This window comes from Micrococcales bacterium (genome assembly GCA_016703125.1).
Lineage (GTDB): Bacteria > Actinomycetota > Actinomycetes > S36-B12 > UBA10799 > JADKAV01.
This window is the reverse complement of the sequence record JADJCR010000001.1, coordinates 1-57,128: the sequence shown is the minus strand read 5'-3', so window position 1 is coordinate 57,128 and position 57,128 is coordinate 1. Positions and strand designations below refer to the sequence as shown.

Below are 57,128 nucleotides of genomic sequence, written 5' to 3'. Positions count from 1 at the left end.
CTGCCGGCTTCGTCGAACTGGTTCTCAGCGATCAGGGGCAGCAGATCCTGCGCGACCACGGATTCGGCCCTCCGTGAGACGGGCAGTGGGTGTGCCCGGCTGGATCCTCCTACCGGCAGGGATCGGGGCACTGTTCATCGCCTTACCGCTGCTGGCGATGGTGGCGCGCGTCGACTGGACGGACTTCTGGTCGCTGATCACCTCCCCGTCGTCGGTGGCAGCGTTGCTGCTGAGCCTGCGCACCTCGGCGATGGCCACTCTCCTGTGCATGCTCTTGGGGATCCCGATGGCGCTGGTGATGGCCCGCTCTCGGACCAGGGCCGTGTCACTGCTGCGGTCGATGATCCTGCTGCCCCTCGTGCTCCCCCCGGTGGTGGCCGGCATCGCGCTGCTCTACACCTTCGGCCGGCGCGGCCTGCTCGGCGGATCCTTCGAAGCCCTCGGTGTCAACATCGCGTTCTCGACGACTGCGGTCGTGCTGGCCCAGACCTTCGTTGCGATGCCCTTCCTCGTGATCAGCCTGGAGGTGCGCTGCACACCGTCGGCACCCGCTACGAGGCGGCGGCCTCCACACTGGGCGCCTCGCCTTCGCTGGTGCTGCGGTCGGTGACCCTGCCCACCGTCCTGCCCGCCATCGCGTCCGGCGCCGTGCTCGCCTTCGCCCGGGCCCTCGGGGAGTTCGGCGCGACCATCACGTTCGCCGGCAGTCTGCAGGGGGTCACCCGCACCCTGCCGCTGGAGATCTACCTGCAGCGCGAGACCGACCCGGACGCCGCCGTGGCGCTGTCGTTGCTGCTCGTCGTGGTCGCCGTGCTGGTCCTGGTGGCGACCCGACGCCGGGTGGTGGTCCCGTGAGACTGTCCACCGGCTTCGAGGTGACGCCGCGAGCGCTGACCGTGGACCTGGACCTTGCGTCCGGCAGCACATTGGCGGTCATCGGTCCTAACGGTGCCGGCAAGAGCACCGTGCTTCAGGTCCTGGCGGGTCTCTTGCGGCCCGATCGCGGGCGCGGTCAACTCGGCGACCGGGTGTTGTTCGACACCGCCACCGGCTTCGACCTGCCGACCCACAAGCGGGGGGTCGCACTGCTGGCCCAGGACCCGTGCCTGTTCCCGCGCATGACCGCCCTGCGCAACGTCGCCTTCGCGGTGCGCGCCCGGCGGGGTGCGGACCCCCACGGCGAGGCACTCCGGTGGCTCGACACCACCCGCTCGTCGTCACTGGCGGATCGTCGTCCGGGCAGCCTTTCCGGCGGGCAGGCGCAGCGGGTCGCCATCGCCCGCGCATTGGCCGCCGAACCGGACCTGCTGCTGCTCGATGAACCACTGGCCGCCCTCGACCAACCCGTCGCCGCCGAGCTCCGGCAGACCCTGCGAGAGGTGCTGACCGGCCGCACGGCCGTGGTCGTCACTCACGAGATCCTCGACGCGGCCCTTCTCGCCGACCACATCGCCGTCATGCAGAACGGCGCGATCGTGGAACACGGGCCCACCGAACAGGTGCTGCACCGCCCGCGCACCCCGTTCGCCGCGCAGGTGTGCGGACTCAATCTGCTCGCCGGACTGCCCGCCGGGCAGGCGATCATCCGCACGGAGCTCGGTCCCGTGGCCGGTGTGGCCATCTCCGCGCTCAGCGGCCCGTCTGTGGCCACTTTCCGCCCGGCCAGCGTTTCGGTGCACCGGCACCACCCCGAGGGAAGCCCGCGCAACGTGTTCACCGGACCGGTCGACGAGATCGTCCCGCAGGGCCAGCTCGTACGGATCCGGGTGGGCGAGGTGGCTGCCGACATCACCCCGGCCGCCGTGGCAGCCCTCGACCTGTCAGTCGGGCAGCAGGTCTTCCTCGCGGCGAAAGCGGCCGAGGTGTCGCTGTACCCCGCGTGATGTCCACCCGATGGTTGTGCTCGGGACGGGCCTCGGGCATGATGCTGCACATGCATTCCACGCACTCCCGCTGCATGCGGCTGATGTGCGTGTGTCCGTGCTGTTGTGCCTAGCCGCCGCCATCCGTCGCACTTTCGCAGACGACCGGCGCCCGGGCACCCGGCGCCGGTGACGGCCGCCGAAATCCCCTGACGCCGGTCTCTTTTCTTGGAGACCCGATGCCACACCCACCCCGACCCACCCGGACCAAAGAGACCGGTCAGTGGGCCCTGGGACAGCGCGAACCGCTGAACCCGAACGAGAAGTTCAAGGCCGAGGACAACGGCCTCAACGTGCGCGAGCGCGTCGAGCAGATCTATGCGCAGGAGGGCTTCGGGTCCATCCCCCCCGACGACCTGCGCGGGCGGCTGCGCTGGTGGGGCCTGTACACGCAGCGCCGTCCGGGGATCGATGGCGGTCGCACCGCGAGCCTGCCGCCGGATGAACTCGACGACGAGTACTTCATGCTCCGGATCCGCACCGACGGCGGAATGCTGACCCGCGACCAGCTCCTGGCGATCGCGGACATCTCCGCCCGCTTCGGGCGGGACACCGCCGACATCACCGATCGCCAGAACATCCAGTTGCACTGGATCCGCATCGAGGACATGCCTGAGATCTGGCGACTGCTCGAGGATGCCGGGCTGTCCACGACCGAGGCCTGCGGCGACACCCCGCGGGTCGTCCTCGGCTCCCCCGTCGCGGGCATCGCCGCCGACGAGATCATCGACGCGACGCCGGCCATCGACGAGATCGTCCGCCGCTTCGTCGGCGATCCCGAGTACGCCAACCTGCCCCGCAAGTTCAAGAGCGCCGTCTCCGGCTCGCCGCGACAGGACGTCGCCCACGAGATCAACTGCATCTCGTTCGTCGGCGTCGAGCACCCCGACCACGGCCCCGGTTTCGACGTGTGGGTGGGCGGCGGGCTGTCCACGAACCCGATGATCGCCCAGCGGCTCGGCGCCTGGGTGCCGCTGTCAGAGGTCCCCGAGGTCTGGGAAGGGATCATCGGCATCTACCGGGACTACGGGTACCGGCGCCTGCGCAACCGTGCCCGGCTGAAGTTCCTCGTGGCGGACTGGGGCGCCGAGAGGTTCCGGGGAGGTCCTGCAGACCGAGTACCTCGGGCGGACACTGCTCGACGGTCCGGCGCCCGGTGCCCCCACCGGCCGTCCTGACCACGTCGGAATCGCCCGGCAGAACAACGGCCTTTTCTATGTGGGCGCCGCCCCCACCGTGGGCCGGGTCTCCGGCACGCTGCTGGCCGATCTCGGGGCTCTCATGACCCGCCACGGCAGCGCTCGATTGCGTCTCACTGCCCAGCAGAAGCTCGTGATCCTCGACGTGGCCGAACCCGAGGTGCTCGCCGACGGGCTCGAGGACCTCGGACTCCAGGTGTACCCGAGCGAGTTCCGGCGAGGGGCCATGGCCTGCACCGGGATCGAATTCTGCAAACTCGCGATCGTCGAGACCAAGGCGCGCACTGCCGCACTCGTCGACCACCTCGAGGAGCAGTTCGGCGCAAAGCTGGAAGGCACCGAGCTCGGCATCCACGTCAACGGCTGCCCAAATTCCTGCGCACGGTTCCAGATCGCCGACATCGGCCTCAAAGGGTCGCTGGTGCCCGATGCCGACGGCGAGATGGTGGAAGGCTTCCAGATCCACCTCGGGGGACGACTGGGCCCGGATGCCGGCTTCGGCCGCAAGTTGCGGGCGCTGAAGGTCACCGCCGACCAGATGCCCGAGTACGTGGAGCGGGTCGTCGGGCGGTACACCGAGCAGCGTCGCGACGAGGAGGGCTTCGCGGACTGGGTGCACCGCACCGAAGAGGAGAACCTGCGATGAACGTCGTGCACTTCTGCCCTTACTGCGGCGACGAGGACCTGTGGCCCACGGCCGGGCACGGCACCTGGCGATGTCGGTCCTGCACCCGCACCTTCACCGTCCGCATCGTCACCGAGGAGCCCAGCCCGTGAGCATCGACATCCCTCTCGACCCCTACATCCCCCAGCAGACCGGCGCCCCCGAGCATGTCGCAGCCCGCGGCGCCGCTCTTCTCCGGGAGGCCGCGGCGGCCGGCGCAGACCACGTCACCCAGGCGTCGCTGGCCGTGCAATGGGCCTTCCGCACCTTCGATTCCCTGGTGCTGATGTCCAGCATGGGCGACGAGGTCCTCGTCCACCTGGCCTCCGAGGCGGCTCCCGGCATCGAAGTCGCCTTCATCGACACGGGGTACCACTTCGCCGAGACCCTCGGCACGGCCCATGCCTTCGAAATCACGCGTCCGCTGCGCCTGGTCACCGTCCTGCCACAGCAGACGGTGGCCGAACAGGATGCGGAGCACGGTCCGCGCCTGCACGAGCGGGACCCCGACCTGTGCTGCCGGATGCGCAAGGTGGAACCGCTGGAGCGCGCCCTGTCGGGCCGGGACGCGTGGATCACCGGAATGCGAAGAATCGACGCCCCCACGCGTGCCGACATCGACATCGTGACCGCGGACGACCGGCGCGGCATGGTCAAGATCAACCCGTTGGCCCTGTGGAGCGAGGCGCAGACACAGCAGTACGCCCGCGACCACAAGGTCCTTCTCAACCCCCTGCGGGAAGCCGGGTACACCTCCATCGGCTGCGCGCCGTGCACGCGAGCCACCGCCGCCGGTGAGGATCCGCGGGCCGGACGCTGGGCGGGCAGCGGGAAGACCGAATGCGGGCTGCACGTGTGAGCCGGCCTCTTGGAACCACGCCATCTGGCATGACGGATTCGCCGTCAGGCGCTATGGTGCGCTTCGGAAGTCGGCCGGTCGTGCCGATGCAGCAGTAGACGTATGGGAGGACCTCCGAGATGAGCCGAGCCGCGCGCGACACGATCTCGCTGCCACCCCCACCCGCGGACTTCGGGGTGGTCCTGCTGTCCCACGGCAGCGCGGATCCGCGAGCCCGACTGGCTGCTGACCTGCTGGCCCGCCGGGTCGGCCACCGGCTCGGCGCGTTCGTCGCGCAGGCGAGCCTGGACCTCGACCGGCCGCGCCTGGACGGCGCCGTGAACTATCTGGCGTCCAAGCACATCCACGACCTCGTGGTCGTGCCCATGCTGCTCACCACCGCGTACCACGCGACGCAGGACGTCCCCGCCTTCACCGCTGCCACCCAGGCCGCCTACCCGCAGGCCCGGATCGTGGTCTCGGCACCCATGGGAGCAGACCCGTACCTGCTCAAAGGGCTGGACGCGGTGCTGAAGTCGGCCGGCCACCGGCCCGATCCCGGGACGGCGGTGGTCCTGGCGTCCGCGGGTTCCAGCTACGCGTCGGCTCGCAGCCGCCACGCCGCCCTGGCCCTCGAGTGGCGCACCCACGGGTGGGGCGCCTCCGCCGTGGCCTTCGCATCCGGTCCCGGACCGCGCATCGCCGACGCAGTGGCGGACTTGCGCTCGGCGGGCTACTCCAACATCTGTGTCTGCCCCTTCCTGTTGGCCCCCGGCGTGATGTCGCAACGCATCGCATCGGCCGCGCGGGAAGCCGGGGCCCACGCGGTGACGGGCACGCTGCACAGTACCGACGCCGCCATGGAGGTCGTGCTGCGCCGCGTGCGCACCGCTGTGGAACAGCGCGACCTGCAAATGGCCTCGGGCTGATCGCAGGACTGCGCCTGCCCGCCCCGATGGGCGTGCAACGATGCGCACATGGATTTCACGTTTCCTGAGGAGATCACCGCGCTGCGGGCTGCCTTCGCCGACTTCGTCACCCGGCAGATCCAGCCGATCGAGGATGAGATCGCGGCCCAGTGGGACACCCCGTACCCCGACAAGGCGGTGGTCGTCGAAGCCATGGCCCGCGTGCGTGCGCTGTCCGTGGACGCCGGCTTCTTCGCCGCGCACATGCCGGAGTCCGTGGGCGGCCAGGGACTGAGCACGCTGGGCATGACGGCGCTGGTCGAGGACGCCGCCCGCAGTGGCTCGCGCTTGGCCATGACCGCGATCTCCCCGCCGAACCCCGCAGGGCCGAACTCGCTGCTGCTCAAGCTTCCCGAGCACCTCATCGAGCAGTGGGTCCGGCCAGTCGTGACCGGAACGAAGTCCGGGTGCTTCGCACTGACCGAGCCGGAGGCCGGCTCCGACGCCCAGGCCATCCGGACCCGGGCGATCAAGGACGGTGACGGCTGGCGGATCAACGGCCACAAGCACTACATCACGAACGCCCAGGAAGCCGACTTCGCGGTGGTCTTTGCAGTCACAGACCCTCAGAAGCGTGCCGCCGGGGGCATCACCGCGTTCCTCGTCCCGGCCGATCAATTCCGCCGCGGACCGACGCAGTGGAACATCTCCGACACCCATCCCGGCGAGCTGTTCTTCGAGGACACGTGGGTTCCCGCCGACCACGTGATCGGCGAAGTGGGCTTGGGCTTCTTCGCGGCGATGGAGTTCCTCAACGCCGGGCGTGCCTACATCGGCGCGCAGGCGCTCGGGCTGGCCGAGTTCAGCCTGGAAGCGGCCACAGCACACGTGCAGGCCCGTACCGCCTTCGGCAAGCCACTGGCCGCGTTCCAGGGTGCGAGTTTCCCCCTGGCGCAGAGCAAGGTGGACATCGAGTCGATGCGGTGGTTGGTCTACCACCTGGCCTGGGCGGTCGACGAGGGCAGAACCCGATGCTGGACGCGTCGATCGTCAAGTACTACGCCACGGAGCGCGCCTACGACGTGGCGGACCGGTGCCTGCAGGTCTTCGGCGGCATGGGGCTGATGAAGTCCGGACCCGTCGAGCGCGTGCTGCGGCACCTACGCATGCTGCGAGTCGTCGAGGGCGCCTCGGAGATCCAGCTGCTGGTGATCTCACGGACCCTGACGGCCGGGTAGGGCCGTGGGATCCTGGTTCACCCGGGCCCGTCCAGGTCCACCCGGGAGAGACCCGGACACCCGGGAGCGATCCAACCCGGTTCAAACGCTCCCAACTAGCGGCACCTCTCCCCCCTTGAGCACAAGCGGCCCCAGCTCCATCCTGTAGCGACCAAACCCGGTTGTAACGCTCCCCAGTAGCGGCACCTCTCCCGCCTTCAGCACGACGCCGCCCCCGCACCACCCGGGAGAGACCCGGACACCCGGGAGCGATCCAACCCGGTTCAAACGCTCCCAACTAGCGGTACCGCTCCCGCCTTGAGCACAAGCGGCCCCAACTCCATCCTAGCGACCAAACCCGGTTGTAACGCTCCCCGTAGAGGTACCTCTCCACCTTCAGCACGACGCCGCCCCGCTCCATCCTGTAGCGACCAAACCCGGTTGTAACGCTCCCCAGTAGCGGCACCTCTCCCGCCTTCAGCACGACGCCGCCCCCGCACCACCCGGGAGAGACCCGGACACCCGGGAGCGATCCAACCCGGTTCAAACGCTCCCAACTAGCGGTACCTCTCCCCCCTTGAGCAGAACACCGCACCCGACCCCTCCGAGTCCGAACCGCAACCTTGCGTCTGTGAGGGAACCGGTGCACCGCCGCCCACGGCTGACTAGGCTGGTGGTCGGCATGTGCATCGACCCCAGGGGCTCCCGTGACCACTGACGCAAACAGTGCCTTCGGCGCAAACGAATGGCTCGTCGACGAACTGTACGAGCAGTACCTGCAGGACCGGCACTCCGTCGACCCCGCTTGGTGGGACTTCTTCGCCGACTACGTCCCCTCCGACCCGGCCCGTGCCGCTGCCCTGCGGTCCAAGATCGAACAGTCCAGGGCTCCGAAAGCCGCCCCGGCTGTCCCTGCCGTCAAGCCGGCCGCACCCCAGGTCAGCAAGGAGGAGGCCAGCGTCCTGCGTGGACCGGCCGCCCGGGTCGTCACCAACATGGAGGCCAGCCTGGGGGTGCCGACCGCGACCAGCGTGCGGGCGGTCCCCGCGAAACTGCTGGTCGACAACCGGGTGGTGATCAACAACCACCTGAAGCGCAAGCGCCAGGGCAAGATCAGCTTCACCCTCCTCATCGGCTTCGCGATGGTGCAGGCAATGAAGTCCATACCGAGCATGAACGTCTCGTACGCGGAGGTCGACGGCAAGCCCGCGGTCGTCCAGCACGAGTCGATCGGGCTGGGCATCGCCATCGACATGACGAAGAAGGACGGCACCCGGCAACTGCTCGTGCCGTCCATCAAGAACGCCCAGGACATGGACTTCGCTGCGTTCCGGCACGCCTATGAAGACCTCATCCACCGGGCCCGGATGGGCAAGCTCGGGGTGGATGACTTCGCCGGGACGACCGCCAGCCTGACCAACCCGGGCACGATCGGGACGGTGCACTCGGTTCCGCGGCTCATGCCCGGACAGGGCGTCATCGTGGGCGTCGGGGCCATGGAGTACCCCGCGGAGTTCCAGGGGGCCGCGGTCGAGACCATCGTTCGCCAGGGCATCAGCAAGATCATCACCCTGACCTCGACATACGACCACCGCATCATCCAGGGCGCCCAGAGCGGGGAATTCCTGCGCCGCATGCATCAACTTCTGCTCGGCGAGGAGGACTTCTTCGTCAACGTCTTCCGCTCGTTGCGCATCCCCTACGAGCCGATCCGCTGGGCACAGGACATCGCACTGGCCCACGACGACGAGATCTCCAAGACCGCTCGCGTGCAGGAACTCATCCACGCCTACCGCGTGCGTGGGCACCTCATGGCCGACATCGACCCCCTCGAGTACAAGCAGCGGGCCCACCCCGACCTCGACGTGACCAGTCATGGGCTCACCCTGTGGGACCTCGACCGCGAGTTCGCCACCGGCGGCTTCGGCGGCAAGCCGTTCAAGAAGCTGCGCGACATCCTCGGTGTCCTGCGCGACTCCTACTGCCGCACCATCGGCGTGGAGTACATGCACATCCAGGACCCCGAGCAGCGCTTCTGGATCCAGCAGCACGTGGAACGCCCGTACAGCCCCCCGACGCGCCAGGAACAGATGCAGATCCTGCGCCGGCTCAACGCGGCCGAGGCCTTCGAGACCTTCCTGCAGACCAAGTACGTGGGCCAGAAACGCTTCTCGCTCGAGGGTGCGGAATCGACCATCGCCGTGCTCGACGAGATCCTGGAGGCCTCCGCGCAGCACAACCTCGACGAGGTGGCCATCGGCATGCCCCACCGGGGCCGGCTCAACGTGCTGGCCAACATCGCGGGCAAACGCTACGCGCAGATCTTCCGTGAGTTCGAGGGCGGCACTGTCGACTCCGTCATGGGCTCGGGCGACGTCAAGTACCACCTGGGCAGCGAAGGCACGTACACCGCCGAAAGCGGCAAGGAGATCACGGTCTACCTTGCCGCCAACCCCAGCCACCTCGAGGCGGTCAACCCCGTGCTCGAAGGCATCGTGCGGGCCAAGCAGGATCTGCTCGACCGCGGCGAGGACTTCCCGGTGATCCCGGTGCTGATGCACGGTGACGCGGCCTTCGCGGGCCAGGGTGTGGTGGCCGAGACGTTGAACCTCTCGCAACTGCGCGGTTACCGCACCGGCGGCACCGTGCACATCATCGTGAACAACCAGGTGGGCTTCACCACCCCCCCGGAGAGCAGTCGCAGTTCGGTGTACGCCACGGACGTAGCCCGGACGGTGCAGGCGCCGATCTTCCACGTCAACGGTGACGACCCCGAGGCCTGCGTGCGAGTGGCCCGGATGGCCTTCGACTTCCGGCAGGCCTTCAAGAAGGACGTCGTCATCGACTTGGTGTGCTACCGGCGGCGCGGGCACAACGAGGCCGACGACCCGTCGCTGACCAACCCGAAGATGTACCAGCTCATCGACCAGAAGCGTTCCGTGCGCAAGCTCTACACCTCGTCGTTGATCGAGCGCGGCGACCTGTCGCAGGAAGAGGCCGAGCAGGCGCTGCAGGACTATCAGGCGCAACTGGAGCGGGTGTTCTCCGAGACCCGCGAGGCCATGTCCCACCCGGAGGAGACCGCACCGGTCACCGTCGTGGAGTACCCGGCTCACGTGGAGACCGCGATCTCCGAAGAGACCCTCAAACGCATCGTGGACACGCAGGTATCGCTGCCCGAGCGGATCACCGTCCACACCCGGCTGAAGCCGCAGTTGCAGCGGCGCGCACAGATGGTCGAGGACGGCACCATCGACTGGGCCATGGGCGAGACCATCGCGTTCGGCTCCCTGCTCATGGAAGGCCGCGACGTGCGGCTCACCGGGCAGGACAGCGGCCGCGGCACGTTCGGCCAGCGGCACGCCGTCATCGTCGACCGGGTGACAGAGGAGCGGTACTTCCCGCTGCACCACCTGTCTGCCGACCAGGGCCGGTACTACCTCTACGACTCGATGCTCAGCGAGTTCGCCGCTCTCGGTTTCGAGTACGGCTACTCGGTGCAGAACCCCGACGCGCTTGTGCTGTGGGAGGCGCAGTTCGGCGACTTCGCCAACGGCGCCCAGACGATCACCGACGAGTTCATCTCCAGCGGCGAACAGAAGTGGGGGCAGCTCTCCGGCATCGTCATGCTGCTGCCGCACGGCTATGAGGGCCAGGGGCCGGACCACTCGTCGGCCCGCGTGGAGCGTTACCTGCAGTTGTCGGCACAGAACAACATGACCGTGGCCATGCCCAGCACCCCGGCCAGCTACTTCCACCTGCTGCGCTGGCACGCGAAGGCCCCGCACCACAAGCCGCTGATCGTGTTCACTCCGAAATCCATGCTGCGCCTCAAGACGGCCACGTCCAGGGCCGACGACTTCACCAGCGGCTACTTCCGGCCCGTCATCAGCGACGACAGCATCGACGCGCAGGGCGTTCGCCGGGTGCTGATGTGCTCCGGCAAGGTCACCTGGGACCTGTTCGCCGGTCGCCAGAAGGCCGGGCGCGACGACGTCGCCATCGTGCGTCTCGAGCGGCTGTACCCGCTTCCCGTCGATGAGATCCGCGCGGCTCTGGAGCAGTACCCGGACGACGCCGAGCTCGTCTGGGTGCAGGAGGAGCAGTTCAACCAAGGCGCCTGGCAGTACATCTCCGTGAACCTCTCGCCCGAACTGGGCGGGCGGGACCTGAACTGCGTCTCCCGGCCACCGTCGGCGTCCCCTGCCACCGGCTCGCACAAGGCGCATGAGGCCGAACAGGCCCAGATCGTCAGCGAGGCCCTCGGCGGCTGATGTACGACAGCGACCGAGGTATCGAGGAACTGGCCCGACGCCGGGAGGGCGAGCATTTCGGCATCGAGTGGCTCACCGATCAGTTGCGGGTGTTCGTCGACCTGCACCCCGGCGACGAGAACGCCATCGAACGCCTGGCGACGTGGCTCGCGCGCGACGACGAGGAATGACGCACTAGACCGTCAACACCAGTTTCCCCCGCACGTCCCCGGCAGCCAGTCGGGCGAAGGCCTCACGGGCGTCCGCCAACCGGTACTCGGCGTCGATGGGTGGGCGCAGTTCCGTGGCTTCGCACATGTCGATGAGCCGCCGGAGTTCCGCGGCGGTGCCCATCGTGGAACCGATGATGCTCAACTGCCGGAAGTACACATGGGCGAGGTCGGCCGGCGGCTGACCGCCGGTCGTGGCACCGCTGACCACGATCCGCCCCCCGGGGCGCAGGCTGCGCACGGAGTGCGACCACGTGGCCGCACCCACGGTCTCGATGACCATGTCCACGCGGTGAGGCAACCGTTGCCCGGAGTCGAAGACCGCATGCGCGCCCATCTCGAGGGCAAAATCCCCCTTGTCCCGGGTGGTGGCCCACACCCGGGCACCGGCGTGCCGGGCCAGCATGATGGCCGCGCTGGCCACGCCGCCGCCAGCGCCTTGCACCAGCACCGTCTCCCCCGGCTGCAGGTGGCCGCGACTGAAGAGCATCCGGTAGGCCGTCAGCCACGCGGTGGGCAGGCAGGCAGCCTGCTCGAAACTCAGAGCCGCGGGTTTGGCCAGCAGGTTCTCCCGCGGCACGACGACCCACTCGGCGAACGTGCCCTGCTGCTTCTCACTGAGCAGCGACCTGGACGGATCCAGCGTCTCGTCACCGCCACCTGCGGACGCCGACCCGATCACGGAGTGGACGATCACCTCCCGGCCCTCGGGGTCGACCCCAGCGGCGTCGCAGCCCAGGATCATCGGCAGGGCCGCTGACGACAACCCGACCCCCCGCAGGCTCCACAGGTCGTGATGGTTCAGGGACGCGGCCTTGACCCGCACGGCGACCCATCCGTCCGGAACCTGCGGATCGGGTCGTTCACCGACCTCCAACGCGTTCAGCGGATCGTCGGAATCAAACGCGGAGGCAAACACGGCGAGCATGGCCGACACGATATGACAACCACCGCAGCCCCCCGCGCATGACGACCGTCGAGTCGCCTGCCAACTCCCCTGCGGTGGGCAGACGCGCGTGCCCTTCCTCCCCCTTATCGGCGCACCGGACCTGCGGCGTTACCCGCAGTGTGCCTCCCGCACTATGGAGTGGTGATCTCCTTCGGCAGCGACAACCACAGTGGTGTGCACCCCGACGTCATGGCCGCACTGGCCGAGGCCAATACCGAACACGCCAGTGCGTACGGGGACGATGCCTGGACCCGCCGTGCGGAGGACGCGCTGCGTGAGGTGTTCGGTCCTGATACCGTCCCCGTGCTGGTGGCCAACGGCACCGGCGCCAACCTCATCGCACTGCAGGCGTGCCTGACGCGTCCCTGGGATGCGGTGGTCTGCAGCCAGGTGGCGCACATCAACGTGGATGAGGGCGGCGCCCCCGAACGCATCCTCGGCTCGAAACTGGTGGCTCTGCCGACCGCCGACGGACGGCTGCACGCCGAGCAACTGGCCGGGGTGTGCGAGCGCCTGGGCGATGAGCACGCCGTGCAACCCACCGTCTTGTCGGTGACCCAGTCAACGGAGTACGGAACCGTCTACAAAGCCACCCAGGCCGCTGCGCTGGCCGCCGAAGCCCGCCGCCTCGGCATGCGCATCCACGTCGACGGCGCCCGCTTGGCCAACGCCGCAGTCGCGCTCGGCTGCGGGCTCGGCGAGGTCGCCGAGATGTTCGACGCGGACGTGGTCAGTGTGGGCGGCACGAAGAACGGCCTGATGGGCGCCGAGGCTGTCGTGTTCCGCACACCCGAACTCGCCGAGCAGGTCAAGTGGGTGCGCAAGGCGACCACGCAGTTGATCAGCAAGCACCGGTACCTCGCCGCGCAGTTCCTCGCGATGCTGTCCGACGACCTGTGGCGGCGTACCGCGCAGAACGCCAACGCGATGGCCCAGCGGCTCGCGGAGGGTCTGGCCGACACCGGGGTGACGATCACGCAGCCCGTCGAGGTCAACGCGGTCTTCGCCACGATGCCGGACGCAGCGGCCCTGCAGGAGCGGTTCCACTTCTACCCCTGGGAGGGCCCCGACGAGGTGCGGCTGATGTGCTCCTGGGACACCACCGCACAGGATGTCGAAGCCTTCCTGGCAGTGGTGCGGGAGCATCGTGCCGTTGGTTGACGCTCGTGCCGTTGGTTGACGCTCGGGCCGTTGGTTGACGCTCGTGCCGTTGGTTGACGCTCGTGCCGTTGGTTGACGCTCGTCGCGCGCTGAACGTCAACCAACTGCACGAACCCCACCGGACTGCACGAACCCCACCCAACGCCGACCCAGGTGATCCGCGTCACACGCACGTCGGTAGCGTTCCATGCAAGCGAGGAGAGGGCCACCGATGGACGACACGATCCGCCAGCACAAGTACCTGCTGACCGAGGACCAGATCCCCACGGCCTGGTACAACATCATCCCGGACCTGCCGGCCCCGCCCCCACCTCCGCTGCACCCGGGCACGATGCAGCCAGTCGGGCCCGAGGACCTCGCGCCGTTGTTCCCCTTGGCGCTCATCGAGCAGGAGGTCAGCGGCGAGCGTTTCATCGACATCCCGGGCGGCGTGCTCGACGTCTACCGGCAGTGGCGGCCCACGCCCTTGTTCCGCGCACACCGCCTCGAGCAGGCGCTCGACACCCCCGCGCGCATCTACTACAAGTACGAGGGCGTGTCGCCCGCCGGATCGCACAAGCCCAACACCGCGGTCCCGCAGGCGTACTACAACGCCGCCGAAGGCGTGAGCAAGCTGACCACTGAGACCGGCGCTGGACAGTGGGGCACGGCCCTGGCCTTCGCCTGCGCCCTGTACGGCCTGGAGTGCGAGGTCTGGCAGGTGGGAGCGTCCTACGACTCCAAGCCGTACCGCCGACTGATGATCGAGGCCTTCGGTGCCTCGGTCCACCGCTCCCCCTCCGACCTCACCGAGGCCGGGCGCACGCTGGGCGCCGACCCGGCCAACCACTCGGGTTCGCTGGGCATTGCGATCTCCGAGGCGGTCGAGGTGGCCGCACAGAACCCGCAGGTGCGCTACGCGCTCGGTTCGGTACTCAACCACGTGCTGCTGCACCAGACCGTGATCGGCGAGGAGGCCCTGTTGCAGATGGAGATGGCCGGCGACACCCCGACCCACATCGTCGGGTGCACCGGCGGCGGGTCGAACTTCGCGGGCCTGTCGTTCCCCTTCCTGCGCGAGAAGCTCGCGGGGCGGATCGCTCCGGAGATCATCGCCGCGGAACCGATGAGTTGCCCCTCGCTGACCCGCGGGGTTTACGCCTACGACTTCGGCGACACCGCCGGCATGACCCCGCTGATGAAGATGCACACACTCGGCCACGACTTCGTGCCCGACCCCATCCACGCGGGTGGCCTGCGCTACCACGGGATGGCGCCGTTGATCAGCCACGTGTACGAGCAGGGACTGATGAGCGCCGAGGCCGTCCCGCAGACCGAGTGCTTCGCCGCAGCCGTGCAGTTCGCCCGCACGGAGGGCATCGTGCCGGCCCCGGAACCGACACACGCACTGGCGCTGGCCATCCGGCAGGCCAAGCAGGCCCGCGAGACCGGCGAGGAGACGGTGATCCTCACCGCGCTGTGCGGTCACGGCCACTTCGACCTCACGGCCTACGACGACTACCTCAACGGCCGCATGGTCGACGAGGAGGTCACCGAGGAACGCCTGGCGGTGGGACTCGAGACGCTGCCCCAGGTCCCCGTCGGCTGACCGGGCTCAGACCCGCGCGACGCCCTCCGCACGGGCAGCAGCGGCCACGGCCTCGGCCACCCGCCCAGCCACCCGCCTGTCGAACACCGACGGCACGATGTAGTCCGCAGCCACCTCGTCCCCGACGATCTCGGAGAGCGCGTCGGCGGCAGCCATCTGCATGCCGGTCGTGATCCTGGTCGCGCGCACGTCCAGCGCCCCCCGGAACACACCCGGGAAGGCGAGGACGTTGTTGATCTGGTTCGGGAAGTCGCTTCGCCCGGTCGCCACCACCGCCGCGTACTTGCCGGCGACTGCCGGATCCACCTCCGGGTGCGGGTTGGCCAGCGCGAAGACGATGGCGTCGTCGGCCATGCCCGAGATCGCGGCCTCGGAGACCTTCCCGGCGGAGACGCCGATGAAGACGTCCGCGCCCTCCAGCGCGTTGTCGATGGGACCTGACAGCCCCCGCGGGTTCGTGCGCGCCGCGAGGTCGGCCTTCACCCCGGTCAGGTTCTCCCGGCCAGGTCCCAGCAACCCCTGCGAGTCGCAGACGCACACGTCCCGCACCCCGGCAGCCAGCAGCATGTTCGACACCGCCACGCCGGCCGCACCGGCACCGGAGACGACCACGCGCATATCGGCGAACACGCGGCCAGTGAGTCGAGCGGCGGACTCCAGCGCGGCGATCACCACGATGGCCGTGCCGTGCTGGTCGTCGTGGAAGACCGGAATGTCGAGACACTCCTGCAGAAGGCGCTCGATCTCGAAACACCTGGGCGCCGAGATGTCCTCGAGATTGACGCCGCCGAAGGCGGGCGCCAGCCGCACGATCGTCTCGATGATCTCCTGGCTGTCGGTGGTGTCCAGGCAGATCGGGACGGCGTCCACCCCGGCGAACTCCTTGAACAACAGGGCCTTGCCCTCCATGACCGGCAGAGCCGCCGCCGGGCCGATGTCGCCGAGGCCGAGCACGGCCGTTCCGTCGGTCACGACCAGGACCGTGTTGGCCTTCCAGGTGTAGTCGTAGACCAACTCCGGGTGCTGGGCGATCGCCTCGGACACCCGCGCCACCCCTGGCGTGTAGGCCAGAGCCAGGCCCGCACCGTCACGTACGCGCACGGTGGGTCGCACCTCGATCTTGCCGCGCTTGTGCAGGGGGAATGCAGGGTCGTTCTCTAGGTCCACAGGTCGTCCTCGGTGTTTGCGATGGCGGTGTCATCTTTCCACAGGCGCTTGGGCACAATGGTGGGCAGTTGTCGACAAGAGGGACTTCGGATGAGGCTGCGCGGTCGAGCGAGCATGGGTGTGGCGTGCCTGGCGGCACTCACCGTCGCGCTGTCCGGGTGCCAGCAGGGCGCCTCGCAGCCGCAGGCCAGCCCGAGCAACGCCGGTCCGGTCAGTGGACTGGCCGCCAAGGTGCCGGACAAGATCCGCGAGGACGGCCTGCTCACCGTCGGCATCGACCCCAGCTACCCACCCATGGAGTACCTCAACCGGGGTGAGGCGGTGGGCGCCGACCTCGACCTGATCCGTGCCGTCGCGCAGCGCCTCGGACTGCGTGCCCAGTTCAGCGAGGACGCCTTTGCGCTCTTGGTCCCGGGTGTCGCCGCCGGGCGCTTCGAGGCCGCCATCTCAGCACTGTCCGTCGACGACAATGACCTGCAGAACGCCAACATGCTCACGTATTACCGCTCCGGATCGCAGTTGGCGGTGCGGCCGCCGGCCAAGAAGCGCTTCGGCCCGCGCAACCTCTGCGGGCGCAAGATCACGGTGTTGGACGGCAGCGTGCAGTACTCGCAACTGACGGAGATGTCCGCGAACTGCGTGGAGAACAAGAAGAAGCCGCTGCGCATCGTCACGTTCCAGAGCCAGGCCCCGGCCACGCAGGCCGTCATCGACGGCAAGGCCTACGGGACTCTGGCCGAGTCCCCGGTCATCGAGAACGCCGTGCGCAACTCCGGGGGCAAACTGGTCACCAACGGCAAGGCCTTCGAGGTATCCCCCTACGGCATCGCTGTGAGCGCCCAGCGCCGGCAACTGGCCCGCTTGATGCGCGTGGCGCTGAAGGACTTGATGGCTGACGGCACTTACCAGCAGATCCTCGACGACTGGGGCATCGGCAGTGGGGCGATCACCGACCCCAAGATCCTCACGCGCAAAGACATCGCCGAGCCGACCCCCTTGTACTCCACGACCCCCTCCACCACCCCCTCGATGACGCCATAGCTGCGGCAATCGGGGCCGATGCCGGATACTCTCGCGGCTATGCGGTCCTCCGAGGTGGTGCTCACGGTGCCCGCCGACGCATCGTTCGTCTCCCTGGTACGGACCACGACCTCCGCAGTCTGCGCCCAGGCCGACTTCACCGTGGACACTCTCGACGACGTTCGGCTGGCGGTTGACGAGGCCTGCGCACTGGCGATCGCCGACGCCCCGGACGGCTCGGAACTGACGGTGGGGTTCGCGGTCGAGGACAACACGGTGCACATCGAACTGAGCGCCCCGAGCACCAGGCGCCAGCCCTTGCAGACCACGACGTTCGCCTGGACGGTCCTGACCGCGCTGGTGGACCGGGTGGAGACCGAGGTGCGCGAGGGCCGGCTCACCATCCGCCTACACGCCCATGGGATCACCCCGGGGGCGTTGTGAACGACGGCTGGTCGCGCAGCGACCGCGCGCGCGAGCACGAACTCCTGGCCCGATTCGTCGCGCTCGATGAGCAGGATCCCGCGCGGGCGGCGGTGCGCGATGAACTGGTCACCATGCACCTGCCCCTCGTCTACCACCTGGCGAGGCGGTTCCGGGACCGCGGCGAACCGCACGACGACCTGGTGCAGGTGGGGACGATCGGGCTGATCAAAGCCGTCGACCGCTTCGACCCGGACCGTGGCGTCGAGTTCTCCACGTACGCCACCCCCACGATCGTCGGTGAGATCAAGCGCCACTTCCGGGACAAGGGCTGGTCCGTGCGCGTTCCGCGGCGGTTGCAGGAACTGCGCATGGCCATCACCCGCGCCACCGCGGAGGTGTCCCAGGACCTCGGCCGCTCCCCCACCGTCAGGGAGTTGGCCACCCGCCTCGCCATCAGCGAGGAGGAGGTCCTGGAGGGGCTCGAGGCCGCCCAGTCCTACAGCGCACTGTCACTGGACGGCGGGGCGGCGACGACGAGGCCGGACCGCCGGCACTCATGGACACCTTGGGCACCGACGACGAAGCGCTGGCCAACGTGGAGTACCGGGAGACACTGCGCCCGCTGCTGGCCGCCCTGCCCGATCGGGAGCGGCAGATCGTGCTCCTGCGGTTCTTCCACAACAAGACCCAGTCGGAGATCGCCGCGGAGGTGGGGGTCTCCCAGATGCACGTGTCCCGGCTGCTGGTCAAATCGCTGGGCACCCTGCGCGGCGCGATGGGCGTCGACGCCTGAACCACCGGTCTCTGCCGCCCCCCACCGCAAGGCGTTCGCAGCACGTATCCCGGGAGAGCCTTCGTGGCCGGCGGCTCAGTCCTGCAGGTCCGCGCCGGTGGCCGGTCGCAGGGTCAGCACGATCCCCAGCACGCACACCGCCGCGATGACCACACCCGCCACCACCGCCGCGCCGGTGCCCTCCCAGAACAGCCACGCGCTGATCAGGCCGAACACCTGGGCCAGCACCATCGGCGTGCGGGCGAACCGGCTGTGGTTCCACAGCCCCTTGGCGATCAGTCCCATTCCGGCGGCGAAGAGAAGGTAGACGACCACCTCGGCCACCGGTGAGGCGCCGGTGTTCGTGCCCCGGGTGTTGAACGAGGCGATCGCCACAGCGATGGTGAACACCACGATCGCCACCGCTTCCACCGCCGCCACGATCGCCGCCTGCCGCGCCGGCGTCAGTCCCTGATCCACGAGCCGAATCTACCGGCCGGTACCGTGATCGGCGTGCGAGGCCTACTCGTGGTCAACCCCAAGGCGACCACCACGAACGACGTGACGCGTGACGTGTTGATCAGCGCCCTGGCCGACAAGTTCCACCTCGAGGTCGTGACGACCACCCACCGCGGCCACGCCGGTGAACTCGGCGTCCGGGCGCGCACCGAGAGGATGGACTGCATCCTCACCCTCGGTGGTGACGGCACCATCCACGAAGTCGTCAACGGTCTGCTCGCCGAGGGTGTTCACCCCGACCTGCCCGTCCTCGGCACCGTGCCCGGTGGCAGCGCCAACGTGTTCGCCCGGGCGCTGGGCTTCCCACAGGATGCGGTGGAGTCCACCGGCCTGTTGCTGCGCGCGATGCGCGAAGGGACCACCCGCACTGTCGGCCTGGGCATGTTCGACGAGCGGTATTTCACGTTCACCGCCGGCCTGGGTATCGACGCGGAGATCATGACGCGGATGGAGCAGGCCCGGGCGCAGGGCAAGAGCGCCTCCCCCACCCGCTACCTGGCAACCACCCTGCGGCAGTTCTTCACCGACACCGACCGCAAGCAGCCATCGCTGATCCTGCACGCCCCCGGCGAGGAGCCCGTGGACGGGGTGTTCCTGGCCATCGTGCAGAACACCTCGCCGTGGACCTACCTCGCCGCCCACCCGATCAACCCGTCGCCGAAGGCGTCGTTCGACACCGGTCTGGACCTCTGGGCGACGCGATCCCTGCGGGTGCCCGCGGCCTTGCGGCTCGGCGCCCGCATGGTGCTCAGCCGGGACAAGGGTTCTCCCAAAGCCATCGTGAGCTGGCACGACCGCCCCGAGTTCCGCATCACGGCCCGCAGGCCGACCCCGATGCAGGTCGACGGCGAGGTCATCGGGGATGTCACCGATGTGGTGTTCCGCTCGGTGCCGAGGGCCTTGCGGGTGTACGTTCCGTGACGCTTCTGTGACGAAAAACGGTGAAATCAGGGCCTTTCGGGGACATTCCGGCACCTGAGGGCGGCCTATGTGACGCAGAACACACCCCCGTGGCCAGACTCATCCGCGTCAAGGCTTGTGCATCCGTGCACGTTGTGTGAATCTGAAATCGCTGGAGCGCAAAGATACGCCACAGCAAACCGCCGGCAAGCAGCACCCCCCGTCCGCGCGGGACACGATGTCTGTTAGTGCCCACTTCGGCTATCCGGGGGGACAGCCACGACCTAGGAGGTAACGCATGGACTGGCGCGCTGACGCTGCCTGCCGTGACGAGGATCCGGAACTGTTCTTCCCGCTCGGGGACAGCGGTCCGGCACTTCTGCAGATCGAAGACGCGAAGACCGTCTGCCGCACCTGCACAGTGGCCTCCGACTGCCTCACATGGGCCCTCGAGTCCGGCCAGGAAGCCGGCATCTGGGGCGGCATGTCCGAGGCTGAGCGACGCTCACTGCGGCGCCGTAGCGCCCGCACCGGTGTGACCCTGGGCTTCCAGCACTGACGACTGCTGCAGAGGACCGGCCGGCGAATCGTCGGCCGGTCCTCTGCTGTGCTGCGCCGTCAGCGCCCGGGCACGACCAAGTCGATGGTGGCGGTCGTACCGCAGCCTGACAGCCCAGGCTCCCAGCTCAGCGACCCCTTGAGGTCGTCGCGCACCAGAGTCTGCACGATCTGCAGGCCGAGCCGGGCGTGCGCGTCGGGGTCGAAGCCGGGCGGCAGGCCCGCGCCGTCGTCGACGACGCTGACGCGAAGCCGGCGACCTCTGCGCAGTGTCGCCAGCGTGATCGTCCCGCCCTTCTCACCCAGACCATGTTCGTGGGCGTTCTGCAGGAGTTCGGCCACGACCAGGGCGAGTGAACTGGCGATCGACCCCGGCAGCACCCCGATCCGGCCGTCGCGCACGACCGTCACGTCCTCGCCGAGGTCCCCGACCATGGCCACCAGCCGGTCGGCGACCTCGTCGAACTCCACGGCGTCGGCATCTGCCTGGGACAGCGTCTCGTGCACGAGCGCGATGGCACTCACCCGCCGGACGGACTCCTCGATGGCCGCCGTCGCGACCGGGTCGGACAGGCGCCGGCCCTGCATACGCAGCAGCGCGGCGACCGTCTGCAGGTTGTTCTTCACCCGGTGGTGGATCTCCCGGATGGTGTTGTCCTTGGTCAGCAGCGCCCGCTCCCCGCGGCGCAGGTCGGTGACGTCGCGGATGAGCAGCACCGCACCCAGGCGCACCCGGTCGCGGAACAGCGGGATGGATCGCATGGACACCGTGACCTCCCCGACCTCGATGTCCACCGTGCCGGCACCCCGGCCCGCCGAGATCACCCCGACCGCCTCGTCCACCGGCCCGCTGCGCGCAGCCAGGCGCCGCACCTCCTGCTCCAGCAGGCGGCCGGTGAGATCGGCCATCACACCCATCCGCCGGAAGGCGCTGCGCGCGTTCGGCGAGGCGAAGGTGACCACGCCCTGCGTGTTCAGGCGCAGCAGGCCGTCACCCACCCGCGGCGGCGTGGAGGAGTCCTGCATGCCATACGTCGGGAACTGTCCGTCCGCGAGCATCTCGGCGAGCACGTCGGCGATCTCCCGGTAGGTGCGTTCCAGTTCCCCGGTGTCACGTGCCGGCAGGCCGCTGCGCCGGGCGATGACCGCGATGACCCGCTGGGAGTGATGGACCGGTATCGCCTCCGCGCCGCGCGGCAGCAGGGCGTCGTCAGGTGCGCGGTGGCGCACGACCCGCTGGGAGTGGAACGCGCGCTCCACTTCCTGCAGGCGACCCTTGGCGGCGAACCGACCGACGATGTCCTCGGGGTACACGGTGGGTCCGGTGCTCGGGCGCACTTGCGCGGCGGCGATGAAACCCGCTGCGTTCCACGTGGGCAGCCAGAGCACGAGGTCGGAGAAGAAGAGGTCCGCCAGCAGTGTCCAGTCAGCGGTCAGCAGGTGCAGGTGCGCGATCTGCTCCGAGGTCAGATCCGTCCGCTCGCGTGCCAGCCGGTCCAGATCCACCATGTCCCGACTGTAGTTGTGCCCCGACCGGGAAGCGTCCGTGCAACCAGGCACACTTGAGGGGTGAGTGACGCGCTGCTCGATGTCGACGGACGCCACGTCTGGCATCCCTTCACCCAGCACGCCTGGTGGTCCGACGACGACCCGCTGGTGATCACCCGCGCCGACGGGGTGCGGCTCTACGACGATGCGGGCCGCGACTACATCGACGGCTTCTCCTCGCTCTGGGTCACCGTGCACGGGCACAACGAACCTCGTATCAACGACGCCATCAGCCGCCAGGCCGCGACCTTGGACCACTCGACGTTCCTGGGTTTCACCCACGAGCCCGGCATCCGGCTCGCCGCTGAGCTCGTCGCGCGCAGTCCGCAGCCGCTGACCCGCGCCTTCTTCGCCGGGGACGGCTCCTCGGCGGTGGAGGCCGGGATCAAGATGGCCTACCAGGCCAAACTCCAGCAGGGACAGCAGCGTCCGCTGTACGTGCACGTTGCCGAGGGGTACCACGGGGACACGCTGGGGGCGGTCTCCGTCGGCGGCATCGACGTGTTCCACCACACCTACCGGCCGATCCTGCTGCAGACCCGGATGGTGTCCTCGCCAGGGATCCGCCGACCCGGGCAGTCACCGGCCGCGCGCGCCGAGGAGGTACTGGCCGAACTGCGCGACGTGCTCGACGACGTCGGCGACCAGGTGTGTGCCGTGGTCATCGAACCACTCGTCCAGGCTGCCGGCGGGATGCTCACCCACGACGTGACCTTCGTGCGCGGGGTGCGCGCTCTGGCGGACGAGTTCGGCGTCTACCTGCTCACCGACGAGGTGGCCACCGGTATCGGTCGCACGGGCACGATGTGGGCCGTCGAGCAGGCCGGCGTGGCACCCGACCTGCTGACCTGCGGCAAGGGCCTCACCGGCGGCGTGCTCCCACTGTCGGCCGTCCTGGCCACGGAGGAGATTTACAGCAGCTTCCTCGGCGATGCCAGCCGCACCTTCTTCCACGGTCACTCCTACACCGCCAACCCCTGTGTGCGGCGGCGGCGCTGGCGAACCTCGAGTTGATGGACGAGCGCGGCACCGTCGAGCACGCCGCGTGGATCGGCCGCACCCTTGGCGACCTGCTCAAGCCTCTTGCCCACGACGAGCGCGTCGTGGAGGTGCGACGGATCGGGACCATGACGGGCATCGAGGTTCGCCCGCGCGGTGAGCGCACCGGATTCCGGGGTGCGCCGCCGCCCGCGAGTTCGGGGTGATCACCCGGCCCCTGGGTGATGTGGTGATCCTCATGCCACCACTGGGCATCACCGAGCCGGACCTGCAGCAACTCGTCGCCGCTGTGCGCCACGGCCTGGACACGGTGTACGCGTGACCTGGTTGCAGGAGCAGGCGTCGCGTCGCCGCGCGCACGGGTTGCAGCGGACCCTGCGGGCCCGTGAACCTGGGGCCCGTTCGATCGATGTCGCATCGAACGACTACCTGGGGCTGTCCACGGACGCCCGGGTCATCGACGCCGGCATTGATGCGCTGCGGACCTGGGGGGCCGGCGCCACGGGCTCCCGGCTGGTCAGCGGGCACACGGCGCTGCACGCCGAACTCGAATCCGCGCTGGCCAACCTCGTGGCCGCCGACCGGACCCTGGTCTTCTCCTCGGGCTACCTCGCCAACCTTGCCGCCGTCACCGCCCTCACCGACGGGGACACCTTGCTGCTGTCCGATGCGCACAACCACGCCTCGATCATCGACGCCTGCCGGTTGTCGCGGGCCCGCGCGCAGGTCTACCCCACCTGCGACGTCACAGCGGTGCGGGACGCCCTGCAGGCGGCTCGTGGCCGGCGGGCGGTGGTGGTCACGGATGCCGTTTTCAGCGTCGACGGTGACATGGCACCGCTGGCCGACCTCGCCGAACTGACTCAACGTCACGGCGCGACGCTGATCGTCGACGAGGCTCACAGCGTCGGCGTGCTCGGGCCGGCCGGAGCTGGCGCCTGCGCGGCTACCGGCGTGACCGCCGAGCACCTGATTCGCACCTTCACGCTGTCCAAGGCACTGGGCTCGCAGGGAGGTGCGGTCGCCGCGGGGGATGACGTCGTCGAGCACCTGGTCAACACCGCCCGGTCCTTCATCTTCGACACCGGGCTGGCACCCGCCGCCGCGGGCAGCGCACTGGCCGCCACCGGGATCGTGTTGTCCCACCCCGGGCTGCCTGAGCAGGCATTGCGCGCGACCAGCCGGTTGTCGGAGGCGGCAGCCGCAGCCGGGTGGGCGGCCAACCCGCATGCCGCAGCCGTGGCGTCATTGCCCGTCGGCTCGGCCGACGACGCGGTGCGGGCCCAGCAGGTCTGTGCGGAGGCGGGTGTCGACATCGGCTGCTTCCGTCCACCATCGGTCCCCGACGGCGTGGCCCGCCTGCGCATGACCGGACACGCGAACCTGTCCGCGGACGACATCGCCGCGGTCGGTAAGGCACTACGACTGGCGAAGGAGTCCTTGTGAGTGTCCTGGGGGTGACCGGCACCGGCACGGAGGTCGGCAAGACCATCGTGACGGCGGCGATCGCGGCACTGTGCCCCGACGTCGTCACAGTGCTCAAACCGGCGCAGACCGGCCTGCCGCTCGAGGCACCCGGCGACGTCGACGTGGTGCACCGCCTTGTGCCGCACGTGGAGACGATGGAACTGGTGCGTTATCCGGACCCGCTGGCCCCGGCCGCGGCCGCCCGGCGCAGCGGGATCCCCACCCTGAGCACCGAGGAGGTGTTGGAGGGCATAGAGGAGGCCGACGCCGACCTGGTCCTCATCGAAGGGGCCGGGGGTCTGCTGGTGCGGTTCAGTGACGATCCGGTCGTGACGTTCGCGGACGTGCTCGTGGCCGCACAGGCCCCGACCGTCCTGGTGACGTCCGCCGGACTCGGCACCTTGAACCAGACCGCGTTGACGCTGGAGGCGATGGCTGGCCGCGGGATCGAATGCGCCGGTGTGGTCATCGGGGCATGGCCCACGCAACCCGATCTGGCGTGCGTGACCAACGTCCGCGACCTCACCGAACTCATCGGCGGACCGCTGTCCGGGGTGCTGCCGGAGGGCATGGGCGGGCTGCCGCCCGAGCAGTTCACCGAGGTCGCCCGCGCCGGGCTGTCCCCGCGCTTCGGCGGACGGTTCGATGCGGATAGGTTTGGGAAACGAGTGGAGGGACTGCTGTGACAGTGGACGCATCGCAGGATGTACTGATCCGGGCCGAGCGCGTGCTGGACACCGGGGAGGGTCTCGGCGAGGCCGACATCGCCGAACTCCTGCGACTGCCCGACGATCGCATCCCCGCCCTCCTGGACCTGGCACACCGGGTGCGCATGAAGTGGTGCGGTCCGGAGGTCGAGGTCGAGGGCATCGTCTCAGTGAAGACCGGCGGCTGCCCGGAGGACTGCCATTTCTGCTCGCAGTCGGGCCTGTTCCCCTCGCCGGTGCGGGCCGCCTGGCTGGACATCCCGGGCCTGGTCGACGCTGCGCTGCAGACGGCCGCGACCGGCGCCACCGAGTTCTGCATCGTCGCCGCCGTGCGGGGACCGGACGAGAAGCTGATGACCCAGATGCGCGAGGCGGTCCGGGCCATCAAGGAGGCGGTGGACATCAACGTCGCCGCCAGTCTCGGCATCCTCACCCAGGAGCAGGTGGACGACCTCCAGCAGATGGGCATCCACCGCTACAACCACAACCTCGAGACCGCGCGCTCGTACTTCCCGAACGTGGTGACAACACACTCCTGGGAGGAACGCTGGGACACCCTGCGCAGGGTCGCCGCCTCCGGCATGGAGGTGTGCTGCGGGGGCATCGTGGGCATGGGCGAAAGCATCGAGCAGCGAGCGGAGTTCGCCGCACAACTGGCCGCCCTGGAACCGCACGAGGTGCCCCTGAACTTCCTCAACCCCCGCCCCGGCACGCCTTTCGAGGACATGGACGTCATGACGTCGGCGGACGCCCTGCGCACCATCGGTGCGTTCCGGTTGGCACTGCCGCGGACCATCCTGCGGTACGCCGGCGGACGCGAGCTGACCCTGGGCGACCCCGGCACTCGCGACGGCCTGCTGGGTGGGGTGAACGCCGTGATCGTCGGCAACTACCTGACCACGCTCGGGCGCACTGCCGATGCGGACCTCGAGATGCTGTCGGAACTGAACATGCCCATCAAAGCTCTGTCGGACTCCCTGTGAAGGAACGCGCCTCATGATGAACACCAAGGGCCCGGCCGTGGCCATCGTCGCCATCCTGCTGATCGTCGGCCTCGTCTGGGGCATCGTCATCGGTCTGTTCTGATGACGAGCGGACACGGCGGCTGGCACGCCATCGCTGCCGCCCAGGCATACGGCGTCGAGACCCTCTTCACGCTGTCCGGTGCCCACATCTTCCCGCTGTTCGACGCAGCCGTCGGCGGCAAGGAGGTCGACGCCGCCGGCGACCCGCGGGCTGCCGAACGCGGCGGTCCGATTCGCCTGGTCGACGTGCGGCACGAGGCCACCGCGGTGTTCGCCGCCGAGGCCACCGCCAAGCTCACCCGCACCCCCGGCTTCGCCGCAGTCACGGCCGGACCGGGCGTCACCAACGCCGTCAGCGGACTGACCAGCGCCTGGTTCAACGCCGTTCCCGTCGTGGTGATGGGCGGGCGCTCCCCCGACTTCCGCTGGGGCTCCGGCGCGCTGCAGGAGATGGACCACCTGCCGATCGTGCAGTCGGTCACGAAGTCCGCGGCCACCGCCCACGACCCCGCGCAGATCGGGGCCATGACGGCCGCTGCTTTCGCGGCGGCCACCACCGCGCACCGGGGGCCGGCCTTCCTCGACGTGCCGATGGACATCTTCTACGCACCCGTCGACGCCCCCGACCCGGCACGCCACATCGACCCCGACCGCAATCCGGATCCGGAGTCGGTGGCGCGGATCGCCGGGATGCTGGCCGGATCCCAGCGACCTGTGCTGATCCTCGGTTCCGACGTGTGGAACGACCACGCCGAGGACGCCGCCGTGCGCCTGGCCGAGACCGCCCAGTTGCCGGTGATCCCCAACGGCATGGGCCGCGGTGTGGTCCCCTCGGGGCACCCGTTGCTCGTCACCCGGGCGCGCTCCCAGGCGCTGAAGAAGGCCGACCTGGTCGTGGTCGTGGGGACACCGCTGGACTTCCGCCTCGGCTACGGGAAGTTCGGCCCGGCGGATGCGCCGGCGGAGGTCGTGCACGTGGTTGACCACCTGTCGCAGGTATCGCACCACGCCGCGCCGGCAGCTTTCGGTGGCCGGGTCGCTGACCCAGACGCTCGACGCCCTCACCGTGGCGTGGAGCAGCACGCCGCGCACCGCGGGCGCGCCCAGTGGCTCGCCGACCTGCAGGCCACCGCCGCAGCAGCCGTGGCGACCGACGCGGACGTCCTCACGAGCACCGTGGACCCGATCCACCCTGCCCGCATCTACGGCGAACTCAACCGCCGCCTGTCCGACGACACAGTCGTCATCGGCGACGGCGGCGACTTCGTCAGTTTCGCCGGCAAGTTCGTCGAGCCGAAACGGCCAGGACACTGGCTGGATCCCGGACCGTACGGTTGCCTCGGGACCGGCCTCGGCTACGCGATGGCCTCCGCGATCGCCAAACCGTCGTCACCGACGGTCCTGCTCATGGGTGACGGTGCCGCGGGTTTCAGCCTCATGGACGTCGACACCCTCGTGCGCCACAAACTGCCCGTGGTCATGGTGGTGGGCAACAACAGTGCGTGGGGGCTGGAGAAGCACCCCATGCGCCTGCTGCACCAGTACGACGTGGTCGCGGACCTGCAGGCAGGGATGCGGTACGACGCGGTGGTGGAGGCCCTCGGTGGCGCGGGCGAGACGGTCAGCGACCCCGAGCAGGTCGGGCCGGCGCTCGACCGCGCGTTCGCCGCTGGGGTGCCGTACCTGGTCAATGTGCTCACCGACCCGGAGATCGCCTACCCGCGCGCGACCACCGGGTTGTAGAAACCAGGGCAACTACTGCAGTTTCGCCAGGAAGACCTCGCGCTCCACGATCGCGCGGGTCACCACTCCCCGGCCCGCCAGCGCCTGCGTGCCGTCCTGCTCCTGCGTCGCCTGGACCTTGAACGTGACGATCCGGCCGTCGATCTCGGCCACCTCGGCGCTGCACGTGACCAGGGTGCCCACGGCGCTGGGCCGGACGTGGTCGACGGCGATCCGGGTACCGACCGTCGTCTGCTGGTCGGTGGCCCCGCAGACCGCCACCGTGGCTGCCTCCAGCCAGGCCAGCAGGATCGGAGTCCCCAGCACTGGGAGGTCCCCGCTGCCAACGGCGGCCGCCGTATCGGTGTCGGCCACCTGCCGCACCACGGATGCGGTCTGTCCCAAGGAGATCTCCATGCCGGTCAGCGTACGACCCGGGCTAGCCTGGTCGCGTGCCGTACTGCCCGGTCTGCGGATTGTCCGACCACCACTGCGACCAACCACTGGAACCGCCGCGATTCTGCGCCCAGTGCGGCCGCCGGATGGTCGTCCAGGTGACGCCGGCGGGCTGGCGGGCCACGTGCTCCCGTCACGGCACGATCACCGGGTAGATCAGCTGGCCAGCAGGCCCAACCGCCGCAGTTCCACCTCGAGGTCGTGCGGGCTGCTGGATGCGGACATCGCCTCGTCAAGGGTGATCACGCGATCGCGGTACAGCGCCACGAGATGCTGGTCGAAGGTCTGCATCCCGTAGAACCCGCCGCCGGCGATCAGCGACGTGATGGTCCCGGTCTTGCTCTTGTCCACGATGGCGTCGGCCACGCGACCGGTACTGATACAGATCTCCATCGCCACGCAACGCCCCCGGCCGTCGGCTCGCGGCACCAGGCGCTGGCACAAGATGCCGCGCAGTGCCCCGGCCAGTGACAGCCGGATCTGCTGCTGCTCGTGCGGCGGGAAGAAGTCGATGATGCGGCTGACCGTCTCCTGCGCGTCGACGGTGTGCAGGGTCGACAGGACCAGGTGTCCGGTCTCCGCCGCCGTGAGCGCCGCGTGCACCGTCTCCGGGTCGCGCATCTCCCCGATCTGGATGACGTCGGGGTCCTGCCGCATGGCGGCGCGCAGGGCGACCTTGAAGTCGGCGGTGTCGATGCGCACCTCCCGCTGGTTGATCAGTGCGCGTTTGTCGTGATGGATGATTTCGATCGGGTCCTCGATGGTGACCACGTGCACATCCCGGTGACGGTTGATCTCGTCGACCATGCCTGCCAGCGTGGTGGTCTTCCCCGACCCCGTCGGCCCGGTGACCAGGATCAGCCCCCGCGGCTGCAGGGCCAGCGCCGCGACCGGAACGGGCAGTCCCAGTTCGGACAACGGCAGGGCGCCGATGGCCACCCGCCGCAGCACCATCCCGACGTCGCCGCGCTGACGGAAGGCGTTCACGCGGAATCGGCCGACCCCGTCGATCATCAGCGCGAAGTCGGCCTCCCCGGTCTGCTCGAACTCATCGACGAGGTCGGGGCGAAGGATCTCCGCCAGCATCCGGTCCGTGTCCGCACCGGACAGCGGATTGGTGCGCAGCGAACGCAGCGCGCCGTCCACGCGGATCCGGGGTACGACGCCCGCCTTAACGTGCAGATCCGACCCGGTGACGTCCACCAGGGCGCGTAGGTACGGTTCGATGGCCAGACGGTCGCTCGGCTCCACCCTGTCTTCTTCGTCATCACATCGCGGGAGGTTGAGCGCGAACCAGGACCCGACCACCCGGGCGCTAGGGTGACGGCGTGACCGACGACCCCGGCGAGGAGCCCCTCTCCGCCGGCACCCCCCCGTCCGGCACTCACCGCGATCTCCGTGCACCACGCCGGATCGACCGTGACCGCGACGGCGCTGCTGTCGCTGCACCACCGGGTGCTCCGCGGTCAGGCGCACGCCGAGGACCGATCGTCGGCCGTCACCCTCGCCACCCTCGATGCACTGGGACCGCTCCTGCCCGAGGGCACCGCCATCGACCACTCCCAGGTGCTCACGATCGCGGGCCGACAGGTGGCGATCACGCTCGTGACCTTCCCCGGCGACCCGGGGCGCCCGGAGGTTCTCGTAGGATCAGCACTGGTAAAAGGTGATGTGGAGGAGGCTCTGGCCCGCTCGGTGCTCAGTGCCCTCAACCGCCGACTCGACATTTGAGGAGTCCGACATGAGCAAGCGTGCACGCAAACGCCGCGACCGTAAGCGCAGCGGGGCCAACCACGGCCGGCGCCCGAACGCCTAAGCCCGACCGCCGGTGGTGCGGAACGTCGAGATGAACGCGAGGACCCGGTCGCGCAACTGCTCGGGCGCGGTCTCACAGGCGCACTGCTTCACCCGCTGGTGGATGATCTGTTCCTCTTCGTAGAGTCCCCGGCAATGGGAACAGGTCGCGAGGTGCTCCTCGATGCGACGGTAGAGGTCCGGCGTCAACTCGCCGTGCTGGTACTCGTACAGGTGCTGGTCGGCGTCGTCGCAACCATGCGGGTCTGCACATCCGGACGTGTTCATGATCCCTCCCCCTGGCTGGGTACGAGACCCCGCTCAGTGGCGTAATCTTCCAGAAGTTCGCGCAACTGCTTGCGCCCGCGGTGCAACCGCGACATCACCGTGCCCACCGGCGTCCCCATGATCTCGGCGATCTGCTTGTAGGAGAACCCTTCGACGTCGGCGTAATAGACCGCCAGGCGGTAGTCCTCACCGATGGATGACAGGGCACGGGTGACGTCGGAATCGGGCAGCCGGTCCAGCGCCTCGACCTCGGCCGACCGCAATCCGGCGGAGGTGTGGGAGGCGGCCTTGTGCATCTGCCAGTCCTCGACGTCGTCGGCGGAGGACTGCAGCGGCTGCCGCTGCTTCTTGCGGTAGGTGTTGATGTAGGCGTTGGTCATGATGCGGAACAACCACGCCCGCAGGTTGGTGCCGGGGGTGAAGGACTTGAACCCCTTGAACGCGCGCTCCACGGTCTCCTGCACGAGATCACTGGCGTCGTCGGGGTTGCGCGCCATGCGCAGCGCACCGGCGTACAGCGTGTCGAGCAGCGGAATGACCTCCGCCTCGAAACGTGTCGCGAGCTCGTCCCCGGAATCCTCCATCAGTCGAGAGCCTAGTGCGCCGACCCCTTCGAGCGTCGGGTCGTCGAGTAGGAGCATGTCCACCTCCGGTTGTGGGTCTGTCGGGTCAACGCCGGGACGGGGCCCGGGCATTCCCGCCCGGCGCCTGCCCCACCGAGGGCCCACCCCCCGCCTCCACCCGGCGCCTCCACCGCGCGCCACCCCACCCGGCGCCACCTCCACCCGGGAGAGGAACGGACAGGCGGGAGCGATCCAACCGGTCTTTTTCGCTCCCCGATGTACGCGAGCCTCCGCCCCCGAGCGAGGCGCGCTCCCGAGGACTCTCCCGCCTGCAGCTGGAGGGCGGCGCGAGGAGCGACTGCGGCCGTCGCCCCGCGCCGGTCTTTCGCTCCCCGGTGTACCGAACTCTCCCGCCTGCAGCTGAAGGGCGCGGGGCACGCACGCCCCCTCCACCCGGGAGAGGAACGGACAGGCGGGAGCGATCCGCACGGTCCTTTTCGCTCCCCTATGTACCGAACTCTCCCGCCTGCAGCTGGAGTGCGCGGCCGGCGCGGCGAACGGCACCCCTCAGCGGCAGAACCCCACCACGGCGGCCACAACCTCCGCCAGCCCCTGCCGCAGCGAGTGGTCACCGGGCACCGCCACCAGGTCCAGCCCCGCCGGGAACTCCTCGGGACGGCCGAACGGGTCGCGCTGACCTTGCACGATCCGCAACGGCACCGCCACCGTCAGTTCGTCGGCGCGACTGCGCTCAGGCCGACCCGGCGGGTGCAACGGGAACGCCAGAGCCACCACGGCGTCGGCGCCGACCGTCGCCGCCGTACGGCAGGCCACCCGCGCCCCGGCCGAACGCCCGCCCACGATCAGCCGCCCCGCAGGCCGGATCTGCCCCAGCGACTCCACCCACCCGACGTCCAGCACGGCGGGGGCGGGCGCCACCTTCTTGCCCGCCACCTTCCACGGCTGTTCGTGCAACATGACCGTCACCCCGTGCCCGGGCAACGCCTCGGCGATCGCCTGCAGGTCAGGAGCCACTCCCCCGCCACCCGCGCCGTGGCCGAGGATCAGCGTCGCCCGCGCCCGGCGCGCCGGGAACTCCAGGAAACGGGCCGGGCCCTTGCTCGTGTCGATCATGACGCGGGCAGTGGCTCGAGCAGGTGCGCGCCGTTGTGCCTGACGTTATTCACCTCGGTGCTGACCGGGTACGCCTCCAGCCCCGTGGCCATCGCGGGGACGACAACACCGGCGTCGGGGATGTGCTCGGGATCCAGCCATTCCGCCCAGTTCTCCCGGGGCACCAGCAACGGCATGCGGTCGTGGATCTGCCCGAGGTCGTCCGGCGCCGAGGTCGTCAGCACGCAACACGTGACCAGCCAGTCCTCGTCGTGCTTCCAGAACTCGAACAGCCCGGCCATGGCCAGGGACGTGCCGTCGGTGCGATGGATGAAGAACGGCTGCTTGGGCCCTTCGCCGGCATACCACTCGTAGTACCCGTCCGCGGGAAGCAGGCACCGCCGTTTGGCCCACGCCCGGCGGAACGAGGGCTTCTCCGCGGCGGTCTCGATCCGGGCATTGATCATCCGGTTGCCGATCTTGGGATCCTTCGCCCACGACGGTACGAGGCCCCACTTCGCCGATCGCAACTGCCGCTGGAGTCCATCGTCGGCCGGGCGGTCGACGACCATGTACACCTGCTTGCTCGGCGCGACGTTGTAGTCCGGCGGCAGCGTCTCGTCAGGCGGCCGGGCCACCTCGAACTCCTCCATCAGCGACGCCACGTCCTTGGCTGCTGCGTACCGGCCGCACATGCCTCCATCCCATCACGGCGCCACGGTCAGCGTGGCCAACTCCTCGCCCAGCATCTGCGCCACGGCCGCGACCTCGGGCACGACCTCCGGGTCCGCGACCAGCGCCACCGTCAGATCCCCGGCATACGACAAGACGTCGAAGGACAGCCCGACGTTCCCCGGGTTCACCGCGATGGGCACGATCTGCTCGACCTGCGCACCAGCGAGGCGCAGCACCTCGGCCGGACCGCGCAGGTTGGTCTCGAAGGTGTGGACGAGGCGCTGGTGGTCCACGAACCACTGCCCCACCCCCAGTGTCGCCAGCAACCGGAACATCCAACTCAGGACCATCGCCGAACTGCCGCGCTGTGCCGACTTCGCCTGCTGGGTCCGACGCAGGATCCACTGCAGGCGCGCCACCGGATCGGCGATGTCCGGCACGGCCACCGGCACCGCGCCCACCTGGTTGCCAAGTTCGGTCCCCGCTGCTCGGGCGGACACGGGCACGGAGATGACCACGTCCCCCGGGTGCTCGCCGCGACCGGCGAGCACCCTGAACAGCGTGCCGGCCACCCCCGCCAGCACGACGTCGTTGACCGTCGCACCGTGCCTGTGAGCCGCGTCCACAACAGGCGCCAGCGGCACGGTCACCGTGCGGACGGTGCGCCGCGGGCTGGTGGGGCGCAGGAGCGAGGACGGCACCACCTGCGAGGGCCGCTGCCGCCCGAAGCCCATCTCCCGCAGGCCCTGCCCGAGGGTCCGCAGTGTCGCCGGCGAGGACCGCAGGGCGGCAATCCGGCGGCGGTGGGCGTCCCGGCGCAACTCCCGCGTCGTCGGCCCGGGTTGCGGGGACCACGGCGCTGTGGGCACGCCGTCTGCCAAGGCGGCGAGCACCGCCAGTCCGCCCATGCCGTCGGCCAGCACGTGGTGCACCACCATCACGACAGCGAACCCGCCCGCGGGCAGTCCCTGGAACACGTGCATCCGCCACAGTGGCCGCGACATCGGCAGCCTGGTACAGACCAGATCTGCCGCCCGGTTCAGCAGGTCACCCGCACCCAGCAGATCAGTGGCGCCGAGGTGATCGGCAGCGCGGAAGTCCGGGTCGTCGACCCACACCGGCGCACCGGCGGCGAGCCCGGGCCGGACCAGCCGCTGGCGGAACCGGCGGATCCCCGCGAGCCGGTCAGCCAATTCCTGGCCCGCAACCAGGGCATCCCAGCCCGAGCCGAAGACCAGAACGGCACCGATGTTCATCGGAACCTGGCCTTTGTCCGTCGCGAGGATAGTGAGGTCGTCGGGACCGACCCGCTCGAACGCCATGGGCACCATTCTGGGCCCACCGGCGGCATCGGACGCGCCACTAGGCTGGACCCGTGAACACCTGGGCCGCGCCGCACTGCGAGCACCCGTTCACCACCTCGGTGCGGATCCCCGGTTCGAAGTCCATGACCAACCGCGCCCTGGTCCTGGCCGCCCTGGCCCGCGGCCGCAGCACCCTGCGCGGCTGGTTGCAGGCGCGCGACACCGCGCTGATGGTCGCCGGGCTGCAGGCGCTGGGCGCGCGGATCGACGCCGACGCCGACACCCTCGTCGTCCACGGGGGTTCGTTGCAGGGTCCGGCGACGATCGACTGCGGGCTGGCCGGCACCGTCATGCGCTTCCTGCCGCCGGTGGCAGCCACCGTGTCCGGAGACGTTCGTTTCACAGGCGACGAGCGCGCCGGTGAGCGTCCCCTGGCACCCATGCTCGAGGCCCTCAGCCATCTCGGCGCGGATGTGGAAGGCGATGCGGTGCCGTTCACCGTTCGCGGCCACGGTGAGCTGCAAGGCGGCGCGGTGACCCTGGACGCCTCAGCGTCAAGCCAGTTCGTCAGCGGCCTCCTGCTGTCCGGCGCAGCGATGCAACGCGGACTGCACCTGCGTCATGAGGGTCCACCGCTGCCCTCCCTGCCACACGTCGAGATGACCGTCGCGATGCTCGCCGAGGCCGGGGTCACGGTGCTGGGAGAAGGCGACGAGTGGGAGGTCGACCCGGGCCCGGTGGCCGCGCACGACTGGCGCATCGAACCGGACCTGTCCAACGCCGGGCCCTTCCTGGCCGCCGCCATGGTCACCGGTTCGACGGTGACCGTCGAGGAATGGCCGCATGCCACCACGCAGGCCGGCGACTACTGGCGCGACTTCCTCACCGGCCTCGGCGCCCGGGTGCGCCTGGACGAGGGACTCACGGTCACGGGCCCCATGCGGTACGACGGCTTCGACGTGAACCTGCGCGCTGTGGGGGAACTGACACCCACCGTGGCTGCACTCGCGGCGTGCGCGGACTCGGCCAGCCGGATCCGCGGGATCGGGCATCTGCGGGGACACGAGACGGATCGCCTGGCGGCCATCGCCACGGAACTCACCCGCCTCGGCGTCGGCGTCGAGGCCGGAGCCGACGAGTTGCGCATCGACCCACGCGGCCGGGTGGCACACACGGACGCCACGGTGGCGACCTACTCCGACCACCGCATGGCGACCATGGCCGCGATCCTGGGGCTGCGAGTGCCCGGGGTGCGGGTCGCCGACTCCGGCACCACCGCGAAGACCATGCCGGATTTCGTCAGCGCCTGGGAAGCGATGCTCGCGTGAGCCGGAACCACCGCGACTGGGACGAGGACGACGTTCGTGTGCGCCCCACGCGGGGTACCCGCCCACGCAGCAAGGTCCGTCCCGACGTCAGCACAGCCATCCCGGCCACGGTGATCGCAGTGGACCGTGGCCGTTTCACGTGCTGGGCGGACGACCGGGAGGTGCTCGCGGTCAGGGCCCGCCACCTCGGCCGCAAGGGTCTGGTGGTCGGTGACCGGGTAGGGATCGACGGCCCCCTGCCGGCCACCGACGACGCCCTCGTCCGCGTCGTCTCCCGGGAGCCGCGCCGCACCGAACTGCGCCGGACGGCTGACGATACCGACCCGACCGAACGCGTCATCGTCGCCAACGCCGATCAGATGGGCATCGTCTCCTCCTTGGCCGACCCGACACCGAGCTACGGACTGATCGACCGCTGTCTGGTCGCCGCCTTCGACGCCGGCATCGCCCCGGTGCTGATCCTCACCAAGGCCGATCTCGCCTCCCCCGACGACGTGCTCGCGCGCTACCCCGGGCTCGACTTCCCTGTGATCCCGGTCCGCCGCCGCGCCGACCGGACCCTGGTGTTCGACGGTCCCCTGATCGAGACGTTGACCGGCTGCACCACCGTGCTGGTCGGTCACTCGGGCGTCGGCAAGTCCACACTGGTCAACGCCCTGGTCCCGGATGCCCACCGCGCGGTCGGCGTGGTCAACGCCGTCACCGGCCGCGGCCGGCACACGTCGACGTCGGCCTACGGTTTCGGCTTCCATGGGGGCCTGCTCATCGACACCCCCGGGCTGCGTTCGTTCGGACTGGCCCACGTCGACGCCGACCGGGTGATCCACGCATTCGCAGATCTTCAACCTGGCACCGCGAACTGCCCGCGCGGCTGCACCCACGACGAGCCCGAATGCGGTCTGGACGCCTACGCCGCCGAGCACGGGATCGACCCAGCCCGGCTGGGGTCACTGCGCAGGCTGCTGGCCTCGATGCGGGAGTAGCCCTACCCCCAGACGCTGCGTGCGCCGCTGTCCCCGGTCCGGTAGGCCCAGTACCCCGTGGCCACGACTGCGAGCAGCGTCAGCAGGGCGATCAGAACCCCGAACACCCCGCGTCCACCGCGCCGGTCGGCCAGCCACAACAACGTGATCAGGACCGCCTGTCCCGCCGCGAAGTACGGCATCAGCTCACCGGCCTCCGCATGGGTCCGGGGCACACCTCCGAGTTCGCGCCGGAGCATCTCCCCGCTCTCCTTGGCCACCACCGCCGCCCCGGCGGCGCTCCACGCGAACACCAGCACCAGCGGCCCGAAGCGCTGGCTGAACCGCGGGAGGGCGACCATGAGCACCGCGAGCAGTCCAGACAGCGGGATCAACACGACCGCGGCGTGGACGACCAGGGGGTGAAGCGGCAGGCCGGCAACTTCTTCAGGCAGGAACTCCATCGCCCAAGACTGCCATGCCGGTGAGACTTCGCTCGGCGGCAGCCACATCTCCGACACTCCCCCGCGACGCCAGGCCATCGCAGGCCGGCCGCCGAGCATTCGTTAAGTTACCCAACGAACTTCGGCCTATACCCGGGGCGCGGGTGCACCGGCCGAACACGACCCCGAACCGCGCCGCGTTGGAGAACGTTGACCCCGTTGGAGAACCCACACGTGCATCCTCCAACCTCGTGCATGACCTCCAACCTCGTGCCTCCAGCGGGGGCCAGCCAGCGGGGCGCGGCGCAGGTCGGTCATTACGCTGGCGACATGACCGACCTGGAACTCGCCCTCGAACTGGCCGACCTCGCCGACGAGGTGAGCATGTCCCGGTACGGCAGTGCCGATCTGCAGGTGACCACGAAGCCGGACATGACGCCGGTCTCCGACGCGGATCGCTCGGTCGAGCAGCGCCTCCGGGAACGACTGGGCCAGGCCCGGCCCGACGACGCCCTACTCGGCGAGGAGTACGGCGGGACGATGGGCGACGGGCGGGCGTGGGTCATCGACCCCATCGACGGCACGAAGAACTACGTACGGCGGGTCCCGGTCTGGGCGACCCTCATCGCGCTCACCGTGGACGGCGACGCGACCCTCGGGGTGGTCTCAGCACCGGCGCTGGGCCGGCGCTGGTGGGCCGCCGCCGGTGAGGGTTCGTGGCGCACGGAGAACGGCAGCGGCCCACTTCCCAACCGGGTCAGCGGAGTCGGCGACCTCGCCGATGCCTCGCTGTCGTACTCCGACGACGAGGGCTGGGACCGGCAGTCGTTCCTCGGCCTCGTCGATGCGGTGTGGCGCAGCCGTGCCTACGGCGACTTCTGGTCGCACGTGATGGTGGCCGAGGGCTGCGTGGACGTCGCCGCCGAGCCGTCACTGAACCTGTGGGACATGGCCGCCCTGGTGCCGGTCGTGCGCGAGGCAGGCGGCCGGATGACGGCGTGGTCCGGGGAACCCCCACTGCGCGGCACGTCGGCTCTGACGACCAACGGCCTGCTCCACGACGCGGTCCGCAGCCGCTTGGCCCACGGCTGAATCCGCAGCGCCAGCCAGCCCGCCCCCGCCACCGCCGCAAGATCGAACCACCCGTAGCCGCCCGCGGCCACCGACGGTGGGTTGCCCATCGGCACCCAGCCGAGGATCGTTTCGTACTCCTGCCACGTCCACACCCCGGCCCGGGTGCCGAGCACCTCCAGCCAGCTCACCACCCAGAACGCCCCGACGAACAGCAGCGGTGCCCGTCCCCAGCGCAGGAAGCCCAGCAGGCACAGCGCCCAGAAGGCGCCCAGCACGTCGTGGCGCGAGCCGGTGAGCGCGTACAACGCCACGACCACCACCACGACCACAGTCGCGCGCACCACCACCTGCGCGTGCCGTCGGGCCCACGGCCAGGCACCCGCGTCCAAGGCCGCGAGGTAGACCAGGCCGTGACCCGCGGGCACGTAGGCGGGCACCGCGCCAAGGCGGTACTCGTACACCCCCAACCACCCGCTGAAGATCAGTTCGACAACTGTGGCGAAGACGACCACGATCCCCACCTGCCAGCGCACGAGCACGGGTTGCGCCGCGGTGAGCGCGATCAGCATCGCCGTGGTGAGCGCGCCCAGGAGCCACTGGAGTCCCACGCTCGCGAACGTGTCGACGTACAACGCCACTGGTATCCAGGCGACGACGATCAGCAGCGTGCGCGGGGACTTCACGGCAGAGCGGCACCCGTGCCGGTCGGATCACTCGGTGGCGGTGTGAAGCCGGCGCGCGAACCGGTATTCACCCAGAATCGGATGCTGGAGTAGAGCACCGCCACGACCGGCACCGCGATGACGGCCCCGACGATGCCTGCCAGTACCGTGCCCGCTGCCACCGCCACACCGACGGCCAACGGGTGCAGGTGGACGGCCTTGCTCATCACCAGCGGCTGCAGCACGTGACCCTCGAACTGGCCGATGAGCACGATCAGCACGATGACCGCCAGGGCGATCCACGGGCCGCGGGCGGCCAGCGCGACGATGGCGGCGATGGCGGTGGCGATCGGCGCGCCGATCAGCGGGATGAACGAGAACAGGAAGACCAGCAGGGCCAGCGGGAACGCCAGCGGCACCCGCAGCACCAGCAGGCCGATAAGCACGAGGACCGCATTGACGAACGCGACGGTCACGATCCCGCGGGTGTATCCGGCGAAGGACCCCCAGGCCACCTGCCCCACCCCGTCGATCCGGCCGCGCTGCCGCTGCGGGAACAGACCGACCAGCCAGGCCCAGATCTCCCGGCCGCCGAGCAGGAAGAACACCGCGGCGAAGATCGCCAGCGCGAAGCCGGTGAAGAACTCCACGATCGTCCCGGAGGCGCCGATCGCCGTGCTGGCCAGGTCGCTCTGGTGCTCGGTGATCCACGTACGGGCGGCGTTGACGTATTCGGTGATCGCGTCGGAGGTCAGATGAAGCGGGCCGTTCTCCAGCCACGCGAGGATCTCGTCGATGCCCTGCCGGAACTGGATGACCAGGCCCTCCCACTGTCCGGCCACCTGCGTCCCGATGAACACGAAGATCCCGACGATGCCGGCCACCACCGCGATCAGACCCACCGCCACCGCCGGGCCGCGCGGCATGAAGCCATGCAGGATGCTGACCAGCGGGCCGACCAGGGCGGCGATGATGAGCGCGACGAACAGGGCCACCGCGACGAACTCGATGGACACGAGGATGCGCAGTGCCACGTAGCCCAGTGCCATGAGAACGAGCAGTCGCCAACTGAACGCGGCAGCCACCCGCAGCCCATGCGGGATCTCGTCCTCGGGTCGCACCCGCTCATCGTGCCATGCGGACCACGATGCCGGGCAATGAGGCGAGACGGGCACGTCCCCGTCACCGTGCGTGACCGGTGCTCGCCGGCCGCCGTGTCACGGGGACGAGAGTTACCCTCAGGAACACCATGCCGCACACCCACGACAGCCCCACCGGGATAACCCCTGCGGAGGAAGACATCCTCCGCAGCATTCCGGACGTGGTTCTCCGCTACGACGGAGACGGCGTCCTGGACTGGGCCTCGCCCTCGTTGTTCCACGTCTTCGGCTACCGCCCCGAGGACGTCGTCGGCACGGCGTTCCGCATGTCCCATCCCGACGACCGCTCCCGGGTGTTCGAGACCGCGCACCAGATGGAGGTGAACGGCCGCACCACCGGGACTGCGCGCTACCCGGTGCTCAGAGCCGACGGCACCACGACCATGGTCGAGGTCAGAGCCCGCGCCGAGTACGACGACGAGGGCGGCAAGATGACCCACCTTGTGGCCGTGGTGCGGGAGATGTCCGGAAGCGCCCCTGACCAACGCCTGTACCGACTGCTGGCCGACAACACGACCGACGTGGTGCTCGTCTACGACGCCAAGTGGGTGCTCGTCTGGGCCTCGCCGTCGTCGAGACGGACCCTCGGGCATGAGCCGTCCGACCTGATCGGGTCCCCGCGTACCGTGCTCCACCCCGACGATGTCCAAGCCGCGCGTGACCTGTTCACGAAGGCGCTCGCGGAGAACGCCACCGGCCTGCGGAACCGGGCCCGCGTGCGCCGCGCCGATGGCGCCTACCTGTGGATGGACATCAGCATCGTCATCGTCTGGTCGGATACCGGCCAGGTGCAATACGCCATCACGTCCCTGCGCGACGTGCACAACGAGGTGGTCGCCGAGGAGAACCTGCGGACCTCGTTGGCCAGGTTCCAGGTGCTCGTGGAGAACAGCCTCGACGTGGTCTACCAGGTCGACGAGCGGGGGCGGCTCACGTGGGTCTCCCCCAACGTCACAACTCTCCTGGGCTGGCGGCCGGAGGACCTCGTCGGCCGCGTGGGACTCGGCGAGTTGGCCTACATCCACCCCGACGACACCGGGCCCGCCGAGGTGGTGCGCCACAAGGCCGCCCCCGGGACCCCGGTCAACCTCGAGTTGCGGCTGCGCACCGACAGCGGGGACTACCGCTGGGTCGAGGCCAGCGCGGTCTTCGGGGTGGACGAACACGGCATCCCCACCGGGGTCGGGGTGCTGCGTGACGTCCAAGGGCGCCATGAGGCGCAGGCGGCGCTGAGCGCCAGCGAGACCCTGTTCCGTTCGGCGATGCGCGATTCCGCCGTCGGGATGTGCCTGATCACCACCGGCGGCTGGATCATGGTCGCCAACCAGGCCCTGTGCGAGTTCCTGGCCCGTTCCGAGGATGAACTCACGGTGCTGTCCTGGCCGGAAGTGGCTGATCCGGCCGAACTCCAGGAGGACCGCCAGACTCTCGCGGAGATACTCTCCGGGCGTCTGGACGCCTGGCGGGGCATTCGCCATTTCAAGCGCGCCGACGCCACCGTCGTCTCCGGCGACGTGACGGTCAGCGCGATCCGCGGCGACGCGGGCGAGGTCGACAGGCTGCTCGTCCAGATTATCGACGTCACCGAGCAGATCCGCATGCAGCAACAACTGGCAGTGTCCGAGGAGCACTACCGCCTGCTGGCCGACTCCGTGTCGGACGTCGTGTTGCGCTCCGACGAGGCGGGCATCATCACGTGGGCATCCCGGTCGCTGGAGCACGCGACGGGGATGCCCCCCGAGGATGTTGTGGGCCTTCCCCTGCTCGAACTGGTGCACCCGCATGACCTCGAGACGGCACTGCACGCGACCACCAGCACGGACGCCGGGTCAACATCTCACATCGAGGTCCGGCTGATCACCGCGGACGGGACGCACAAGTGGTTCGCCGTCGTCTCCAGCCCGTTCCTCGGTCCGGACGGCCGCGCTTCCGGACGGGTGGCGACGGCACGCGACATCGGCGACGAGGTGGCAACCCGCCGACTGCTCGCGCAGCGGGAGGCGGAGTTCCGGGAGATCGCCGAGCATGCCGCCGACGTGGTCCTGCGCATGGACGCCGAGGATCACATGACGTGGGCCTCGCCGAGCATCCGGGAGGTCGTGGGCTACGCCAGCCACGAGATCCTCGGCAGGGATCCGAAGGAGTTCATCCACCCCGACGACATCGAGCCGTACCGCGATTTCGCCCATGACCTCGAGCCGAACATCCCGGCTCGCACGACGTTGCGCGTGCGCTGCGCCGACGGTGACTACCGCTGGTTCTCTGTGATCGCGACCCGCGTCTTCGACCCGGACGGGGAGCTGGTCAGCCAGATCGTGGGCATGCGCAACATCGACGTCGAAGTGCGCGCGGTCGAGGCCCTGGCCCGCAGCGAGGAGCAGTTCCGCTTGGCGATGGATTCCGCTCCCAGCGGCATGGCCGTGGTCGACCTGGAGGGCGACTTCGTGGAGGTCAACCAGTCCCTGGCCACGATCATCGGCCGGGAGCGCGAGTGGTTGCTGGGGCACGGGCTGCGCGATGTGGTGCATGCCGATGACTGGCCGAAGGTGCAGGGTATGCATGAGGTCCTGATCTCCGGACAGACGCCATCGTCGCGCGAGGAGATCCGCCTGCAGCATGCCGGTGGTTCCACGGTGTGGGTGGAGAGCTCACTGGCCGCCCTCCGGGAGCAGCACGGTCGGCCCATCTCCTTCGTCGCGCAGTTCATCGACGTCACGCAGGCCCGCGAGGCGCGAGCTGCCCTGCGCCATGCCGCGACCCACGACCCCTTGACCCTGCTGGACAACCGGCGCGGCCTGGCCGAGGACCTCGATTCCGTCCTGCACCGCAAGCCGCGCACAGGAAAGGGCGTGGGGATGCTGGCGCTGGACCTGGACGGGCTCAAGCCGGTGAACGACCAGTACGGGCACGCCGCCGGCGACAAGGTCCTCGTGACGGTCGGGGAACGCCTGCGCGCGACGGTGCGAAGGGACGACCCCATCGCCCGGATGGGCGGCGACGAGTTCATCGTGATCCTCGTCGCGGTGCACAACCTGGAGCAGGTCGCCCGCCTCGCGGAGAAGGTGCGCGATGCCGTGGCGGAAGAAATCGCCTTGCCCAATGGCGAGCGGGTGCACGTGACGGCATCCGTGGGTGCGGTCCTGGCGGGGCCGGACGACGACGCCGACGGTCTGCTGCGACGTGCGGATGCCGCCCTCTACGAGGCCAAGCAGGCCGGCCGCGATCGGGTGGTCGTCAGGACCGGCTGACGTGCAGCGGCATCCCACCGACTGGTCGCAACGTGACCTCGGGCTTCATCCGCACCTGGCGCACCACGCCGAACCGGTACCGCTCGCGCAGGTGGTCGAGGATGATCGGCCCCTCCACCAGCGACATGCCCCGACCGATGCACAACCGTGGACCGGCACCGAACGGCACGTAGCCGGTGCGCGGGATCGGGCGACCCGGCTGGAAGGCATCGGGTTCGTCGTGGGTGGCCGGGTGCCGGTGCAGCCAGTACGGGGAGGTGATGATCAACGCGTTCTCCGGGATCTCCGCGCCGGCCAGTTCGTCGGGACCCAGCGCCTGCCGGGTGATCAGCCACGCCGGCGGGTAGAGCCGCAGCGCCTCGTCGAACACGTCCGCGCTGCTGGCATCCGTCGGGTGCTGGGCGAGCAGGTACAGGCTCCAGGTCAGCGCGCTGGCCACGGTCTCGTGCCCGGCGACGAGGAAGGTCACGACCTGGTCGCGCACGGTCTGCGGGTCGGTGCCGTCCTGCAGGAGTCGCAGCAACGTGCCCTCCGGCGCCGGGGCAGCGGTGAGCTCGCGCACCGCCCGGTCCAGCCGCGCCTTCGCCGCGGCCAGTTGCCGGTTGTTCGGGGTGGGCATCCACAGCGGCGCGCTCAGCGGACTCGACTTCTTCACCACCACCTCCAGCCCGGACAGGGTGGCTTCGGCGAGGTCGGCTGCGGTCCCCGTGAGGTCCGCGCCGAACAGCACCTCCCCCACGACTTCCAAGGTGATGCGCAGGATGTCCGCGTCGACGTCGCGCACCCCGTCGGCCCAGTCGATGCGGGCGCAGGCGGCGTGGGTCGCTTTGTCCACCGCCGGTGCGAGGTCGGCGCCGAAGGCCGGCTGCACCACGGGCCGCTGCGTACGCCACAGGTCGGTGTCCGCGGTGAGCAACCCGAAGCCGGTGAGCATGGACAACCGCCGGTACTGCAGCGTGTCCTTGCCGTAGTTCTTGTGGTTGCCGCGCAGCACCCGGTCCACCGCGTCGGGGTGGTTGACCAGGTACGTCGGCGGGTTGGGGATCGGGAACTGCACGACGTCCCCGTGCTTGCGCCATTGCGACCCCAGGAATCCCAGCGGATCCCGGATCATCGACGGTGCGCCCCGCAGCATGTCGAGGCCACGCGGCCCTGGCGCGGTCAGTTCCACGCCTCGATCTTGCCAGGTGGTGCGGTGAGCCTCGGGAACTGTCCGCCTCAGCGTTGGCGATACACGTCCGACCTGTGCTGGATGGCAATGATGGTGACCATCGCCTGCTCCAGGTCGACCTCGTAGACCACGCGGTAGTCGCCCCTGCGTGCACTGCGCAGACCCTCGAGTTCGAAACGCAGGGGCTTGCCCACACGCGGGTCCAGTGACCCGTAGATGAACTCCACCGCAGCCGCGGCGACCTTCTCCGGCAAGCGCGCCAAAGCGCGCTCCGCTGTCGCCGTCCACATGACGGCGTAAGTCACTGGCGAGCCCTTGCCAGCGCCTGCTCCTTGGTCATGGCGACCCGCTGCCCGGCAGCCACCTCGTCACGTGAGGCCCGGATCTGGGCCAGCACCTCAGGGTCACTGAGCAACGCCAATGTCTCCTCGAGCGACTCCAGATCATCGGCGCTGATCAGCACCGCTGCAGGCCGTCCGTGCTTGGTGATGGTGACCCGGGCGTGCTCAACCTCGACCTGTTCCACCACCTCGGACAGCCGGTTCTTCACATCAGCCAAAGGCAACCGATCCACCATGGCTATAAGTATGGCTATATTCGATGGCTTGTCAACCACGCCCAGCGACTCACCGCAAGACGGGCCTGCCGGTACTACTTCTTGATCTTGTCGATGAGGCCCTCGGCTGCGCTCTTGGCCTGGTCGACCCAACCGGAGGCCTGCGAGGTGCCGGTGCCCAGCAGATCCTTGGCCTTGCCCGCGATCTTGTCCAGTTGCTTCTTGGCGTCGCCGGCCATGCGGTCCATACGGCCCTCGTTCTCGAGCTCCTTGTTACCGGTTACAGCTCCGGCTGCGATCTTCGCGCGACCCTTGATGTCGTCCTGTTTGATGGCCATTTGTGGCCCCCTTTCTCTAGTTCCAGGGTACGCGCGGCGTGGCAACGCCAACGCGCACTGGGTTGGATGAACAACGTGAGATCGCTCATAGCCCTGCCTGGGATCTGGAACTCCGGGCCGGCACACTGGCAGACGCTGTGGGAGGCCGCCGACCCGGCCTTCGTGCGGTTCCAGCCCCCGGACTGGGACCTGCCGGTGCGCGGGGACTGGATCTCGGCGCTGGACGCCGCGGTGGTCACGGCCTCCGAGCCGCCGGTGCTGGTGGCGCGCAGCCTTGCTTGCCTGCTGGTGCCGATATGGGCGGCGGAGTCGTCGTCGCCGGTCGCGGGAGCCATGCTGGTGGCGCCGGTGGATCCTGCGTCGCCCGCGTTTCCGCCAGCCGCCGCGGGGTTCCGGGAGGCACCCCGGGCACCGTTGCCGTTCCCGTCGCTGGTCGTGGGAAAGTCTTGACGATCCCTACACGGACGCGGCCTTCGCCCGGGACCTGGCGGCCGACCTCGGGGCGGAGTTCGTGGTGGCCGGGGCGCTCGGCCACATCAACGCCGACAGTGGGCTCGGGGACTGGCCGCAGGGCCAGGAGTTGCTGGCGGGGTTCGTGGCCGGGTTGGGTGGGGGTGCCGCCGGGCGCGCGTGATGTCGTATAGTTGAGGAACCGACGCGGGGTGGAGCAGTTCGGTAGCTCGCTGGGCTCATAACCCAGAGGTCGCGGGTTCAAATCCCGCCCCCGCCACTAACGGATCAGGTCCCGGCCCTTGGGTCGGGACCTGATCCGTTTCATGCGCACGGGCGGGGTTTGGGAGGAGGAACGCGCCAGCGTTCCGACGGTTCCCGCCCCCGCCACCAATGACGAAGGCCCGGGCCCTTGGGATCGGGCCTCTTCGCTTGTCTGGAAATGGCTATCCCAAGTACCACAGCTTGCCGGGCACGGGGCCGTCGGGAGTGGGCCTGCCGATGCAGGAGCTCGTCGAAGGTGTCGGTGGCCAGGGTTCTGGCCATCATTGAGTCGACACGGATAGGTGCAGGTTTGCACAAGGTGACGCGATCAACGCTGGCTCGGCCGCGGCGGACTCGCTAGTCACCGGCACTGCCAGTGCAGCGAGTGGCTTTGACACGGACGGTGCGGGCGTGGATGCCTCATGCCCGTGCGGTTCCTGTCTTGGCTACTGCTGGGAGAAGACCGACCAGCGGCAGCGCGAGGATGACAGAGCGCGAATGAGATCAGAGGAATTCCAACGCAACCTCTCCTACCTCGCAGCCATCTTCCTGGCCCCGAGTCTGGTCGCGGCCATCTACGGTGCAAACACGAACTTGCCAGGACTACACACATGGCTTGGTTTCGCTTTGATGCTGACGCTGATGGTTCTGGCTGGAGGGCTGGCTTTGGTCGGCATCCGGTACTTCCGTGGCCGCCAAGAGCAACGGGCTCTGCACCCAAGAGGCGACGTCTAGGACCCGGCGCCGTCGGATCCGCACGATTCGTGGGGCCGGCCAGAGTTGCTGAACCCAGCCAGTTCACGCGTGCCCAGCGCACTGATCGTCAACTCGGTCGAGGATGCGGACCACTTCCCACGATCCATGACCGACCACGGCGAACTCCAATGCACTGCTGAAGGCCTCCCAGACCAAACAGACCTTGCGGCGAGGGCACGTCACCGCTTCTCGGTTCAAGTCCGCACCGGGGTCTGTCGATGATGTGAATCATCAACAGACGGGGGTCGCATGACGGACAGTCGGAAAGGTGCCGGAGGCTCGGCGCGCCGCGAGTATGAGCGACGCAAGAGCCTGGATCAGCAGCGAATTCGGGACAGGTGGGGACCGTTCGGCGAGTTCGCAGTGGCCCTGACACCCGAGCGACAGTGCACGCGCGCCTGGGCGAAAGGCGCTGAGGGCGAACAGCGCTTGGGTGCGAAACTCGACTCCCTCGCCAGCGATCACGTGGCTGTGCTGCACGATCGCCGCATGCCTCGGTCGACAGCGAACTTGGACCACATCGCCATCACGTCGACCGGCATCTACGTCATCGACGCCAAGCACTACAAGGGCCGCCCCGAGCGGCGCACGCAGGGGGGCCTGTTCACACCGAGAGTTGAGAAGCTCTTCGTGAACCGCCTCGACTGCAGCAGACTGATCGAGGGCGTGCAGGCGCAGGTCGAGCTTGTGCAGAGCGCGGTCGGACGGGTGCCAGTGCGCGGCGTGGTGTGCTTCATCGACGCGGACTGGGCCCTGTTCGATACGTGCTTCACCGTGGCGGGAGTCCTGGTCATGTCACCGCGGCAGTTGCGCAAGCGCCTCAGCAAACAGGTCTCCGGGACGGTCGACGTGCACCGGATGCGGCAGGACTTGGCCGAGTGTTTCCCGCCAGCGTGAACGCGGGAACCCACGTCTCCAGCCTCACTCCCCGAACCGCACGACCCGCCGGGCCGCCAGGGCCGCCAGGGCCAGCGCCAGCGTAGTGCGCTCGCGCGGCTCCCGAAGGTCTCGCCCGAGGATGGAACTGATGTGGGCCAGGCGGTGTTTGAGGGTGTTGTAGTGGATGAAATACCGTCGCGCCGCCTCGGCACCATTGCCGCACCATTTCTGCTCATGGCCCGACCGTGATTCGTGACGGGCCAGGTCACGAGTCGCTCAGTTCGCCAACTTGTTTGGCGACCGTGCGCCACATTGGACTGCCGTCTGCAGGGATACCAACTCCACTGCTAGGCCCTGGCTACTCCCCTTGTTGACTCCCGGAGTGATGCCGGCGGAAGCCGCGCAGCGCAAGCAGTAGTCACCTCCGGCGCTCAGCCCGCCGTACTCTGGGCAGGTGCCAATCGCCGTGCCGACCGCGCGTCATCTGGTTCGCGCACGGGACCTGGCCGACACGCGGTACACCGAAGAACTCACCGTCGACGAGATGGCACAGGTCGCGCTGATGTCGCGGGCCCACTTCAGCCGCGAGTTCAAGAAGGCGTTCGGGGAGTCGCCCTACGCCTACCTGCTGACCCGCCGACTGGAACGTGCGGCGACCCTGCTGCGTAGCACCGACTGGGCGGTGGCCGACATCTGTATGTCGGTGGGACTCACCAGCGTCGGGTCCTTCACCACCAGTTTCAAGACCGCCTACGGCATGAGCCCCACGGCCTACCGCGCCCACTTCCCGCCGGCCGCGGCGCTCGTCCCCGTGCCCAACTGTGTGCTGCGCGCGTACGGGCGTCCCTCCCGAGGGACAGCGGAGGCACCGAGCACGATTCGAGAAGACGCCGCCGGCTGACCTACCTACGCTCTTGATCAGCAGCAAGCCTAGGAGGAACAGATGGAACTGAGTACGACCCAGGTGTGGGTCCTCGACCAGGACGAAGCCGTGAACTTCTGGACAAAGAAGGTCGGGTTCGAGATCAAGGAAGACGTCACCATCGCGGAACTCGCCAACTTCCGCTGGGTCACGGTGGGACCCAGCGGCCAGAACGGCACGGCGATCGTGCTGATGGCAGTTCCTGGGCAGCCGGTCATGGACGACGACACCAAAGCTCAGGTCGAGGACCTGGTGGCCAAGGGGTTCGCCACCGGGCTGTTCTTCACCACCGACGATGCCTTCGCCGAGTACGACCGACTCTCGGCCAACGGCGTGGAGACCATCGACAAGCCGACCGAACAGCCATACGGCATCGACTTCGGCTTCCGCGACCCGTCCGGCAACAGTTACAGGGTGGCGCAGCGCACCCCGATCGGCTGAGCCGCAACGCCCGCGGATGGGGCAGCCGCTGCGGCGACCGTTCGAGCGGCGGCAGGACACACGTAACGCCCCTGCGGTCACCCAAGTCGCTCACCGTAGACACTCCGACCGCGAGAACATAGCCCATGCCACTCATCCCGCAACCATGCCTGGACAGCGACGCTCGCCGAGGAACGCCGAGAGTCACTTGCGGTAGACAGGTCCACGGCCGCGGCTCTCGGGCACCAGGCTGTTCGTGCAGCCCGTGACGGGTGGTACATGCGTCAAGACGGCAGCAGCGTCGACTGGGCGGCGGAGGTGACGGCGGCGATCAGCGCTAAGGTCAGCATCCCGCCGGATGCACCAGTGCCGCACGATCCTGAACCCGTCTTCAGTTCCACACTCGTGACTGTGGCAAACGAGACCACCCTGGGCGCCGCACGGCTCCTGGTGGACCTTGGCGCCCGCCCGCTCGCACTCAACATGGCTAATGGCATCACCCCAGGGGGCGGATTCCTGCACGGGGCCCGTGCACAAGAAGAGACCCTGTGCCGATCCAGCGCCCTGCACGCGACCCTGGAACGCGACCCGATGTATCGGGCCCACCGGCACCGCGGTGACTACGCGTCCAGCGACTGGATGATCCTGTCACCGGATGTCCCCGTCTTCCGCACCGATGCCGGCTCCCCACTCGACACGCCCTGGCTGTGCAGTTTCATCACCAGCGCTGCCCCCTATGCGCCACGTGTGGGCCAGCCGCGCTCCGCGCACCTCATGGCGGCCAGGGCGCAGAGACTCCTGGAGGTCGCCGCCGCCTACGGATTCGACACCCTCGTGCTGGGCGCCTGGGGATGCGGAGCGTTCCACAATGACCCGCATCGCACCGCCGCCGACTTCCACCGCCTACTCACCGGACCCTTCGACGAACGCTTCCGCGAGGTCGTCTTCGCCATCACCGACTGGTCACCGGAACGCCGATACCTCGGCCCCTTCCGCGACCGGTTCGCGCTCCCCCACGCAGCCGATGCGATGGGGTGAGCAGCGCTCGACTGCTCAGTGTCACCCAAGGGCCTGCCAGCCCTTGTCAGGAAGTCGGTAATTCACCACGGGATACGCACCGGGCGGAATAGATCCTCGTGCCCCCTGGTTGACGAGGACATGTGAGCCAGATCTCCCCTGCACCGAGCCCCACCCGGGGTGAGGTGTGCCCAAATTCAACAGGGGAGTGATCACAATGAGCGACTACGAGTACAACGGACCGCGGGTTCCTCGAACGCCAGTGAACGAGGCGAAGGTCCGGCACCGCTTCCACAAAGAGGTCGAATCCATCGTCGCCTACCGCTTCGATGAGGCGATGAAGGCCTGGGCCGTTTCCAACGAGGGCAGGTTCCCAAACCGGGACCAGATCACACGGGACATCAACGCCGAGTTGGAAACCCTCTGCCGCGCTCTCGACGGATGGGGAGCCGTCCCACCGGACACCATCCTCGGGCCGGACTGGAAGTACGAACTCGGCGACTTGTTCGGCTGAGCTGGCGAGGACCAGGGTCCGGGACCTCGAGTCTCGGACCCTGTTTCGTGGCAGCCACCGCCCTCGTTCTGGGCACGCCAAACTGCCGTTGTCCAATCTGCTCCGATGTGGGGATCACAGAGTCGATCACACAGGCGAAGACCCCATGACAGAGGCGAACGTTCGGCCGGTCAGTAACGAGGTCTCGAACCAGCCTTTGGTCCGCTCCACCAGCCCCTTCGATTCAGGTCGCCCGGCGGTAGCAGCACGGAGTCTGCTGGCCAGGGTGGCCTTCAACACCGACAGTGGCCGGTAAGCGCTTCCTTCGCCCGCTGCCGACGTCGTTGTCCCACAGCAACCTGCGCGGCACCCGCCCGAGCTGCTGCAGCGGGTCCCACATCCTCAACAGCAATCCTCGGTCTTCCGCGTCGGGATCATGAGGGCGCAACGTGAGCCGGGAATGCGCGCAGGCAATCATCAGCACCGGCCCCAGCCGGGCCGTGCCGTCCTCCAACGGAATCCTGGCAGGCAGGAACCAGACATCACACTGCGCCGCATCCCCGGCCGACCACACGAGCAGATCCGACGGATCCACCCACCGGAAATCTGGGCGCAGCCGGCACGCGTTGCTCCGGAACCAGGTGATCGACCCAGTCCAGCCGACCGGCTCGGATCACCCTGGCCGGCAACTGCGGATGCCGAGCCAACACCGCCGCGAACCCCAGTTGCATGGCAAGGTCCGTCTGTTGGGAGGCGTGCCCCGCCGTTGGCCGAGTCTGATTGGTTTGCTGTCGGCGACACTGAAACCGATTGGCTGGTGGCCATCGCATTCAGCCTTGCCAGGTGCACAGCCTCTGCCAACCCAACTCGGACCCGTCCCTGCCATCGGAGAGGCACGTGTGACCTCAGGAACTCCATCGCGGGCGAGTCGAGAGTGCCCTTCGGGCGATCCTGAGCGATCCTTCGTCTGCCGCCACAAGAGGCACCTGACCGACACGGGGAACCCTTTGAGCCTGGAGGCGATCGTCGCCTTGGTGAAGGCGATGCTGGATACAGGGGCGGCTCTTCGCAGTGCACTCCACGTGTCGAATTCCCCCTGCAACCTCGTAGCCTCCTCAGCGTAGCCCCGTTCCACAGCCTCAGTGATGGCCACAGGCCACACAACGACTGCTCCACCTGCGCCGGTCACAACGCCGTCACAGCCAGAATCGCGTACATTGCCGCCGCTGAATCATCGCCCAAGAAGACGCGCAGGGCCGAGTTCCCGGACTTGTAGCGCTTAGACAGCGCGTGATCCTTGTCAGAGTCCTTCATCCCCAGCAGATTCGGGAGGTCGCGTGCCAGAACTTCGACCATCTCCGCCGAGATCCGAGCCTGCGTGTGCATGGGGAAGTTGTACAGGAGCAGAGGTCTGACTGAACGGTGTCCCAGGGCGCGAAAGTACTCGAGCACGCCAGCCTCGGGCGGGTGGGCGAAGAAGTAGGGTGGCATGGCCGCGATGACGTCCGCGTGGTCCTGAGCATGGTCGCTAAGAGCCACGGCGTCGGTGAGGCAACTCGATCCGACGTGGGCAATGAGAGCACCACTCCAACGGGATCGACAGAACTCGAGGAGGTGGCGGCGCTCATCCAATGTGAGGCTGGCGAACTCACCCGTGGTGCCGCCAACGAGGACGTCGCGCACACGCCTTTCGGACAGGAACTCAAGGTACTCGCCCAACGCGCCCCAGTCGACAACCCCACGACTGTTGAAGGGCGTGACAAGCGCGACCACCAATGAGGAGATCACGTGCGGCGCTCCAGAGCACCGTGGAAGACACTCCCTTTCTTCTCCAGAGGCCACCGGCGCGCCTCCTCATACGTCACCTGTCGGCCAACCAACGACTCGATTGCTGAGCGCACGGATGCAACGGAGGGCGACTCCCAAGACACTTGCCTCGAAATCAGCCGTCGCAGCCGTGCGAGCGCCACATTCAGCCGACACGACATCGCCCGATAGCCCGCTTCAGCCTCAGCGAACGCATCGTGCGCGGCCTCGAAGTCCCCTCGGCGGACGAAGATGTCGCCTGCGACCGTGAGCGCATTCGCAAAAGCCGAGCGAGTCACTGATCCGGGAGTAGATCTTCTCCGCGCCGAGGCGCAAATCATCCCGCCTCGACATAGCGCCCTTCAAGGGCGCTAACCTTGGCGAGCCCAAGAGTCGCGTTGGCCTCTCCCTGAGCATCCCCGATGTCCCGGCTGATGCGTAGCGCATCTTCATACTCAATCTCGGCACGCTCATGTTGATCACAGGCCAGCCAGGTCTCGCCAAGACTGTGCGACGTGTTGGTCATCCCCACCAAACCATTCCCAACGGAGGCGAAGAGTTCTTGCGCCCGTACGTAGAGTCGCTCGGCGACGTCCCAAGCACCTCGCATCCTGGCCAGGTCGCCCATGCACTCGATGGCATCGCCCCTCTCCAGCGGCGTGCATCCAGCCAGTTCGTGGGCTTCCGCGCCAAGGCGATAAGCGTCTTCGGCATCCGGGTACTGGCCCAGGACTCTGAGTACGTCACCCAATCTGAGGTAGCACACGGCCTGTCGCGACCTCGCTCCTAGCGCATCCCACGTCTCGAGAGCCAAGCCGTATGACTCCAGGGCCTCATCGAGTCGTGCTGCCGCTCTCTGCAGGTGCCCCTTCTCTTCCATCAAGATCCCGAACAGGGAGCCATCATCGATCACGACCGAAGACACCTTGTCAAGGCTTGCCACTCCGTCGTTGATCCGGCCCGTCGCACGAAATGCCAAACTCGCAGACACCACGAGGTCGACCATCGCCGGACCGGGGCAGTGGGTCTCGAGCCCCTGGTCCACCAATGGGGCCACGTTGCGCAGGGCCCTGTCCACTGTCGACCAGACGTCAGCGCCGTGTCCGGCGTAGGCCTGGACAAGCGCCTCTCGAAGGAAGTCCGTGTGCGCCCGAATCACGGCTGCAGTGATCTCCGCCTTCCGCGTGGCCGGCATCTGGACAAGAACGAACTCCCTGATTGGTGCCAGCATCCGAAGGCCGGTTCCATCTCGCTCGACGAGGGATCTTCTGACCAACTCAGCCGAACGCACCGCGACTGGACCGGAGTCAGTGGGTATCAGATCCAGGGTCTCCATTGCGGCGCCGGCTGGGAGCAAGGACAGAACACGCAACAGGTCGACCTGCGCTTCCTCCAATGACTGGATGGACAGGCCGACGGAGACATGCACGCTCGAGAAACGATCTGGCGAAGGCACTCCCGGGAGCTCCTGCATCGCACTGCGGGATCTAGTCCAACTGCGGAGGAAGGATTGCGGTGGCATATCGGCTAGCCAGGCCGCTGATATCACGATTGCGAGTGGAAGCCCATCGGCGGCGTCGAGGATCTTGCGCAGCGCGTCCTCGTCCGTGCCAGTCACTGAGACGGACTGACGCTCAAGCAGTCGGAGCATCATCGCCCACGCTTCATCCCTTGGCAGCGGCCCACCCTTATCAGGGTCTCCTGAATCCCCACATCCAGACGCACCCGGCTGGTCGCAAGGAGTCGTAGCCCCTGACACTCGGCAGACAGGGTAGAGATCAGGCTGCGAGTTCGATCAGGTTGAGACTCAATGCCGTCGACGTTATCGAGCAACATCAGGCCGGAGATCGACGCACATTGTCTGAGAAGAGATGATCGATCGAGCGTTGGGTCAAGTCCCAGCGCCACAGCCAGACCGCTGTCGAGCGATGTGGATTCCCCGACTGTCGACAGGTCGAACAACCAGGCCTGTCCGAACTCATCGAAGGCTGCCCTCGCGACGACTCTGGACAACTCCGTCTTGCCCGACCCGGGCGGCCCGACCAAGGTGACTAGTCGTGAGTCACGCAACCGCTCGAGTGTCGCGGCCTGCTCCACCTCGCGTCCCCCGAACGCCGCGACTGGCGCAGGGACTCGCACGCCCCTTCTACCCTCTCCGTGGAAGACGACCGGTCGAGCATCCACCTCCATGTCGACCTCGCCAAGCCTCATGAGCGCCTCAACGGCATCCACGACCGCAGCGAGGTGGGCCTCGACGGGGGAGGTAGTGCGTGCAGCCAATGCTGACAACTCAGGAAGTACTCGAGAGTATCCGATGGCGATATGTCGGCGATCCGGAATGGCACTAGCGCCAGACCCTTGCTCACAGCCCGCTCTACCTCGCGTTTCACATGCTGTGATGCATTCGCATTGTCCGAGACGACCACGACCATCACTTGCGATCGCCGTATGGCACCCATGATCTCGGCGGCATAGTCAGATCCACCTGCAATGTCCCGCGGCGCAATCCAGCACCTGAGCCCGGCCGTTTCCAGTGCTTGGACAAGGTGAGCCGCCAGCATCGCGTCTGGCGAGGCATGACTTATGAAAACCAGCGGCCGCATTACAGAACCCCCGATCACGGCAGCATCTACGCATAGTCAACCTACGCCACGGCCAGTGCCCTCGGTCGATCCGGCGGGAAGTGCCCCCGACTGACGACTCCGATCCGCACTGGCGGGTGGGGGTAGCGCGGTGGACTTGGCTGCGGGGCAGGTCGTGTGGCTTGGCCCACGGGCTCATGGTGCGTGCAGGCGCACTCCGTGGCCGTGCCGGATCGCCGCTTGCCCGTTCGATTCGGCGCTGGGCTGTGTCCGATACCTTCGATGCATGACAACGGGGAGTCTCGAATTCGCGCATTGCTCAGGTTGCGCCGGTCGGATGCGTCCGAGGGCGAGGAGAACGCCTCTGGGGCGCATGCCATCAGACTCGGCCTTCGCCTGGTGCGCCTGATGGGAGAGGCACCGGCGGGGTGTCGGCTCGAGGTGCGCACAAGCGGCACCACCGATGGGCTTTCCGTGGTGGTCCGAGTCTCTGCATCGCCAAACACACCGCTGCTACCCGGCCTGAAGAACGTCGACGATCTGGTGGCTCACCTCGCCGAGGAGGTAGCCAGGCTCTTGTCGGAAGGCGCGGCGGTCGGCCCGGTATCTCCCGCAGAGGAACGGGCCCCGGCCCCAGTGGCGGCGCTGGCAGTGTCGCCACGAGACCCCGCCGCCTTGGGAGCCAACCTGGGTTTCGTCCGGTCCCGGGAGGACTTCGACACCGGCACCTGGGGGATGCCCCGTTCGGCCTCTCCGGAGGACTTGGGCCGCCTGCTCCTCGCGAATCCTCACGTGGAACTCGTGCAGGTCGTCGAGGCGCTCAGCGACCGGATCGCCGATGATGTACGCGAGACACTGGCCGGGGACTTGCACCTCGACGAGAGGCTCTCCGACGAGTACCTGGGAGTGCCGGTGAAGGCCGCCGCGGCCCTGGTGGCACGCTCCGAGCCCGGCACACTCCCCCTGCGTTTCCACGAGCATCTGCGCGGCTGGTTCAGTGCGGTCGATATCGACGTCGTCGAGCCATCGAAGGCTCTGCTCACCAGGTCGGTGCCTGAGTCGGTGGCGGGCGGACTGCTGCGGCTCCCGGCAACGGTGGGCGGCAGTTTCCCTGGACTCGAGGTCGAACCGGCAGGTCGTCACCTACGAAGGCCCCGGGGATACCGACGGGATTCGGGTGGGCCGGGTCCGCGATGAGCGATAGCAGGTGCGAGACCTCACTCTGAATCGGCAGGTGCTCTCCCGGCACGTGCACATCATCGGCGAGACCGGGTCGGGCAAGTCCACCGTGATGACACAGATGGCGGTGGATGCCGCCGCCCGCGGCGAGGGGCTGCTCTTCCTCGACCCGCATGGACAGACCGTCGATCGGATCATCGCCGAGATGAGCCCGGAGGCGCGCGACCGCACGTGGCTGATCCGCTGCGGCGACCTGCAGAACCCTGTCCGACTCAATCCGCTGGCAGTCGATCAGCGCGAGCGGGATCTGGTGATCGGCGACTTGGTCGAGGCCTTCCAGCAATTGTTCGATCCCGCCTATCAGGGCATCGTGGGTCCCCGCTTCCAGCGGATCATGCGCAATGTGCTCGCCAGTTTGTCGGAGGTCAGAGGCAAGGCCACTTCTCTGCTGGACGTGCCCCGGGTGCTCGAACGGCGCGACCTCGCCAAGGCACTGTCCGAGCAACTGCAGAACCCGGATCTCAAAGCGTTCTGGGACAACGACATTCTCGGCAACCGCAGTTCGGACTACCAAGAGGTGATCGCCTGGGTCACCTCCAAGTTCACCGGATTCACCATGAACCCGGCCCTGCGCGGCATGCTCGAGACTGGCGCAGACTCGTTCGACCCAGCCGAGGCCATGCGGACCCGGCGCATCGTGCTGGTGGACCTCGCCAAGGGGCAGGTGGGAATCACCGGTGCCCGCATCCTGGGCATGCTCTACCTCCTCCGATACTGGGGTGCGGCACTGGCCAGCCCACTCGACGAGCCCACAACCCTGTTCATCGACGAGGCCGGCTCGTTCTCCTCCGTCCCACTTGGCGCCATTCTTTCGGAGGGACGCAAGTTCGGAGTGGGAGCGGTGATCGCCCACCAGTACATGAGCCAACTGAAAGGCGGCCTCGATGAGGCCGTCGAGGGGTCGATCGCGACCCGGCTGATCTTTCGGGTGGGAACTGAGGACGCGAAGAACCTCTCGATGTCGACCTTCCCGGAGTTCGGCCCATTGGATCTCGCCGGTCTGCCCCAGTTCTTCGCCGCCGCGCGGCTGGCCACGACCGGCACCCCGCTACGCCCATTCACCCTCGAAGTGGACTACAACCGGATCGCCACACCGCAGACCGACGCGTCCGCCGCCGAGCAGCAGATACGTGACCGGACCATCAAGGAGCTCGTGGACCCCCACCGGGACCTACCCGCTCTTACTCTGGATGACCTTCGCCCAAGCGATGCGCACTCGCGCCCGAGCTTCGGTGAAGCCCAGCACGAAGCTTCTTTCCTGGACCAGTGGCTGGCGAAGCGGCGCGCCGCCCAGGAAGCGGCAGACAGCCACGACGACGACGCATCAACGGATTCCGAAGAAGGAGTCTGAGCCGGGTTCCTCCGACACTGGCGCTGGCAGCCCATACCTCGCAAGTACCAGCGAC

The 57,128-nt window shown here is 68.6% G+C and carries 54 protein-coding genes, 1 tRNA gene and 6 pseudogenes (1 of these 61 running past the window's edge); 38 read left to right on the top strand and 23 right to left on the bottom strand.

Translation table 11 applies throughout. The annotated features are described in order from the left end of the window. The 11 genes and pseudogenes from modA to IPG68_00255 form a co-directional block, all read left to right on the top strand. Positions 1 to 77, top strand: the end of a protein-coding gene (modA, locus tag IPG68_00305) for a molybdate ABC transporter substrate-binding protein (GenBank protein ID MBK6761807.1). 649 nt of this gene lie to the left of the window's left edge; only the last 77 of its 726 coding nucleotides appear in the window; the start codon falls outside the window, past its left edge; its stop codon occupies positions 75 to 77. Continuing rightward, a pseudogene (gene modB, locus IPG68_00300) lies at positions 62 to 855 on the top strand (molybdate ABC transporter permease subunit). The gene modA and the pseudogene modB overlap by 16 nt, the downstream one beginning before the upstream one ends. Then, positions 852 to 1,883, top strand: coding sequence for an ABC transporter ATP-binding protein (locus IPG68_00295; GenBank protein MBK6761806.1), 1,032 nt, complete (start codon positions 852 to 854; stop codon positions 1,881 to 1,883). Before modB ends, IPG68_00295 begins: the two are co-directional and overlap by 4 nt. A 218-nt stretch (positions 1,884 to 2,101) precedes the next feature. Continuing rightward, positions 2,102 to 3,767 (top strand): annotated as a pseudogene (locus tag IPG68_00290) (nitrite/sulfite reductase). Continuing rightward, positions 3,764 to 3,898, top strand: coding sequence for a transposase (locus IPG68_00285; protein MBK6761805.1), 135 nt, complete (start codon positions 3,764 to 3,766; stop codon positions 3,896 to 3,898). Before IPG68_00290 ends, IPG68_00285 begins: the two are co-directional and overlap by 4 nt. Next, a complete protein-coding gene (locus IPG68_00280; protein MBK6761804.1) occupies positions 3,838 to 4,644 on the top strand; it encodes a phosphoadenylyl-sulfate reductase in 807 nt (268 codons plus the stop codon). The genes IPG68_00285 and IPG68_00280 overlap by 61 nt, the downstream gene beginning before the upstream one ends. A gap of 119 nt (positions 4,645 to 4,763) precedes the next feature. After that, positions 4,764 to 5,552 (top strand): sirohydrochlorin chelatase, encoded by a 789-nt coding sequence (locus IPG68_00275; GenBank protein MBK6761803.1) that lies wholly within the window; start codon positions 4,764 to 4,766, stop codon positions 5,550 to 5,552. Positions 5,553 to 5,600: 48 nt separating this feature from the next. Beyond that, positions 5,601 to 6,656, top strand: a complete 1,056-nt coding sequence (locus IPG68_00270) for an acyl-CoA dehydrogenase family protein (GenBank protein MBK6761802.1) — start codon at positions 5,601 to 5,603, stop codon at positions 6,654 to 6,656. Then, positions 6,563 to 6,769: a hypothetical protein gene (locus tag IPG68_00265; protein ID MBK6761801.1), complete on the top strand. Its 207-nt coding sequence runs from the start codon at positions 6,563 to 6,565 to the stop codon at positions 6,767 to 6,769. Before IPG68_00270 ends, IPG68_00265 begins: the two co-directional genes overlap by 94 nt. 686 nt (positions 6,770 to 7,455) lie before the next feature. Beyond that, complete coding sequence (locus IPG68_00260; GenBank protein ID MBK6761800.1) at positions 7,456 to 11,022, top strand: multifunctional oxoglutarate decarboxylase/oxoglutarate dehydrogenase thiamine pyrophosphate-binding subunit/dihydrolipoyllysine-residue succinyltransferase subunit; 3,567 nt, start codon at positions 7,456 to 7,458, stop codon at positions 11,020 to 11,022. Beyond that, entirely contained in the window at positions 11,022 to 11,192 is a 171-nt protein-coding gene (locus IPG68_00255) for a hypothetical protein (protein ID MBK6761799.1), read from the top strand. The genes IPG68_00260 and IPG68_00255 overlap by 1 nt, the downstream gene beginning before the upstream one ends. A 4-nt stretch (positions 11,193 to 11,196) precedes the next feature. On the opposite strand, the gene IPG68_00250 is transcribed toward IPG68_00255, so the two are convergent. Continuing rightward, the gene (locus IPG68_00250) at positions 11,197 to 12,159 is read right to left on the bottom strand and encodes a zinc-binding dehydrogenase (GenBank protein ID MBK6761798.1); all 963 of its coding nucleotides are present in this window, start codon (positions 12,157 to 12,159) and stop codon (positions 11,197 to 11,199) included. 162 nt (positions 12,160 to 12,321) lie between these two features. On the opposite strand from IPG68_00250, the gene IPG68_00245 reads away from it, so the two are divergent. Beyond that, positions 12,322 to 13,341 (top strand): aminotransferase class I/II-fold pyridoxal phosphate-dependent enzyme, encoded by a 1,020-nt coding sequence (locus IPG68_00245; protein ID MBK6761797.1) that lies wholly within the window; start codon positions 12,322 to 12,324, stop codon positions 13,339 to 13,341. A gap of 211 nt (positions 13,342 to 13,552) precedes the next feature. Then, positions 13,553 to 14,929, top strand: coding sequence for a TrpB-like pyridoxal phosphate-dependent enzyme (locus IPG68_00240; GenBank protein ID MBK6761796.1), 1,377 nt, complete (start codon positions 13,553 to 13,555; stop codon positions 14,927 to 14,929). Between the two features lie 6 nt (positions 14,930 to 14,935). Here the strand turns inward: IPG68_00240 and IPG68_00235 are convergent, their stop codons facing one another. Continuing rightward, complete coding sequence (locus IPG68_00235; protein ID MBK6761795.1) at positions 14,936 to 16,096, bottom strand: NADP-dependent malic enzyme; 1,161 nt, start codon at positions 16,094 to 16,096, stop codon at positions 14,936 to 14,938. A gap of 90 nt (positions 16,097 to 16,186) precedes the next feature. On the opposite strand from IPG68_00235, the gene IPG68_00230 reads away from it, so the two are divergent. The 3 genes and pseudogenes from IPG68_00230 to IPG68_00220 all read left to right on the top strand — a co-directional run bounded on the left by IPG68_00230 (position 16,187) and on the right by IPG68_00220 (position 18,335). Further along, positions 16,187 to 17,137 (top strand): transporter substrate-binding domain-containing protein, encoded by a 951-nt coding sequence (locus IPG68_00230; protein MBK6761794.1) that lies wholly within the window; start codon positions 16,187 to 16,189, stop codon positions 17,135 to 17,137. Between the two features lie 39 nt (positions 17,138 to 17,176). Next, positions 17,177 to 17,560: an ATP-binding protein gene (locus IPG68_00225; protein ID MBK6761793.1), complete on the top strand. Its 384-nt coding sequence runs from the start codon at positions 17,177 to 17,179 to the stop codon at positions 17,558 to 17,560. A 113-nt stretch (positions 17,561 to 17,673) separates the two neighbouring features. Continuing rightward, positions 17,674 to 18,335: pseudogene (locus IPG68_00220) on the top strand (RNA polymerase sigma factor SigF). 75 nt (positions 18,336 to 18,410) lie between these two features. On the opposite strand, the gene IPG68_00215 reads toward IPG68_00220, so the two are convergent. Further along, on the bottom strand, positions 18,411 to 18,794 hold the full coding sequence (locus IPG68_00215) for a hypothetical protein (GenBank protein MBK6761792.1): 384 nt from the start codon (positions 18,792 to 18,794) through the stop codon (positions 18,411 to 18,413). A 33-nt stretch (positions 18,795 to 18,827) separates the two neighbouring features. Between IPG68_00215 and IPG68_00210 the strand changes: the two genes are divergently transcribed. Continuing rightward, entirely contained in the window at positions 18,828 to 19,754 is a 927-nt protein-coding gene (locus IPG68_00210) for a diacylglycerol kinase family lipid kinase (GenBank protein ID MBK6761791.1), read from the top strand. Between the two features lie 277 nt (positions 19,755 to 20,031). After that, positions 20,032 to 20,292 carry a WhiB family transcriptional regulator gene (locus tag IPG68_00205; protein MBK6761790.1) on the top strand — a complete coding sequence of 87 codons (261 nt, stop codon included), beginning with the start codon at positions 20,032 to 20,034 and terminating at the stop codon, positions 20,290 to 20,292. 59 nt (positions 20,293 to 20,351) lie between these two features. Here IPG68_00205 and IPG68_00200 read toward each other — a convergent pair whose 3' ends face one another. Then, positions 20,352 to 21,800, bottom strand: a complete 1,449-nt coding sequence (locus IPG68_00200) for a sensor histidine kinase (GenBank protein MBK6761789.1) — start codon at positions 21,798 to 21,800, stop codon at positions 20,352 to 20,354. Positions 21,801 to 21,860: 60 nt separating this feature from the next. On the opposite strand from IPG68_00200, the pseudogene bioA reads away from it, so the two are divergent. The 5 genes and pseudogenes from bioA (at position 21,861) to IPG68_00175 (ending at position 27,780) form a co-directional block, all read left to right on the top strand. After that, positions 21,861 to 23,160 (top strand): annotated as a pseudogene (bioA, locus tag IPG68_00195) (adenosylmethionine--8-amino-7-oxononanoate transaminase). Further along, the gene (locus tag IPG68_00190) at positions 23,157 to 24,284 is read left to right on the top strand and encodes an 8-amino-7-oxononanoate synthase (GenBank protein MBK6761788.1); all 1,128 of its coding nucleotides are present in this window, start codon (positions 23,157 to 23,159) and stop codon (positions 24,282 to 24,284) included. The pseudogene bioA and the gene IPG68_00190 overlap by 4 nt, the downstream one beginning before the upstream one ends. Further along, complete coding sequence (gene bioD, locus IPG68_00185) at positions 24,281 to 24,991, top strand: ATP-dependent dethiobiotin synthetase BioD (GenBank protein MBK6761787.1); 711 nt, start codon at positions 24,281 to 24,283, stop codon at positions 24,989 to 24,991. The genes IPG68_00190 and bioD overlap by 4 nt, the downstream gene beginning before the upstream one ends. 2 nt (positions 24,992 to 24,993) lie before the next feature. After that, the gene (bioB, locus tag IPG68_00180) at positions 24,994 to 25,995 is read left to right on the top strand and encodes a biotin synthase BioB (GenBank protein ID MBK6761786.1); all 1,002 of its coding nucleotides are present in this window, start codon (positions 24,994 to 24,996) and stop codon (positions 25,993 to 25,995) included. Positions 25,996 to 26,097: 102 nt separating this feature from the next. Next, positions 26,098 to 27,780 (top strand): acetolactate synthase, encoded by a 1,683-nt coding sequence (locus tag IPG68_00175; GenBank protein MBK6761785.1) that lies wholly within the window; start codon positions 26,098 to 26,100, stop codon positions 27,778 to 27,780. A gap of 12 nt (positions 27,781 to 27,792) precedes the next feature. Here the strand turns inward: IPG68_00175 and IPG68_00170 are convergent, their stop codons facing one another. Both IPG68_00170 and IPG68_00165 read right to left on the bottom strand, forming a co-directional pair. Then, positions 27,793 to 28,176, bottom strand: coding sequence for a thioesterase (locus IPG68_00170; protein ID MBK6761784.1), 384 nt, complete (start codon positions 28,174 to 28,176; stop codon positions 27,793 to 27,795). A 195-nt stretch (positions 28,177 to 28,371) separates the two neighbouring features. Then, a complete protein-coding gene (locus IPG68_00165; protein MBK6761783.1) occupies positions 28,372 to 29,448 on the bottom strand; it encodes a PilT/PilU family type 4a pilus ATPase in 1,077 nt (358 codons plus the stop codon). A 186-nt stretch (positions 29,449 to 29,634) separates the two neighbouring features. Between IPG68_00165 and IPG68_00160 the strand changes: the two genes are divergently transcribed. After that, on the top strand, positions 29,635 to 29,946 hold the full coding sequence (locus tag IPG68_00160; protein MBK6761782.1) for a hypothetical protein: 312 nt from the start codon (positions 29,635 to 29,637) through the stop codon (positions 29,944 to 29,946). Between the two features lie 81 nt (positions 29,947 to 30,027). On the opposite strand, the gene IPG68_00155 is transcribed toward IPG68_00160, so the two are convergent. From IPG68_00155 to IPG68_00135, 5 genes are all read right to left on the bottom strand, one after another. After that, complete coding sequence (locus tag IPG68_00155; GenBank protein ID MBK6761781.1) at positions 30,028 to 30,297, bottom strand: mycothiol system anti-sigma-R factor; 270 nt, start codon at positions 30,295 to 30,297, stop codon at positions 30,028 to 30,030. Then, positions 30,294 to 30,992, bottom strand: coding sequence for a sigma-70 family RNA polymerase sigma factor (locus tag IPG68_00150; GenBank protein MBK6761780.1), 699 nt, complete (start codon positions 30,990 to 30,992; stop codon positions 30,294 to 30,296). The genes IPG68_00155 and IPG68_00150 overlap by 4 nt, the downstream gene beginning before the upstream one ends. A gap of 435 nt (positions 30,993 to 31,427) precedes the next feature. Further along, positions 31,428 to 31,994 (bottom strand): hydrolase, encoded by a 567-nt coding sequence (locus IPG68_00145; protein MBK6761779.1) that lies wholly within the window; start codon positions 31,992 to 31,994, stop codon positions 31,428 to 31,430. Further along, on the bottom strand, positions 31,991 to 32,668 hold the full coding sequence (locus tag IPG68_00140; GenBank protein MBK6761778.1) for an SOS response-associated peptidase: 678 nt from the start codon (positions 32,666 to 32,668) through the stop codon (positions 31,991 to 31,993). Before IPG68_00140 ends, IPG68_00145 begins: the two co-directional genes overlap by 4 nt. A 12-nt stretch (positions 32,669 to 32,680) precedes the next feature. Continuing rightward, on the bottom strand, positions 32,681 to 33,970 hold the full coding sequence (locus IPG68_00135) for a DUF1298 domain-containing protein (GenBank protein MBK6761777.1): 1,290 nt from the start codon (positions 33,968 to 33,970) through the stop codon (positions 32,681 to 32,683). Positions 33,971 to 34,023: 53 nt separating this feature from the next. Between IPG68_00135 and aroA the strand changes: the two genes are divergently transcribed. Both aroA and rsgA read left to right on the top strand, forming a co-directional pair. Continuing rightward, a complete protein-coding gene (aroA, locus tag IPG68_00130) occupies positions 34,024 to 35,280 on the top strand; it encodes a 3-phosphoshikimate 1-carboxyvinyltransferase (GenBank protein MBK6761776.1) in 1,257 nt (418 codons plus the stop codon). After that, the gene (rsgA, locus tag IPG68_00125; GenBank protein MBK6761775.1) at positions 35,277 to 36,263 is read left to right on the top strand and encodes a ribosome small subunit-dependent GTPase A; all 987 of its coding nucleotides are present in this window, start codon (positions 35,277 to 35,279) and stop codon (positions 36,261 to 36,263) included. Before aroA ends, rsgA begins: the two co-directional genes overlap by 4 nt. Before the next feature lie 2 nt (positions 36,264 to 36,265). On the opposite strand, the gene IPG68_00120 is transcribed toward rsgA, so the two are convergent. Further along, entirely contained in the window at positions 36,266 to 36,706 is a 441-nt protein-coding gene (locus IPG68_00120; GenBank protein MBK6761774.1) for a hypothetical protein, read from the bottom strand. Between the two features lie 309 nt (positions 36,707 to 37,015). On the opposite strand from IPG68_00120, the gene IPG68_00115 reads away from it, so the two are divergent. Continuing rightward, entirely contained in the window at positions 37,016 to 37,777 is a 762-nt protein-coding gene (locus IPG68_00115) for a histidinol-phosphatase (protein MBK6761773.1), read from the top strand. A 661-nt stretch (positions 37,778 to 38,438) separates the two neighbouring features. On the opposite strand, the gene IPG68_00110 is transcribed toward IPG68_00115, so the two are convergent. After that, positions 38,439 to 39,542, bottom strand: a complete 1,104-nt coding sequence (locus IPG68_00110) for an AI-2E family transporter (protein ID MBK6761772.1) — start codon at positions 39,540 to 39,542, stop codon at positions 38,439 to 38,441. Positions 39,543 to 39,742: 200 nt separating this feature from the next. Between IPG68_00110 and IPG68_00105 the strand changes: the two genes are divergently transcribed. Beyond that, positions 39,743 to 42,829 carry a PAS domain S-box protein gene (locus IPG68_00105; GenBank protein MBK6761771.1) on the top strand — a complete coding sequence of 1,029 codons (3,087 nt, stop codon included), beginning with the start codon at positions 39,743 to 39,745 and terminating at the stop codon, positions 42,827 to 42,829. On the opposite strand, the gene IPG68_00100 is transcribed toward IPG68_00105, so the two are convergent. The 4 genes from IPG68_00100 to IPG68_00085 form a co-directional block, all read right to left on the bottom strand. Next, the gene (locus IPG68_00100; GenBank protein ID MBK6761770.1) at positions 42,816 to 44,000 is read right to left on the bottom strand and encodes a cytochrome P450; all 1,185 of its coding nucleotides are present in this window, start codon (positions 43,998 to 44,000) and stop codon (positions 42,816 to 42,818) included. The two genes, IPG68_00105 and IPG68_00100, sit on opposite strands and share 14 nt — an antisense overlap. 47 nt (positions 44,001 to 44,047) lie before the next feature. Beyond that, positions 44,048 to 44,290 carry a type II toxin-antitoxin system RelE/ParE family toxin gene (locus IPG68_00095; GenBank protein ID MBK6761769.1) on the bottom strand — a complete coding sequence of 81 codons (243 nt, stop codon included), beginning with the start codon at positions 44,288 to 44,290 and terminating at the stop codon, positions 44,048 to 44,050. Between the two features lie 11 nt (positions 44,291 to 44,301). After that, positions 44,302 to 44,574 (bottom strand): type II toxin-antitoxin system Phd/YefM family antitoxin, encoded by a 273-nt coding sequence (locus IPG68_00090; GenBank protein ID MBK6761768.1) that lies wholly within the window; start codon positions 44,572 to 44,574, stop codon positions 44,302 to 44,304. 77 nt (positions 44,575 to 44,651) lie between these two features. Next, positions 44,652 to 44,894 (bottom strand): CsbD family protein, encoded by a 243-nt coding sequence (locus IPG68_00085; GenBank protein ID MBK6761767.1) that lies wholly within the window; start codon positions 44,892 to 44,894, stop codon positions 44,652 to 44,654. 66 nt (positions 44,895 to 44,960) lie between these two features. On the opposite strand from IPG68_00085, the pseudogene IPG68_00080 reads away from it, so the two are divergent. The 4 genes and pseudogenes from IPG68_00080 to IPG68_00065 all read left to right on the top strand — a co-directional run bounded on the left by IPG68_00080 (position 44,961) and on the right by IPG68_00065 (position 47,261). After that, a pseudogene (locus IPG68_00080) lies at positions 44,961 to 45,528 on the top strand (serine hydrolase family protein). 22 nt (positions 45,529 to 45,550) lie between these two features. After that, positions 45,551 to 45,624: transfer RNA gene (locus tag IPG68_00075), tRNA-Met, on the top strand. Positions 45,625 to 46,106: 482 nt separating this feature from the next. Beyond that, positions 46,107 to 46,343 (top strand): hypothetical protein, encoded by a 237-nt coding sequence (locus tag IPG68_00070; GenBank protein MBK6761766.1) that lies wholly within the window; start codon positions 46,107 to 46,109, stop codon positions 46,341 to 46,343. A 270-nt stretch (positions 46,344 to 46,613) separates the two neighbouring features. Continuing rightward, entirely contained in the window at positions 46,614 to 47,261 is a 648-nt protein-coding gene (locus IPG68_00065; protein ID MBK6761765.1) for an NERD domain-containing protein, read from the top strand. Between the two features lie 24 nt (positions 47,262 to 47,285). On the opposite strand, the gene IPG68_00060 is transcribed toward IPG68_00065, so the two are convergent. Next, a complete protein-coding gene (locus tag IPG68_00060) occupies positions 47,286 to 47,507 on the bottom strand; it encodes a helix-turn-helix domain-containing protein (protein MBK6761764.1) in 222 nt (73 codons plus the stop codon). A 190-nt stretch (positions 47,508 to 47,697) separates the two neighbouring features. On the opposite strand from IPG68_00060, the gene IPG68_00055 reads away from it, so the two are divergent. The 4 genes and pseudogenes from IPG68_00055 (at position 47,698) to IPG68_00040 (ending at position 50,116) form a co-directional block, all read left to right on the top strand. Further along, on the top strand, positions 47,698 to 48,144 hold the full coding sequence (locus IPG68_00055; protein ID MBK6761763.1) for a helix-turn-helix transcriptional regulator: 447 nt from the start codon (positions 47,698 to 47,700) through the stop codon (positions 48,142 to 48,144). 42 nt (positions 48,145 to 48,186) lie between these two features. Next, complete coding sequence (locus tag IPG68_00050; GenBank protein ID MBK6761762.1) at positions 48,187 to 48,606, top strand: VOC family protein; 420 nt, start codon at positions 48,187 to 48,189, stop codon at positions 48,604 to 48,606. A 125-nt stretch (positions 48,607 to 48,731) separates the two neighbouring features. Continuing rightward, positions 48,732 to 49,623: pseudogene (locus IPG68_00045) on the top strand (TIGR02452 family protein). 196 nt (positions 49,624 to 49,819) lie between these two features. Further along, positions 49,820 to 50,116: a hypothetical protein gene (locus tag IPG68_00040; GenBank protein MBK6761761.1), complete on the top strand. Its 297-nt coding sequence runs from the start codon at positions 49,820 to 49,822 to the stop codon at positions 50,114 to 50,116. Between the two features lie 223 nt (positions 50,117 to 50,339). On the opposite strand, the gene IPG68_00035 is transcribed toward IPG68_00040, so the two are convergent. The 5 genes from IPG68_00035 to IPG68_00015 form a co-directional block, all read right to left on the bottom strand. Further along, positions 50,340 to 50,690, bottom strand: coding sequence for a hypothetical protein (locus tag IPG68_00035; GenBank protein MBK6761760.1), 351 nt, complete (start codon positions 50,688 to 50,690; stop codon positions 50,340 to 50,342). Between the two features lie 590 nt (positions 50,691 to 51,280). After that, entirely contained in the window at positions 51,281 to 51,883 is a 603-nt protein-coding gene (locus IPG68_00030; protein ID MBK6761759.1) for a dihydrodipicolinate synthase family protein, read from the bottom strand. Positions 51,884 to 52,238: 355 nt separating this feature from the next. Continuing rightward, complete coding sequence (locus IPG68_00025; protein ID MBK6761758.1) at positions 52,239 to 53,555, bottom strand: tetratricopeptide repeat protein; 1,317 nt, start codon at positions 53,553 to 53,555, stop codon at positions 52,239 to 52,241. After that, positions 53,552 to 54,133 carry a hypothetical protein gene (locus IPG68_00020; GenBank protein ID MBK6761757.1) on the bottom strand — a complete coding sequence of 194 codons (582 nt, stop codon included), beginning with the start codon at positions 54,131 to 54,133 and terminating at the stop codon, positions 53,552 to 53,554. The genes IPG68_00025 and IPG68_00020 overlap by 4 nt, the downstream gene beginning before the upstream one ends. Further along, on the bottom strand, positions 54,109 to 54,504 hold the full coding sequence (locus IPG68_00015) for a toll/interleukin-1 receptor domain-containing protein (GenBank protein MBK6761756.1): 396 nt from the start codon (positions 54,502 to 54,504) through the stop codon (positions 54,109 to 54,111). The genes IPG68_00020 and IPG68_00015 overlap by 25 nt, the downstream gene beginning before the upstream one ends. Positions 54,505 to 54,765: 261 nt before the next feature. Here IPG68_00015 and IPG68_00010 point away from each other — a divergent pair, with 261 nt between their 5' ends. Then, positions 54,766 to 55,680, top strand: a complete 915-nt coding sequence (locus tag IPG68_00010; protein MBK6761755.1) for a hypothetical protein — start codon at positions 54,766 to 54,768, stop codon at positions 55,678 to 55,680. Between the two features lie 10 nt (positions 55,681 to 55,690). Continuing rightward, positions 55,691 to 57,073: an ATP-binding protein gene (locus IPG68_00005; protein MBK6761754.1), complete on the top strand. Its 1,383-nt coding sequence runs from the start codon at positions 55,691 to 55,693 to the stop codon at positions 57,071 to 57,073. Positions 57,074 to 57,128: the final 55 nt, after the last annotated feature.

Bases quoted from the DNA above. Each gene is read 5' to 3' on its own strand.
- IPG68_00265 (MBK6761801.1), top strand. From the start codon at position 6,563: ATGCTGGACGCGTCGATCGTCAAGTACTACGCCACGGAGCGCGCCTAC.
- IPG68_00285 (MBK6761805.1), top strand. From the start codon at position 3,764: ATGAACGTCGTGCACTTCTGCCCTTACTGCGGCGACGAGGACCTGTGG.
- IPG68_00070 (MBK6761766.1), top strand. From the start codon at position 46,107: ATGAGATCAGAGGAATTCCAACGCAACCTCTCCTACCTCGCAGCCATC.
- IPG68_00145 (MBK6761779.1), bottom strand. From the start codon at position 31,994: ATGATCGACACGAGCAAGGGCCCGGCCCGTTTCCTGGAGTTCCCGGCG.
- IPG68_00240 (MBK6761796.1), top strand. From the start codon at position 13,553: ATGGACGACACGATCCGCCAGCACAAGTACCTGCTGACCGAGGACCAG.
- IPG68_00135 (MBK6761777.1), bottom strand. From the start codon at position 33,970: ATGGCGTTCGAGCGGGTCGGTCCCGACGACCTCACTATCCTCGCGACG.
- IPG68_00050 (MBK6761762.1), top strand. From the start codon at position 48,187: ATGGAACTGAGTACGACCCAGGTGTGGGTCCTCGACCAGGACGAAGCC.
- IPG68_00205 (MBK6761790.1), top strand. From the start codon at position 20,032: ATGGACTGGCGCGCTGACGCTGCCTGCCGTGACGAGGATCCGGAACTG.
- IPG68_00120 (MBK6761774.1), bottom strand. From the start codon at position 36,706: ATGGAGTTCCTGCCTGAAGAAGTTGCCGGCCTGCCGCTTCACCCCCTG.
- IPG68_00270 (MBK6761802.1), top strand. From the start codon at position 5,601: ATGGATTTCACGTTTCCTGAGGAGATCACCGCGCTGCGGGCTGCCTTC.
- IPG68_00115 (MBK6761773.1), top strand. From the start codon at position 37,016: ATGACCGACCTGGAACTCGCCCTCGAACTGGCCGACCTCGCCGACGAG.
- IPG68_00275 (MBK6761803.1), top strand. From the start codon at position 4,764: ATGAGCCGAGCCGCGCGCGACACGATCTCGCTGCCACCCCCACCCGCG.
- IPG68_00015 (MBK6761756.1), bottom strand. From the start codon at position 54,504: ATGCGGCCGCTGGTTTTCATAAGTCATGCCTCGCCAGACGCGATGCTG.
- IPG68_00010 (MBK6761755.1), top strand. From the start codon at position 54,766: ATGCATGACAACGGGGAGTCTCGAATTCGCGCATTGCTCAGGTTGCGC.
- IPG68_00255 (MBK6761799.1), top strand. From the start codon at position 11,022: ATGTACGACAGCGACCGAGGTATCGAGGAACTGGCCCGACGCCGGGAG.
- IPG68_00200 (MBK6761789.1), bottom strand. From the start codon at position 21,800: ATGGTGGATCTGGACCGGCTGGCACGCGAGCGGACGGATCTGACCTCG.
- IPG68_00280 (MBK6761804.1), top strand. From the start codon at position 3,838: ATGTCGGTCCTGCACCCGCACCTTCACCGTCCGCATCGTCACCGAGGA.
- IPG68_00225 (MBK6761793.1), top strand. From the start codon at position 17,177: ATGCGGTCCTCCGAGGTGGTGCTCACGGTGCCCGCCGACGCATCGTTC.
- IPG68_00085 (MBK6761767.1), bottom strand. From the start codon at position 44,894: ATGGCCATCAAACAGGACGACATCAAGGGTCGCGCGAAGATCGCAGCC.
- IPG68_00170 (MBK6761784.1), bottom strand. From the start codon at position 28,176: ATGGAGATCTCCTTGGGACAGACCGCATCCGTGGTGCGGCAGGTGGCC.
- IPG68_00175 (MBK6761785.1), top strand. From the start codon at position 26,098: ATGACGAGCGGACACGGCGGCTGGCACGCCATCGCTGCCGCCCAGGCA.
- IPG68_00095 (MBK6761769.1), bottom strand. From the start codon at position 44,290: ATGTGGACGGCGACAGCGGAGCGCGCTTTGGCGCGCTTGCCGGAGAAG.
- IPG68_00150 (MBK6761780.1), bottom strand. From the start codon at position 30,992: ATGCCCGGGCCCCGTCCCGGCGTTGACCCGACAGACCCACAACCGGAG.
- IPG68_00230 (MBK6761794.1), top strand. From the start codon at position 16,187: ATGAGGCTGCGCGGTCGAGCGAGCATGGGTGTGGCGTGCCTGGCGGCA.
- IPG68_00040 (MBK6761761.1), top strand. From the start codon at position 49,820: ATGAGCGACTACGAGTACAACGGACCGCGGGTTCCTCGAACGCCAGTG.
- IPG68_00140 (MBK6761778.1), bottom strand. From the start codon at position 32,668: ATGTGCGGCCGGTACGCAGCAGCCAAGGACGTGGCGTCGCTGATGGAG.
- IPG68_00250 (MBK6761798.1), bottom strand. From the start codon at position 12,159: ATGCTCGCCGTGTTTGCCTCCGCGTTTGATTCCGACGATCCGCTGAAC.
- IPG68_00065 (MBK6761765.1), top strand. From the start codon at position 46,614: ATGACGGACAGTCGGAAAGGTGCCGGAGGCTCGGCGCGCCGCGAGTAT.
- IPG68_00025 (MBK6761758.1), bottom strand. From the start codon at position 53,555: ATGATGCTCCGACTGCTTGAGCGTCAGTCCGTCTCAGTGACTGGCACG.
- IPG68_00155 (MBK6761781.1), bottom strand. From the start codon at position 30,297: ATGAACACGTCCGGATGTGCAGACCCGCATGGTTGCGACGACGCCGAC.